A 57,671-nucleotide genomic window follows, 5' to 3' on the forward strand; every position below is an offset into this window, starting at 1 on the left:
CCAAAGACTGCAGAGGCAGTAAAGACATTCCAACAAATATTTGGATTACCACAAACAGGAGTAGTTGATTATGCAACATGGTATAAGATATCAGATGTTTATGTTGGAGTAACAAGAATTGCAGAACTTACTACTACTGAATCAAGTAGATTGGAGAGGCTAAATGAGTTTATACCGCCAATTATACCAGGATTGGGTAATAAAAGAGGAATTCCAAAATTTTATTATTGAATAAATCAAGATAAAGAAATATTTTATTACGTAATTCTAAAATTGAGCAAATTGTAGATATTATAAGTTAATCATGTGAGAAATTTTAAAAGGATAACCTTAATGTAGTGAATAGATTGAGTACAACCACTACATTAAGATTTTATTTAGAAGGAGAAATAGATACTTCTCCATTGCCAAGCACTATCCCAGTATCTCCCTCATGAAGAGTACCTAGTTTTACAATTTCATCTGTATCATCTAAGTGTATAAATTGTATAAGTTTACCGTTACTATCAACTGTTATTAAAGTAGCAGTGGTATTTGGAGTTATAAGTTTAGCGGTGACCTTATATCCATCGAACAAAGAAAGTGAATAGATGCCTTGTTTATAAGTAGTTGAAATAGGGAATATTTGTTGTTCTGAAACTTCAGCAATTGGAGATGGCTGTATTTCTGTAATTATAGTAAAGGTGAATATATATATTAAAAATATTATCAATAACTTCTTTATTTTAATAACATTTACCTCCATTAATTATTATTTTGTTATTTTTATGAAAATATACACCTTATGTGTAGCTGAATTATTAAAACTATAATTAATTAATATGAAATAATATTTTATGATTGTCGCTTTATTTAGAATAAATTGGTGATGTTTTTATGCACAATACTATTAAATGCAGCAGATAATATAAATTTTATTTTGTCATAATACTGTCACAAATCCACAGTATTATAAAAGTATAAAGTAGTTAAACATTATTTACCCCTTATTAAATAAATATTAACCAGTATTGAGAATGATCTATTACACCCTAGTAGATCATTCTTTTTTATTTATAGAGTTAGATAATTTATGGTATATGGAAGTACCAATACGGAAATTTTAGATAAGCCCTATTACTAAAGAAAATTATAAGAGATAAGTATTTGATAAATAAAGAAATATTTGATTTTTTAGTTTTTTGATAGAGCTTATCTAAAATAATGTTTTTTGGGAGAGCAATTATACCAATAGAAAATAAATATTGTAAAGGGGAAATTCGCTATGCTCACCCCTGTACAATATTTATTTTCTATGGAGCTTAAGTACTTGCCAAAAAAACACCAGAGGCTTGTCCTATAATTTCGGCAATTGATTCTGTAGTTTGTGGAATATTAAAAGTAAACGAAATAATCCTGAAGAGGACCTCTTCAGGATTATTTTATTTCAAGTTCAAGCTGCATTGGTCTTGTGTCAAGGTAATATTTATATTCAATTTTATAGTATAGAATTAATTTTCTTCGACTTTCATAAGGAAGTTTTTTTACAAGTGAATCAAATTGTGCTTTTGATACAAAGCCTTTTTCTTTCACAAGCCATGTTGTAAATGTCATTCAATCAAATCCTTTCCTGTATGTATTTTCATATAGGAGATGGGGAAAGCATATGCTGCTAATCCCATTCAGTCTGCAAGTAATTTAAAAAATATTGGTATTTTTCGTGATAATATAAATCAGTCTTTTTAGACTCTTCTTTTGAAAAAATAGAAAGCCATGATTTATAGTGACTATATGAATTAAAAGCTTCTTTAGTAGTAAGCCATTTTGTAAATGAAAAGTATCTCATATATATGTAAAATCCTTTCTTAAATTGATATTATAATTATTGCCAATTATGAGAACAAATATTCGCAATTACTTGTACTTATTTGTATATTTTTTAAAGGAATATAAGTATAAGAATTTTGATTGGTGGATAGACTATTTGATATGGAAGGAGTGGAAGAACATTGGAAAATAAAAAGAAAATTAAAAAAGCAAAACCACCTACAAAGCAGCTCCATGTAGAATGTGAAATTAAGTTGTATGAAGACTTTGAAGCATATTGTCATAGGAATGGGAAAGACGTTAGTAAGGCAATAAGAGGGTATATGAAATTATGTATTGGAGAATAAATTATAAATAGTAAAAGTGCCTTAAAAGGTGCTTTTTTTGTACATAAAAAATGTCTAAAATTTTTATAAGTGGGCATAATAAAAATATGGGAGGAGAGGAATTAAAAAGAAAAGGTGGCCATAAAAGTGGAAAAGAGAAAATATGAATCAAAAACATTAATAGCAGAGTACAGGTATTTAAGTGAACATGACAAGTTCAGATTTTCTGAAACAGCTTATAGGCTAAAGGATGGGTCAATAATTATTGAGTATAATGGCGCTCCTTTAAGTCTTTATGGGGTGAAATTAAGCTATAACAAGAACATAGGAAGAAAAGGAATATTCAGTATTACCAATGATGATTATGAATTTTGGAAGTCATTTAGAGGCAGAATTGAGGGTAGCAGTTTTGTAGATTATGAAGCTGAAAGAAATGATATTTTAGAGAAAGCCAGGGAAGAATATAATAATCAAATAGGTGCAAAACATGAAAATATATTAGAAAGCCTGTCATGTGAGGAATTGCCATACTAAATACATAAGGGGAGAAATCCCCTATAAATAAAGCAGTAATAAGGACAAGCATTAGCGCCAGGAACCTATAATTAAAGAAAATAGTACAAGCCTTATTAATATATCGCGAAACACTTTAAAATAGCATGTCCAACCGAGCAGCATAATATCTCATAGGTTTTTTCATAATGACCACACATATTTATTTAAAATTATTGTCAAGATCAAAAGCGAAGCGTATCTTGACAAGGATTTTAAATAAATATACCCTAACTTATGAAAAAATACAGTTAATAACTTATCTATAGTTTCTAATGGGGGCGGTCTTGTACTGGCTTTTTAATACCTCTACATAATCAAAGATAGATAACAGCTCTGAAAATCGTATCATTAAAAATAATTTCCCTGTGATATAATTTATTATTTTTAGTGATTGGATTTTTAGAACGGAAAAACCATATAATCTAACATAATAGTAATAAGCCTAAGCCTGTACAAGATAGGCAAGCCGTCACATTACTAATACTTTCTTATATAATTGTGATGGCATGTCTAAGCCCCCAAAATTCTTGTCAGCTTGTCTGACCAACTAAACCTTATCTTTATATTTTTCTATACCAGAAACAATAATTTATAATCAACTTAAAAAAGAATCATAAACAAAAATTCCAGTCAGAGGGATGGATTAGTATGCTTATACATATTTTAAAGAAAGAATTTAATCGCATAGTTACTTAATTATAATTTATTCATGAAAATCTCCATCCCGAAGTGCCCCACCGGGAACCCAAACAATGGATTAGTCTAATGCATACAGATTCTTACTTTGTAAAAGGCTCCGAGTGAGGAGGAGACTTTTACAATGTTAGAAGACTGTAGCTGTATGACCTGTCCATTTTGGGGTGGTGGATTGCGGCACCCAAGGAGCTCTTAAGAAAATAAGATTGTCCTTTAGAAAATACGTATATAGGTATATAAATAATAACTACAATATAACACTATAAATAAAATATAAGATATTATAAATTAGTTAGTTGTATATAAAGATAATTTAAATTGAGTACGTAGAAATTAAACTAAACTAATAGAGTGGCGCAGCCACAAGGAGCATGTAGTGCTCCAATATATTTATTCCTTGCTGCCGCAGGCTACAACAATTAATGAGAAGTTCAAGATATATAGATTTTACAAATGCTTAGAATATACTATCGTGACATATAGGTTCTAAAAATAACAAAATATATAAAATAGCTTGAACTTCTATTCCTTAGGAGCAAAGCGACGTTATTGGATTACAAAAGATGGACTGAATGAAGCGATAGCTAAATTTAAAAACACATCATAACTATAAAAGGCTTTATTCTGTCCATCTTAACTCCTTTTTTACAGTAAACTCTTTTAATTCTTCAAGGTTGATACTTTTAAGAAGAGTAAGAATCTTATAAAAAATTTTCGCTTCATTTTTTAAGATAGCTTTCTTCAAAACAAATGTATAGCGATTAGAATTTACTTCGATTTTAGTACCATCAATAAACACATTTTCAAATAATATTTAGTTTCGCTTAGCTAAATAAGTAACTTATATGCTTCACCTTCATCATATTCAAAATAATTTTTAGGAAACTTTTATGTTCTTTTTCTAGCCATAAATTATTACCATCCTTTAGTAGTATTCTTATGTATCATCCTAAGAGATATATAGATTCTAAGGTTCTTAAAAATTTTAGAATTTAGGAATTTTAGAATATATATTCTGCAGAATTTTAGAACTTAAGAATATAAGAATTTGCTTATAAAATGCAGGTTAAGAGAGTTGTTATACGAATTTAATCATAATTTTAATGTTATGTCATAGCACAAAACATATATCAATAATAGCATCGCATAATTTTTATTAAACCCAAATAAATTATGGATTGTGTTGTGATATGGTTAATAATGAAATTAAAATTAATGCTGAATAAGGAGAGGTTTTTGATAAAAAGCAAATAGCTTTACTAATTAGAAATCCCATTTTTAAGGATAAATTGAAACTTTATTTGTTCTAGTAAGGGATATTAGATAAATGCCAGGAGTGCAGCTTGAAATGTATTTGCGATGGAATTCATCAAGGTGGTTGATAATTATCTAGAAAAAAATACTGAGGTTGTGAATAATTTTAGTTTTGAGTAGTAGTTCCACGTCGTATTTAATTTAGAATAGTATTTTATTGAACGATTTAGCTCTTTTGATATATTATATGCATAAAATTCATCCTTTAGGCGAAGCTCGATAATCATATGTTCTTCAAAATTTAAATGTTTATTCTTACGCGATTTTGTGTTATTTTTTTGTAGTTCATAGTGATTATTTTCCGTGTTTGTTTTGGTTTTGCGATTAAGTCATAACAAAGAATAATCACTATGGATTTTTTATTGGTTCAAGTTCATTTTGCAACTAGTAAAAGAAATATAACAAAAAATAAGATCTTAATGAGAAGAGTTCATAACTAATCAATTAGAGTTAGAATCATTTTTGGGTATAGATTCGGATGAAGTTGATGCATTTTCTGTTGAAGATAAATTATTTTTTTTAGAAGCAATTGCTAACAATGAGCGTCCTACATCCAAAAAGAATTTTCCAAGTAAATTAATTTCATCAGTAGTTTTATTTTTTGAAAGTGAAGTAGAGAGTGAGTCAATTAGAACTAATAAATCTTCTGAATCTATATTATCCATAGATGACATTATTACACCATCCTAACAAAATAATATTAATTAATAGATACTATGATAATTAGAATGATGATATGAGTACAGTTAAAAATATTAAGAAAATAAAAATGCCCAAATAAAGAGATCAAAAATAGGGACTATAAATAATGAGATAATTAAATTACATGTAATTGAAAGATAAATATTAAAATGATTTAATCAATAGAAACAATAACTACAATCACAAAGTTGTTAACTATAAAGAGATTTGAACAGATAACATATTTGTAATGTTTAGAAGGAAATTCGCTCTTTTTGTATAATTAGTTGTATAAAAGGAGGTGGTTATGATAAATGAAGATTTACTTGTAAGATATACAAAGGATTATAATGAAGCGGATTCTAATTATGCCATATCCGCTATTGTAACATTATTAGCAGAACAAAATGCAAAAAATAGAATTGCGATAGAATATCTAGAAGAAAAAGGAGTTCCAATAATATCAATTCAGGAAAAATTCAATAAGTATTTCAAACATGAACTTGATAGGATTGCAACGCGATTGCTAAAAGAATAAGGATTAGAACTCTAGAAATAGGGTTCTTTTTATTGATCAACTGCTACGCCAAAGGAAATTCAAGAAAAGCTGGAAGAGGAAAAAGAATGTAGACAAAACTGTATAAAGAAGTTTTTAGAAAGGCAAAAAATCAGTCTTCTACAGATCCATATAAACATAAGTTATATATGAAAAAAGCAGTAGCTAGGAATAATCCAACTACTGCTTGCTTTTTAAGGCATGGAGGATTATACAATGATATAAATTCTTATATCACTTTGATATATTGTGGTATTGAGAAAATGTTAACGAAATACTTGAATTAACTTATTGCATTGAAGCATTTTTTTAGAGATCAAAGAATCTCATCACAATTATATTAAAACGACTTAATTTTTATATATTCCTCATAAGGGAACGGAACTATAATTTCTCAATCAATAACATTATAATTTGTGTTTTCTGTAAGACTTAAATTGTTAACTAAATTCATTCCAATTATTTAATGCTATGATTTTCTTCTAAAGATAAAATTTAGTTTATATATAATTAAGATTAAAGTATATAAATAAGAAACATTAGTTATAGGTAACTAACTACGGCTTTATTTGTTTATATTCATGATAAGGCATATTAATTGTAACTCCAGTTTCGTCAAATTTATAATTTGTACCTTGAAGTGGGGGTAAATTATTAGCCAAATTCATTCCTACAACATAAAGGGATTCAGCTGTTTGATTTGGATCTTGTAATACAGTACCAGACATAATTCCGCTATTAATTAAATCTATAGCTTTTGGAATTCCGTCAATTCCGAAAACCGGAATATATTTTGATTTATCTCCTTTATTGTAACCATATGATTGCAATGCATTAATAGCTCCTATGGCCATAGCATCATTATTTGAAATTATCGCTTCTATATTTTTTCCATAGGTTAAAAATAGTAGTCTAATGGAGTCTTCTGCACATTTCTCGTCCCAATTACAAGTCTTGGATAGAATTTCTTGAGTTTTTATTCCAGATTTATTAATGGTTGAAATAGAATACAAACTTCTTGCATTTGTTACTGTGATATTGTTTGGACCCTTTAGCATGATATATTGTAATGTATTATCGCCATTTCTATCAATATTGTTTTTGTTTGAATTCCATTCATTTGTAATGAGATCACCTTGTAAAATGCCTGATTGAACAGCATCAGTAGATATAACTAGTGCTTTATTATAAGATTTAATAGGAGCTGTTTCAAATGGCACTGTATTAAATAAGATTATTGGAATATTTTTTTGTTTTGCTTTGTAGATAACTGATTCGACTGTATTCTGATCTAAATCTACTAAGTTTATTAGTAAAAGATCATAATCATTTTGAAGAGCCGAATCTAAAAGAGTATTTTGTATGCTCTGATTTCTTTTGCCATCATAAAATGTAAAGTTGATACTATTGTTGTTTTTATTTTGAATTTCTTCTAACCCTTTACGGACTAAAGAAATATAAGGATCATCAAAACTAAATAATAATACAGCTGTTTTAATTTGTTTTTGTGGAACAACTTGTGAATTAGCATGCATTTTAGGATAATATAGTGACATGGTAGTTACTATAATTATAATAAAAAATAAGAATAGAGTTTTGAATATTTTCATTTCAAAGCCACCTTTCATATTTAGTATGGCATTAAAAATGAATAACATTCCTTAATACCAGTCATGAAAAAGTAAAAGCTGTAATTAGATTCATTCTAATTACAGCTTTTTATAAATTGATAATATGCCAATTCCGTGAGATTACTAATCTTTTAGGAAATATTACTATATAACCAATGTACTACGATTTAAAGAAAGTGTGACAAATATAAATACATATAAATTTAATGTAAAAATGCTTCAGCTTTTGTTAAAATATGTTATAATGTAATTAAGGTAATTAATAAAAAAAGTAAGTTGGGTGTTCATAGTATAAGGGGAGTGAAGAGTAGTCTTTATTTCCCTTATTACTTTTTCATTAATTGGCATATATTATAATAACAGTAGTCAGGGAGTTTTTGACTACTGTTATTATAATAAAAAACTTAAAGGGAGTATAATATTTTTGCTAATTCAAATCAAAAAGACTACTATGATATTGAAAAATTGTTACCGTATAGATTAGTTAATATATTATATATTAAGAAAAATGTTACAAGGTAAAAGCAAGAATTAAGCTGTAGCAGATGCATTGAAATATTTATGATCAAGGATACAACAAAGGATATTGCAGTGGAGTTGAAGCAGGGAGTGAAAAAGGATTTTATAAAAATGTGTCCCAATTATTAACTTAGCTCTAGTTTAAAAATGAGTATAACAAGTACATTGACTATATTGAAAAAGTTGAATGTTAACATTAAATAGAGTAATCATTACTTGTTATTGCATTTGATTTTATGATAAAATAGATATATGCTTGTATACCATAAACCCTAAAGCATAAATATAAAAATGCAATCATTAATTTGGTTGCATTTCAAATTGTTATTTACTTAATTGTAATGTAATGATAAACTATAAACGTAAGTATTTTAATATATATTAACAGCAGCAGGCAAGAAAAATTTTGCTTGTTGCTATTTTTTTATTTCTAATATATAATCAAATCCTTTCTTGTCTAAATATAATATTTTTATTATCACACATTAACAGATTTTTAACATATTAGTTTTGTTAAAGCCTATTGATTTTAATAATTATTACAACACATGTTTTGTAAAGTTTTATTAATTTAACCCGTTCTAATAAAAGATAACTTTTTACACTTATTAGTATGTTAGAGCTTTTCTATTTGTAAATAATACTGATAAATTTAACTAGCACAATGAGTTGATTTAAATATATAAAGGATTCTATAAGGGCCCCTTAAAATTGCGAGGGCTCTTTTTGTACATATTAAACAAATATTTTTATATTTGATACATAATTTTCCTTAATTGTTATAATTGGATGACGAAAGGAGGGATATTATGAAAGAAATGGAGAACATAAACAATAAAATTAATATGATGAGAAAATTATTACAGGACCTGATCAATGAAAAATCAAATCTATTAGATCCTGACGTAATTTTAGTAAGTCAAGAATTGGATGAAATTTTGAACGAGTACAACAAATTAATTAGTAAAGTAGAAAAGTAAAACGAAGAGGAGAAATTTTATAATTTCTCCTTGTATAATAATTAAAACAGGTCTTATAAGTTGAATTTTACAATGCTTTAGCCATTCTTGATGGCACAATCCATCATAATATTTATAGTTACCATGTAAGAATTTTCCTAAAGATGATGAATCATTTTATTGTTATATGATAGGATAATGTACTTTGGGATTTATTTATATATTATTTGTTATTATAATTTTAAAAATTACATAAGCGGATAAATTCACTTTGATAAATTAATTATAATATTATACATATATTAAAAAAATGACAAAAATATATATTAAATAATTGGAGCTATGAAAAATTCTTTTATCTGGGCACTTTAAGAATTGGGAGCTAGTTGTGCAACCGACCAATTAAGACTAATTAATATTAATTAGTTTTAATTGTTTTTTTTATATTTATATATAATTAGGTTTTTATTTTATTAGTATTTTTATAATTAATTAAATTGTATTTATATTTTTAATTAGCTTTTAGAAAGGGATGAATTAGATGGACACTTTTATAGCAAGGCAGCCTATATTTGATAGAAATAATGAAGTTGTTGCATATGAGCTTTTATTTAGGAATGGACATAATAATTTTTACAATAATTCTAATGGAGATGAAGCCACACTAAATGTTATAGCAAATTCGTTTTATGCATTTGATTTTAAAGGCATTATTGATAATAAGAAAGCGTTTATTAATTTCACAGAAGAATTGATAAAGGAAGAAATAGCAACAATTCTTCCAAGTGAGTATGTTGTAATAGAAATTTTAGAAAATATAGAACCAAGTGAAGAATTTATAAGTTCATGTAAACGATTAAAGGAAAAAGAGTTTATTATAGCATTAGATGATTTTACATTCGATATTAGATATATTAAATTAGTACAATTAGCTGATATTATAAAAATAGACTTCAAAATTACTAAAGGGGTAGAGAGAAAAAAGGTCTTTGAGTTGCTAAGAATAAATAGTAAATTAAAGTTTTTAGCTGAAAAAGTTGAAAATAAAGAAGAATATCATGAGGCCTTAAAGCTTGGATATACGTATTTTCAAGGGTACTATTTTAGTAAGCCAACTATATTATCAACTCAAAATATTCCAGCTAATAAAGATACTAGATTAAAAATCCTAAAGTTAATAAATAAAGATGACTTTGATTTTAATCATTTGGAAGCGTTGATAATAAAAGATTTAGGACTATCATATAAACTTACTAAATTAATTAATTCGTCTGCATATGGTATCAAGAACAAAGTAAGTACTATAAAACATGCTATTACACTTTTAGGAAAGAAAGAAATTATAAAATGGCTTTATATTGTGTTATTAAATGACTTAAAAGAAAGTGATATAGATGAGGTGGTAAAAGTTTCCTTGCAGAGAGCAAAAATGTGTGAGTCTATTTGTGATATGAGTATATATCAAGAGAAAATTAATTCAGCATATATGGTAGGTTTATTTTCAGTTATGGATGCCATTTTAAATTGCTCAATTGAAATTATTATAAAGGAATTGTATTTATCAAATGAAATTAAAGAAGGACTTATTGAGCAAAATAGTCCGTTAAACAAGGTATTAAAATTAACTATTAGTTATGAAAAAGGCCAATGGGAAGATGTTCTGGTTTATGCAAAAGAAATAAAGATAAATGAGAATAAGATTCCAGAAGTTTATTTAGAATCAGTAAGATGGGCGGATGAGATACTACAATAATTAATAAGTTATTTTGAATTTAATAAAAAATCAATGTTTATTAAAAGTATAAGGGGAAGATTAACATGAAATTAAAAGAAATAAAGATAAATAGTATTCGTACTAAACTAATCATTAGTTTGGTTTCTATTTGTGTAATTCCATTAATTATATTGGGATTTGGTTCTTATAATCAATCGAAAACAATACTTAGTAATAAGTTAACAGTGACAAGTAAACAAACACTTTCAGAAATAAATGATGGATTAATAGATTATTTTCGCGGATTTTCTAATATAGTTTCAATGACTTCAAAAAATCCGGCAATAATGAATATTGATGTTGATAATAACAATGAAACTATAATAAATATATTAAAAGGTATAAAAGAAAGTGATGGGGATATTCTTGATATCTATTATGGAACTGGTTCTGGAAAATTTGCTATATACCCAGAAGTACAAATGCCTGAAGGTTATGACGCAACTACAAGATCATGGTATAAACTTGCACTAGAGCATAAAGGCCAAGTTGTAATAACACCTCCTTACGTAGATGCTGCAACTGGTAATAGTGTAGTTGGAATTGCAGAAACAGTAGAAAAAGATGGTCATGTAGTAGGTGTCATAGGAATAGACTGTACATTAGCAACACTTTCAGAAAGAATGTCTACTAAGAAAATAGGGAATTCAGGGTACATTTTTATTGCAGATGGATTAGGCAATATTTTAGCGCATGAGCAAAGAGAGTTAATTAATACAGATGCAGCTGCAAAGTTAGAAATTTGGGAGGAAGTAAAATCTGAGGACAGTGGATTTGTAAGCTATAAGTCTGATGGTTCAAAAAAGTTTGGAGTATATCAGACAAACCAATTAACAGGTTGGAAATTAGTTGCTATATTAGATGAAAGCGAACTTTCTAATGATACAAAATCTATATTAAATACATCTTTACTAATGACACTAGTAATTGCAATAGTTGCTGTCTTTTTATCATTATTCATAAGTAAAGGAATAGCTAATAATATTAAAAAGTTGAAAGAAGTATTTTCTAAGGCTTCTAATGGTGATTTAACAGTATCTATAACTGCATCAACAAATGATGAATTTAAGGAATTAGCTACTTCATTTAATGCAATGATAAAAAATATATCTAAGCTTATGAATAGTATCTCAAGTTCATCAAATATAGTCTTAGAAACGTCGACAAGTCTTGCAAGTATGTCACAAGAAATAACAGCTTCTATAAATGAGGTGGCAAAAGCAATAGAAGATGTATCAGGAGGAGCAACTGAACAAGTGCAAAATGCCCAAAAGGGTGAATCTGAAATGGAGAGCTTATCAAAAAGGTTAGATGAAATTAATATTAATTCTAATGAAATGGATCAAATATCAAATAATACTAGAGATTTAAGTTCAAAGGGATTAACTATGATAGAAACATTGGCTGAGAAATCAAGTAAAACTAAAATGGCTACTAATGATGTTAATGATATAGTTCATGATATGAATGAAAGCACTAAGTAAATAAATGCAATATCAGAAACGATATCTAATATAACAGAACAAACTAATCTTTTGGCATTAAATGCTAGCATTGAATCTGCACGTGCAGGTGAAGCAGGCAAAGGATTTGCAGTAGTTGCAGATGAAATAAGAAAACTTGCTGAACAGTCAAAAACGTCAACAGAGGAAATAAAGAAAATTATTTCTAATATACAAGAAAAATCAGATACAGCAGTAAAGGCTATTAAGGCTACTGAAATTATAGTTGATGAACAAGAATCAGCAGTAGATGAAGCTCATAAAATATTTGATGAAATTTTAAAATCAATCGAGATGATGACTAAAAAAGTTGATGAGGTTAAGCACTTTAATATCAGAACAAACAGCTTCAGCATCAGAGGAAGTTACTGCATCAACAGAAGAAATAACAGCAACAATGGAGGAACTTACAAATCATTCAAATGAACTTCAATTATTAGCAGGAGAATTAGAAAAGCAAATAAATAATTTTAAAGTTAGATAATATATATAATAAGGTTTTCTAATCACAATAAAATGAAGCTCCACAATGGTATTGATACATAACTGATGTAGAATAATTATAAAGAAGTTAAACTAGTATGTATCATAATTAAGTAAAGCTAATGCTAATATTTACAATGATTTATTATAATCTAGGTAGTTATTCTTTTTTTACATAGCTTTAAATTTACTTATATACATTATCTTTATTAAAGAAAGTTTAACTATTTGGAAATTCATAGGAATTAATTCGAAAGGCACAAGGTATAGTGTAACTATTTGCAAGAATTACACTATGCTTTTTTTGTTAACTAAAAAAGATTAATATAGATAACACTTTTTCTAATTTTGTAGAAATAAATATTTATGAATTTTAATGAGAATAATACTATTATATAAAATGAAGGAGATGATTTCAGATGAGAACATTCAGAAGAATATTAGTAATTTTATATTTAATATTTAATATATCTGAAATGCAATATAGATGTATTGAGGTAAAAGGTGAGGAAAACTTATTTAGACAAAATCATGCAACAGTAGTAGATGTAGTATTATATGACTTTAAGGATAAGTATATTTCCTTGGTTAAACAAAATTTAGAAGAAATTCAAAATCAAAATAAAGGGAAAGTTAAGTTTAATTTCTATGATAGCAAAGGGAACCAAGCAATACAAAATGAAATTCTGAGTAATTTAGAAAATAATGTTCAAGATATTCTTTTGATTAATTTGGTTGATACAAAAGCTACTCAAGAAGTAATTGACCGTTTTAAACTACGAGGTATACCTATCATTTTCTTTAATCGTGAACCTCTTTCAACTGAAGCAATTAAATCCTATGAAAAAGCTTATTATGTTGGCACAAATGCAAAAGAAGCAGGAAATTTGCAAGGGCAAATTCTTGTTAATTTGTGGAATAATAAAAGAACGTCCATTGATATTAATAATAATGGTGTTTTGCAATATGCTATATTGCGTGGTCCTCAAAATAACATAGAAGCTCAGGAAAGAACAGAATTTTCAATTAAAGCTCTTGAAAAAGCAGGAATACAAATAGCACAAATTGCATCAACTATTGGTAACTGGGAGAGAGATCTGGCTAGGACAAATATTAGTGCTTTATTCTTGCAATATGATAATAGAATAGAAGCGATAATTGCAAATAATGATGAGATGGCCATAGGAGCTATTGAGGCATTGCAAAAATACGGATACAATTTAGGTGATCCAAAGAAAACGATAGCTGTTGTAGGAGTGGATGCAACACCTGAGGCTCAAGAATTGATAAAAAATGGGCGTATGGCAGGTTCGGTTTTTCAAGATCCTTCAGAAATGGCAAAAGCTATTTATACTATAGGCTTAAATGTATTTCAGGGTAATCCTCCACTTTTAGACACACAGTATAAATTTGATGAGACAGGAAAAGCTGTGAGATTACCATATAAGGAGTACATAGGGTAATAAAATAATTTTAATATAATTGATATAGGCACTTATCATGTTATATTTTACTAGTTGAATTATGTAGATAATTTTTTTGTTTAGCATTATAATAGAGAAGAATGAATTAGTTTATCCCATTATACTAAGCATTCCACTATCAATCTTTTTCAGGATACAGATAAATATATATCTGTATCTTTTTATTTAGAATAGCATAAGCTTTTGTAATACTTCATCCAAATAAATTTGGACGAGATATTACAAATAGAATGTAAGAATGTTATGATAAATTAAATTTTTATCGCAAACTAATTTATAAGAGTGTAATCTCATTTTTAATAACAAAAATCTAAATAAGTAGAACTTTCTTTGAATATTTTAAATAGTTAAAGAAAGTTCTACTTATGGTTAGTTTAGAGGATTAATTATTAATTTAATGAATCTTATTTACAAAATATATTAGCTTAATCCCATACCTTTTCTTTTTGCAATAATATGGGCTTCAATATTTTCAGCTACTTCAACAGGATTATCACCTAGGGCTATCTTACCACCAGTTACATCTTCTGCTTTTTCTGTTAAAAGTTCTACTAATTCAGGAGCGCCAGTCATAAAAGGAGTAGGAGATAGATGAGTATAAGTACCATAAGCTAGTGCAAAAATTCCATCTATAGTTGCTTTTTGTTCCATCCATTCTGGAGCAGTAACGGCTATTGGAAGATCTGATACATCAACATCTAAGTGATCTGCAAGAGCAGTAACTAGCATTGAAATTCTTCCAGTATCAGTACAAGTTCCAAAACTTAATACTGGAGGTATTTTTAGCATATTACATACTTCTTTTAAACCTTCTCCTGCCATTTCATTTGCGGCTTCAACAGTACATAGACCCTCTACTTCAAGAGCATGGTTTCCGCATCCGCCACTAACTACTAATATATCTCGTTTTATAAGTTCTTTTGTAAGGTTTATAGTCATAGAATCTTGAGGGCCATTTCTTAAAGTTGAGCAATTAGCAAGTGCTACAACACCTTTTATTTTTCCAGCTGCTATTACATCTACTAATGGGTCAAGTTTGTTTCCAAGAGCACCTAAAACAGCTTCAGTTGAAAAACCAGCTATAGCTTTTTGAGTTTTCTTTGGAACTAATGGTTCAATTTTTCTTTCTTTTCTCTTTTTAAAGTTTTCAATAGCAAGTTCAATTAATTTATCCGCCATTTTATCAACTTCTGAAGGTTCATAAGGAATCTTATGTTCAATACCAGGTAAATCAATTATAGTACTTACAGATACTAAAGTAACTTGGTATTTTTCAGCGTACATATCTATGGCTGGAGGTGAACAATTTTCTTCCATTGCAAACACGTCAACAGTACCAGTAGCAAGTAATGGCTCTATAGTAAGCCAATTACCCATGTGACCTACAAAAACTTCATTCATTTCAAATCTTTGAAGTAATTCTTGACCTGTTTCTATGGAACCAACTATTCTAAGGCCTTTGGCACCTGAAGCTTTTGCCATAAAAAGCATAATCCCTTTAAGCTAAGTATATATGAAACAAAAATATCCAACCACTATTATTATATTTTATATTCTCAGAAAAAGAACAAAAGATAGAAAATTATTAATTAATTGTCTTCTGACCATTTACCTAGTTATAAAAGAATACGTTTTAGTAATTAAAACTACTATTTTTTATTAGTAAACGCGTATGTTCATTATTCTACTATTAATAAATCAAATACATTATTGAGCCTATATACCCACTATAACTAAGATATTATTGTGACAAAACAATTAATAAATAAATTATCAGTAAATTTATATAAATATAGTATGAATTTTTGTTTTGCATTTTTATTTGTAGGATGTTATAATGAAATTAAAGCAATTAATAAAAATCACATTTTGAGTTCTTATTTAAGAATAGAGAGAATAAAGAGAAATCTTTATTCTCTCTATTCTTTTATATCAAATCTCAAACTAATACATATTATGAAATTATAGGGAGCTTATTTACTAACATTATAATTAAATTACTGAAGAAAAAAATGGGTAACAGAAGTTATAGAAGGTGTGAGAATTCTAATGTACTTGGAGCTGAAGATATTAATACAATACTTGACGATAATAATGCATATAATCAAGATATAATAAATGAGATTTTTCTGATGTAGAAGCTGGAAGTGAAGAACGATATTTACAAGGACATCAACGAGGTACAGAAGAAGTGTCAAAACACTAAACAAAAAGCTTTAGATTGTATAAGAAATATTAATTGTCGCCAGAAAATATATTTATTATTTAGTAAGTTTACTAAGTACCCCAAAAAGAGGTAGGAAAAAAATCAGGTAAGAATAATAATACTATCTTTTTTTATTAAAAATATAAAATTGTGAATTACACATTTGAGATGAATCTATTATATAATTTAATAAATATATTAAAATTTGAAAAAATTGAAGAATGTAAATAGTTACTATGGTATAATATAAAAAAACGGTTTTTTGGAGGAGAAATTTGTGGAAAAATATAATGGCGATTTAAATATGCTAGAATTAAGAGATATTATTGATTTGAAATTTCTTCAAAAGTTTCAAGATGATTTTGCACAAAGCATGAATATTGCGAGTATAACAGTAGATAAGAATGGAACTCCAGTTACAATGCCAAGTAGTTATACTAATATATGTTCTAATCTTACTCAATCTACACAAATTGGGAAAAATCGATGTGCACAATGTCATGCCAGTGCTGGAGAGGAAGCATTTAGAACTGGAAAACCTTATATTTATAAATGTCATTCAGGACTTATTGATTTTGCAGCACCAATAATAGTTAAAGGAACTCTTATTGGCACAATTCTTGGTGGTCAAATTCTCTTTGATAATCCTAAAGAATCTGAGTTTAAACATACTGCAAGAGAGCTTGGTTTAGAAGAAGAAGAATATTATACTGCAGCTAAAGAGGTGAAGGTAGTAGAGGAACAAAAGATTAAGTCAGCAGCAGAAGTTTTATTTTCGGTAGCTAATACATTATCTCAAGAAGGATATCAACGGTTAAAGATTACGGAATTAACTGGAACCCTTACAGAGAGTTTTGAACAAATATCTTCTGCAACTCAGCATCTTGCTGCATCATCAATGGAAGTTACTGAAAATCAAAATTTATTAAATAATGAAATAGTAAAGGTACGAGAACTTTCTAATAAAATAAATGTTATTTTGGGTTACATAAAAGACATAACTAATCAAACAAAAATGCTTGGGCTTAATACTTCAATTGAAGCTGCAAGAGTTGGGGATTTGGGAAAAGGGTTTTCTGTTGTTGCAAAGGAAATTAGGAATTTAGCAGGAAATTCTAGAGAAACATCAAAAAATATTGCTGAGTTGGTGAAAAAAATACAGGAATCAGTAGAAAAAACTATGCAGGTATCAAATACTACACTAGATATAACGGAGCAACAATCAGCTGCAATAGAAGAAACAAATGCTAGTGTTGAGGAAGTAACAAGTTTTACTATAGAATTAGATAAACTAGCTAAGTCGCAGTAAATCCTCAAATATGGACAGAACAGTACGAATAATATATTATGTTCCCCATTTTGGGGATTTCTTTTATTCTTTAAGAAATTATAAAGTCAGTTAAATCTTTTAACAAATCATATAGCAGACTATTCAAGTGTGTTTTGAAAGAACTAAAAGAATAAAAAAACAAATCTATTAAAAGATTACTGCTTGTAAATAATTATGATAATTAAAGTTAAAAGGTTTGTTTATAGATTTAGAAATTATATAAATTGTAAATATTTTAAGAAATAAAAAAGAAACGTTAAGAAAAAATTAGCTTTCCACTTCCAATTATCACAAAGGTATAGTCATAATCAATGGGTAATAGATTATATTTTTGTGATTGAGGTTTTAACCTAAAAGCTTGCTGCATTAACTGATTAGAGTCAAATATAATTATTGTTGCAGTAGCATTTTGAGATATATTTTCAACTTTAGGAGACATATTTGGTGATAAATTCAAATCTCTTACAGAATATATGCCTTGAGAGTATTGTTTTTGTTGAGCTACAGCATTTGATGTGTTAATAATTAACGATGTAGATAGTAAAAAGGAAATTATGCAAATGAGTTTTTTCATTAATATTAGCCACCTTTCATAATTTTAAATACGTTTTAAATAACAGCTAGGAAATTTTAGCTTGTTTAAAAGTTAATTTAACATCGCCATATATTATGAATTTGTAGTCAGGTTTAATTGGAATTAATGGATTTCTGGTAGAACTAGGTGGTATTCTTATAAATTGTTCTACATTTTTACTAGAATTAATAATAAATAATAAACCATCAACGTAGGGTTCATTATTTTCTACAATGTAAGTAACATTATCAGCAAGATTAAGATCTTTCATTGTATAAAAACCTTGGGAATATATTTTTGCTTGAGCAAATGTATTTACTGTATTTATAGTAAATGATATGAAGAAAAAGATGGAAAATAAAATAACAGATTTTTTCATATGATTATCAACCTTTCATAAATTAAGTAGTATTCAAATAAGGAGTTAAATTTATTATATGGAGTATAGAAAAATATATTCGTTATAGGAAGGAGGATACTTATGTTAAATGAGAAAGAAATTAAACATTTTAAGCTTATTCTGAAAAAAGAGAATTGCAGATTAGAATCCAATATTAAATTCTTTAAATCAAAAGGTACTGATCTTGATGAAGCGTGTCTAGAAGAACAGAAGAGGCAAGAAAATGCTTTGTCTGAAAATAAAGAGACAATTATAAAATTAGATAAAATGCTAAGAGAGATATCTAATTAAACATTTGATTAATTGAATAATATTGAAAGAGCATATAAAAACCCCAATTAAGGGGCAGAAAATGAATAGAATAAAGTATAAGATGACTATTAATTTAGATCTACTAAAAGAGAAAATAATATTTTGAAGATTATATTTAATTATATGAAGATGATTTTAAAATAATTCTAAACATGGATAAATAACTTGTAATCTTAAAAAAGTGAACATAAGACAAAACATATTAAAAAATAATATCTAGCTATCAGTTAAATGGGATCTAGGTTAACAATCTATTTTGTTATTAAAGTTTAATCTGTTTAAATCTTCCTTTGCTTCTGATACTAAAGTTCTATCAATTCACTATTTTTTTAAAAAACTTATCTAAGATAAATAGTAATCCTATATAAAAAGAGGGATTTAGATTTCAATGTGTAATACTATACTTTGGATTATTTATACTTATGTTATAAAAAATAAGGGGTGGTATACAAATGAAGTGCTTATTAAATGAAAATGTAATTCTAAAAGAATATAGATTGATTTGATTATTCAAAACATTACAATCTTAGAAATATATAAAGAAATCTTATAATAAGATTGGTAATTCGTCTGTAAATAAAATATAAAAAAACCCCTATATAAGGGGTAAAAAGTGAATGGATAAAAATTATAAAGTGAATATTAACAAAAGAGAGAAACATTCAAGATGTTACTTTAGATTATATGACATATATCTTCAAAAGATTCATAATATTAAATGTTGAGTTTGTAAATAATTATTTTGGGTCCAAAGTGTATAGTTAAACACTCATTGTGGCTTGGTATATTTATGATAGGAAATTCTAATTATCTTTCCAGTTTCATCGAATTTATAATTTGTTCTACTAGAAGGACTTAGTCCAGAGACAAGATTCATTCCTACCGCGTAAATTGCATCTGCATATTCACGAGGATTTTGAATAACAGTTCCTGCCATAACTCCTTGATCGATTAATTGTAATGCTTTTGGCAAGCCATTAATTCCAAATGTAGGAATATACTTTGATTTGTCTCCTTTGTTATATCCATACTTTTGTAGTGTTTCAAGGGCACCAATTGCCATAGCATCATTATTTGAGATTATTGCTTCAATCTTACCGTCAAATTAAAAAAAACATCCTCCAGATTAACTCTAGCGCAGTTTTGCATCCAACCACAAGGTATTGAGAAAAGTTCTTGAGTTTTTATTCCAGCATCATTAATAGTTTGAATGGAAGATTTAGTTCTGGCAAGTGTTGCAGGGTCATTAACTGGTCCTTGTAGTATGGCATACTGCATCATATTATCTTTATTTTTATCTAGAATTTCTTTATTAGAGTTCCATGTACCAACAATAAGTTCGCCTTGTAAAACACCAGATTGCTCGTCATCCCCGCCTATAATAACACTAGTTGAATCTTGTAGATACTGTGAAAATGATGGATCTGGAGGTGCAAGTATTATTAATGGGATTCTTTCGCTAATTATTCTGGAAATACTATTTTGTGATTGTTCAATATCACGGCTAACTGGACTTACTACATAAAGGCCAAATGCTTTAGTACTAAGTGCCTGAGTAATATTATCATTTTGAATACCTTGATTTGTTTTGGAATCAAAAAAAGTAAATTGAACTTTATTTTCATTTTCTTTTTGTATATTTTCTAAGTTTTCCTTAATACGTGAATAAAATTCTTCGCCAGCATTATATAAAAATACTCCAACTTTTACTGGATTTTGAGGATTAGTATTAGGAGCTGCATATGCATTGAATTCAATCATTGGTAATAACAAGATAAAAGCTATAAAAGCTGACAATATTTTCTTTAATATGTTCATATTAAGCCTCCATTAATATCCTTTTAATTAAAATACATAGTAATAGATTTACTAGTATAATGAAATTTATTCAATATTATAATAATCTAAATATGTTTTATGAGAAGCTTAAAAAGGAAATAGTAAAATTAAGCTAAATATTAATTTAATGGATAAAATTAGATTAAAAGTCAGTATAATAAATTACAACAATAAACATTTCGTGTTATAATATTAGAATAATTTGTTATATGAGATGATATTATGATAAAATGTAAAAAAAGATTATGAACTTGGAGTGAAACAAATTGACGAACAGCATGAAAAGTTATTTGAGATTGCAGATAGAGCATATAAGTTATTAACTAATGACTTTATTAGTGATAAATATGATAAAATTATTGAAATAATTGGAGAATTAAAAGAATATACATTGTTCCATTTTAAATCTGAGGAAGAATATATGTTAAGTATTGGACATAGAAGGTTTTTATCTCATAAAGTAGAGCATGAAAACTTTATAAAGGATATTGATAATATTGACCTTTATAAAATTGACTCAAACCAAGATCAATCTGTAAAAGAAATATTAGAATTTGTTGTGAATTGGATAGATATTCATATATTAAATCAAGATAAGCTTATAGTAGAAAGTTAGTATCATACTTTTTTGAAGCAGTAGTTATTAGAAATATAGCTACTGCTTTTTATATTAGTAGGAAGTTGACAGGGAAAAATTAGTATAATTTTATACAAAAGAATTATATTTTGGAGTAAGCTGATTTGATAATGTAACAATATTATTCTTATGCTCATATTATGTTATAAGGTTTTTGCACCTATAAAGGGAGGTTAAACAATGCTTATTGAAAAGTTTGTAGTATTCTCCATTGGACAAGAAGAATATGCAGTACCAATATCCCAAGTTAAAGAAGTTATTTATTATACAATTCCTACAAGGATACCCTCAAGTATGGATAGTGTGATTGGTGTTATAAATTTAAGAGGTAAAATACTACCTATTTTGAATTTAAGCAAAGAGATTGGTATTAAAAGTAATAAGGAATTTAAAGAGCAAAAAATTATTATTATTGAAAATAATAATCCCTTTGGAGTAATTGTTGATGATGTTGAAGAAGTTATTAAGTTACCTAAAGAAAATATTAATAGGATTGACAGTATATATGAAGGAGAAGAATATATCATTGGAATTACTAGAGTAAAGGATAGATTAATAATAATAATGGATTTAAATCTATTTTGGGAGGAAATATCAGGATGAGATTTACAATTAAAAAGAAATTAATTGCAGCATTTGGATTAATAATTTTGCTGGCATCTTTTTTAGGGATGTATTCCATATCATCAATTAAAAGTTTAAATGATAAATCTGACGAAATTACAAAAGTGTGGTTTAATGGAAATGATTTAGCGCATACAATGAATACAACTATGGCGGACTACAGGGTACGAGAGTATAGACATGTAGCAACGAATGATGAAAATCTAATGAATGATACTGAAAATGAACTTAAAACATTAAAAGATAAATTTGAGACAGCCTTAAATGATTATCAAGGAACTATGATATTAGAAGAGGAAAAAGATTTAGTAGCGGAAATTAAAGAAGAATATTTGAAATATTTTGAAATAAGTAATAAAGTTTTGGCCTTAAGCAGGGAAGGGAAGAAAGTAGAAGCTAATGAATTGTCATTAAGTGAGGCTAAACAGGATTTTGACAAAGTAAATGATACAATTACAAAGTTAGTGGTACTCAATCAAGAACAAGCTAATCTAGCTAATGCACAAAATAATAAGACTTATGAGCAAGCGAGATTTATGCTAATAATGATTGCAATAACTATAATTTTATTCAGTATTGTAGTAGCAGCATATATTACAATTAATATTACAAAGAGCATGAAGTTTATAACAGATTTTATAAATAAAACGGCAGATTTGGACTTGGCCTTTGATCAAGATGGATTAAAGACGATAAATAAGTACAAAGATGAATTTTTTGATATGGGTATGGCATTAGCAGGAATGAGAAAAATATTTAGAGAAACCATAGATAACATTAAGAAAAACTCTATAAATGTATCATCTAATGCTGATAATTTGTCAAGTATTATAGGGGAAACTTCTGAAACAATAGAAGGTGTTGCAAAAGCTATAGATGATATGGCTCAAGGTTCAACAGATCTTGCTAAAAATGTTGAGGATGGCGCTGAAAAGTTAGGATTGCTAGCAGATGAAATTAATGAGGTTGTAAAGAGTACTGAGTTGATGAAAAATCATATAAAAATGGTCTCCGATGCAAATTTAGAAGGCATAGAATATATAAGTAAATTAAAGGAAGCTGTAAAAGCAAATAATTCTGTGGCAGGGAAAGTTTCTGTACAAGTTAATTTATTAGATAAGAAATCTGAATCTATTGGGAAAATTTCAGATACGATTAAGTCTATAGCATCTCAAATTAATTTACTATCTTTAAATGCTGCAATTGAAGCTGCAAGAGCAGGTGAACAGGGAAAAGGCTTTGCTGTTGTAGCTGATGAAATAAGGAAACTTGCTGCTGAAACTGCACATTCAACAAAAGAAATTGATTCTATTGTAGCAGAGGTTAAAAAGGAAATAAGTACAACTAAATTAGAGATGGCCAATGAAGAATCTGCAATAAACGAAACGAGTATATCATCCATCGAAACGGAAAAGGCGTTTAAAGCTATAGATGATTCGGTTAATAATATAATCAAACAAATAGAGAATTTAATTGTCAGGATTAATAGTATAGATAATAATAAAGATGGAGTTGTAGAAAATGTAACTGATATATCAGCAATATCAGAAGAATCAGCATCCACAACTGAAGAGATATCTGCTTCTATACAAGAGCAATCTGCTAGTATGGAGCAAATATCAGAATCAGCTAAGGATTTAAAGAAAATTTCAATTGAACTTCAGGAGCTGATTGCTAAATTTAGAACCTAGTAAAAGAAAATATAGGTGTAGGCACATTTCTACACCTCTCTATAATATAAGTTTCATTCGTTTCAGATTAAATTTGTAAATGTATAGAATTTAAAGTTTTAAATAAATGTAAATTATCTAAAAGATCAATAAAGAGATACAAAAATATAACTTATAATACCAAAAGCAAGTGAGGTATAACTATAAGTAGAAAGAGAATATAAATGTATCCTTATGAAACAGTGTAATTAAGTGGGAGTTCCCCCCCACTTAATTACACTTGTTTTTTATTATTTTTCTTTTCACGGTAATATTCAGGTTCTTTATTGCAGTATGGGCAAGGTGTAATAATTTCATATCCAGCAACATCTAATGCCAGATTATGAATTTGCGATAGTGATAATCCTGTATTTTCTAAACTCTCCCATTCTTTATCATAGGCATAATCATCAAGACATAGTTTATATTTTCCAGTGTTATGACATTTGATATATTCCATATGCATATTGCTTTTCAAATATTTCTTGGTAAATTCCACTATAAGAAATATGATTATTCAATAAAAAATTGAGCAGAGTAATCATTATAAATTAAACTAAAAATTAGAATTCATTAAGGGTAAAATCTTAGTCATTCCAATTTTTGATTTTATAGTCCTTGTTCGTAGCTTTCTATCATTTTCTTTACCATTTCCTTACCAACACTACAATTTTGTCTTAAAGAAAGATTTTCTTTATCTGTGTAAGAGTGCTTTTGAAGTCCTATTTCGTAACCTCAGTTTTTAATCTGTTTAAATCTTCCTTTGCTTCTGATACTAAAGTTCTATCAATTCACTATTTTTTTAAACTGATCTAAGATATAAATAGTAATCCTATAGAAAAAGAGGAATTTAAGTCTCAATGTGTAATACTATACTTTGGATTATTTATACTTATGTTATAAAAAATAAGGGGTGGTATACAAATGAAGTACTTATTAAATGAAAATGGAATTCTAAAAGAATGGGAAAACTTTATATCAATTATTAGTGAAAATGCTATAGCAAGAAGCATTACATTGGAATCATGGAAGAGGTGTAATGATTTAGGATTAGAGCGTGATAAAATTAAATTTAAGTTCTTGAGTGATAAAGATCTTAAACAAAAGGTACAAGAAAATTCGTATTTAATTGAAGCTTCGAAGTTGTATATGGATTCTTTGTCTACCAGCTTAATTAACATACCACATATAGTTGCTTTAGCAGATAATGAAGGATGGATAATTGATTTGAGAGGAACACCAGAAGAATTTGGAGGAAAGCAGGCAGTCATTTGTCTTGGAGCAAGTTGGTCAGAAGAAAATATAGGAAATAATGGAGTGGGAACAGCTATCTCCATAGGAGAACCAATCCTTGTTTATGGAAGAGAACATTATGCAACTGCTTATGGTGGTTGCGCATGTATAGGTGCACCTATTATATGTAACGGTAACATTATAGGAGCGATGGATATAAGTGTACCGGTTAAGTATGCCAATTTAGCCAGATTGCACATACTTATTGCATGCGTAAATTCAATTGAATCTACAATTATGCATACTAATAGTAATGACTCTGAATTAGTTTCAATTAACATGAATCCATTGATAACAAGTGAGTTAATTGCAACAACTATCCATGATCTAAAAAATCCATTGGCTGTAATTAGAGGATTAGGACAGTTGGGAAAGTTGAATTCAGATAAATCTAAAGTTGATAATTACCTTAATAGGATAATTAAACAAGTTGATGAAATGAATGATATGGTTATTGAACTCTTAAGCATATTTAAACCGGAGAAACTTATAGCACAAAAAGTAGCCTCTACATTAGAAGAAATCTTATTCTCGTTTGAGCCCATTTGCGAGTCAAAAAAAATCAAGTTATGTTTACATAAAAATGAAGATAATTATGTAAATATATCTGAAAAACTTTTAAAGAGAGCAATCGAAAATATTATCAATAATGCGGTTCAAATAATGGATGAAGGTGGAACAATTGAAATTTTAACAGAACAAGATGGGGATTTTATAATAATATCAATTAGAGATACTGCAGGAGGTATACCAGAAGAATTAAGTGAAACTTTATTTGAACCATTTACTTTTAGAAGAAGTGGTGGGACAGGATTGGGCTTGTTTATGGCATATCATACAATTGTAAATGTTCATAAAGGTCAGATATGGTTTGAAACAGAATTAAAGAGGGGGACCACATTTTTTATAAAATTACCGATAGCAAAAGACTTTGAAAGTTCAAGAATAGAAGAATATAGATTGGTTTGATTTGTTTTAATTAAATAATACCATCTTATAAAAATTTATAAAATCAGAGATAAAAGAATAAAATACTAATTTTATGACAACAAATGATAAAAAAACGAGCAATATTAATTTTAATACTACTTTAATGGCTAAAACTAGATCAAACTTGGATTAATAATTTTAATAATAATGGGAATACGTAGAGGAATAGGAGCATTCAAAAGTTTTACAAAAAGGAATAAACAAATGAATGAAAAATTTGATACCATTTTAGAAGAACTAGAAAGAACAAGAAGTGAATTTGAGGTGGCTTCTAAAAAATGTTTCTTTAGATTATACTATTAGGAAGTGAATACATATGAAGTTAAAAAGGCCAGTATTAGTAACATTCATTGCATATTTAAATTTGCTAGGTGCATTTTTTATAATAATATCATTTTTTCCAATACAAAAACTTATTGAACAATTCGGTATTCTCATTATTCCGATATCGGATTTATTAGATTCTACAATTAGAATATCAAGTGCTCTAGTAATGTTAATAATATCATACGGATATTTTAGACTTAAAAAATGGGGTTATGGTTTAATGATAACTTATAATTTATTCTTTTTAGTGTTATCTATGATTTTTATAGCATTAAAAATTAAGAATTCGTATAATACACAAGGAATAATACAATCACTTGTTGGACTAATAATTACATTTCCATCTAAACGATACTTTATTAAAGAAAATGAAGATTCGTAATATTAATAAGTCGTGTATTATTTTATAATCTAAATTCAAATTGAACTATCTATTAACATATAAAGAAATTTAAAGGCAATAAACACTTCAAAATGTTTATTGCCTTTTAGTCATGCCACTTTATGAGAATCATCAGTAGAACCCTCTGTATCAATAGCTACTCCAAGTTTAGCTGATATTATGGTATTTAACTTATTAATTGAATTAGATAAGCTAACAATTTGTTTCTCTAAGCGAATTAGCAAATAGGCAGACACCGCCACTGGAAAACCATTGTTTACTATAAGATTAATTAAATCTGTTACTTCCATAATTACATCACCTCCTACAAAGGATATATGAAATAAAATATATTAGTTCATGTTAGAGAATAAATAATTATTTGAAATTAAAATAAATTAAATTACTGAGTGCCACCTTCATTTACAATATGGTTATGATAATGTTCTATAGCAATATCAACTATGGTACTGACACATACATTAATATCTGGATGTATGCTCTTTAATTCATTTATTTTTCTTATAGTAGAACTTCTAAGGGTGTAGCTTCTCTTAATAGTTGGAGTTTCACCATCAATGGCAGGAGCGGCGCCATTAGGTAGTGGAGTTCTTCTATTATCAAACAGTTCTTTTGTAGAGTTTAAAGTATTTGTTATTTCTATGGAGTTAGTTATATTATTTTGAGTATTGCTGTTAATAGCTGAAGCTGTATTAGTTTGAGTGTTGTTTTTAGGACCTTCTTGAATAGCAGTATTATTAGATTTATTATTAGAGCTAGTTTGAATAATATTAATATCAGAATTATCATCAAAAGAGAAGGAAGATATGCAGTCACCAGCTATAGGAGCTTCGCTAGTAAATCCATATACTTCACCTTCATCATATTCAAAATCATTTTTAGGTATCTTCGCAGCTTTTTTTCTAGCCATAAATTATATAACCTCCCTTTTTGTTTTTTTATCAGTATTTTTATGTATTCTCTTAAAGGATATATGGCTGTTTATTGGAGATTCTAAAGTTCTAAAGAATTTGAGAATATAAATTTTTTAGAATTAAAGAATTAAGGAATTTTAGAATGTAAGATTTTAAGAATATATATTCTTTAGAATTTAGGAATTTAAAAGGAAATCCGACTCACATGCGTTCGCTGGATAAGTGATTCACACCAAATCATAGATTTGGGTTCTCTACTTAAGAATTTGCTTGTAAAATGCGGGTTAGGAGATTATACGTACAAATTTAATCATGATTTTAATGTTATGTTACAGTATAAAACATATATCCTTAATAGCAGCTGCTAAATTTTAAAGCTGTAAATAAATTATTGGAGTGTGTTGTAAAAATGATTAGAGATGAAATTAAACTTAATTCAGAAGAAGGAGAGGTTTTTGATAAAAAGCAAATAGCTTTAGCAATTAGAAATTCTACTTTTAATGATGATTTAAAATGTTCTTTGTTAGAGGAAGGGATATTAGATAAATGCCAGGGGTGCAGCTTGAAATGCATTTGTGATGGAATAGATCAAGTTGTTGATGATTATGTGGAAAAAACTACAGAGGTTGTGAATAACTTTAGTTTTGAGTAGGTAAATGAAATATTGTATTATAATAAAGCTAACAGCTCCAATGATTAAACTTAGAGCTATTAGCTTTTTATACTTAATAATACAATGAAATATTATTAAGTATTTTCATTAAAATGTTTTTCTTTTTTTGAATAGCAGTTGAGTAACACATATTTCTCAAATAAGCATATTCTTTTACGGTGTAATTTTTGTAAAATACAAACTCTATAAGTTCAAGTTCCTCTTCGTTTAAATTCTTAAGGGCTAATTTTAAATCTTCATAATCACACATTTCACATAATGAAGCTTCAGTTGAGATTTCAAGTTCTGGAAAATCATTTTCTACATCATCATGTAATCCTAATGCATCACTACCTTCAGTAGATCTTCTGGTTTTAGTTCTTTTTATTAAATCATTCATATTATTTTTAATAGCATTAGTAGCATAGGCAACAAATCTATGTTTTTCTGAATTGTACATGGAAACAGATTTAAAAAGTGAATGGTAGCATTCCTGTATAATATCATTGGCATTATACCCATCAATGAAAGTCCTTTTAGAAATATTATAAATAAAAGGTTTAAACTCATAAGCTAATTTTTCTTTTGCTTCTTCATCATTGTTATTACATCTCGTAACCAAAGTTTCGACATAATCAAAATCCATATAAACCTCCATCTTCAATATAAGAGTTATGAATTAAAGTAATTATTTTACATATATTGTGTTTTGTATTAAATTTACCTCTATATATAGTATATATGGATAGATTACATATAACGTATATAGAAGTATAAAAATAATTAGATTTATGTTGTTACTTATGTTTTTGATATTGAAGTTCTTGGTTGCAGGAAAGTTCCGTATTGTGGCAAAGCCACTTTTTTTATATGTGCATAGCTGCTTTTTTCATAAGTGTATAACTTATATGAAAAGTAAAAGAAATTAGAAATTATGGAGAGGATGGTGTAAAAAATGAGTGATTTTATAATAGCCGTTGGTCATACTGCTAGTGGGAATGCTGGATGTGGAGTTGTTGATAGACTTGATGAGAGTAAGTGCACTAGACAGATTGGGACTTTAGTTGCAGAGTATTTACAGCAGAAAGGTTATGGAGTCAATTTGCTTAGGATTGATAAGAGCAATAGCTATAACTGTGAAGATTGTTATGAAAGAGCAAATCAAGCTAATGAAATAGCAAAGACAAAAGATATAAAACTTTATGTTGAAATTCATATTAATGCAGGGGGAGGTAGTGGCCCTGAAGTATTAGTATTTGGAAAATCAGAAGTAGCTAATCAATATGCTACGAAAGTCTGCAATGAATTATCAAGTACTCTGAATTTACCTAATAGAGGAGTAAAAATAAGAGACTTAATTGTTCTTAATAAAACTGTTATGCCTGCAATTTTAGTTGAATGTTTGTTTGCTGACAGTGATGATGCAGACAAATATGATCTAGAGATTATTGCAAAAGCTATTGTCAATGGATTAGTTGAAGATGAGGTTTCTGGTAATGGAGAATGGAAGTTTGGTTGGAATAGTAATGATGTTGGCTGGTGGTATTGCACGGATATAGAAAATAAATACTATTATACATCTCAAAATGGCTGGCAGGAGATTAAGGGGGAGTGGTATATATTTGATGATAGGGGATATGCTTTGCAGAATTGCTGGTACCAGGATAAAAACAATAATGCTTGGTATTACTTAGATGAAAATTGTAAGATGGTTAGGGGAAGTAAAGAAAATCCTTTGTGGAAGTGGATTGATAATAAGTGCTACGCTTTTGATGAACATGGAAGATGGATAAAATGATATATTGATTTTAGAAAGAGATAAATAGGTTGATTTTTAAGTTTAGTATCTCTTGTTTAAGATAATCATTAAAATATATTAATAATAAATTTTTAAAATATCATCTTAGAAAATTCATAATTATTAAAGAATGCTCATGTCGATATAATATGTCGATAATTCTCTGAATCCTGGAGTTCGTGGATTTAAATTTTACTGTATTTTATAGCCTCTTCGGAGGCTTTATTTTATGCGGTTTTAAGATTTGTCGATTTTATTTCATCATGTAATATCATAAGAAATTAACTGTTTTGTATTGCAGCAGTGCTATTAAAAGTAAAATTTATTTAATTTGTTATATAATAAGTTGGAAATTGGTAAGTGATTAAACATTTGGAAATTTGTACATATTATATATAGAATTAGAAAATAAATATTTAAATTTATGTCCCAAATATTGAATATATGTCCCAAGATGTAGTATAATAAATTAGGAGGTGACTGATATGAAGAAAAAAAATGTATTAAATTTAATAAAATATTATGCTGAAAAAAATGATGCTGGATTTAGAGATCAAGCGTATGAAATAGCAAGATATTTTGATGGGATTGGAAATTATCAGTTAGCTGAATATATAATGGCACTAATGTCAAATACCAATACTTTTGTTCCTCAAATAAGTGATAGTAATTCTAGTTTCTTTCGAAAAGTAGAGTATGGTACTGATTCGTTACCTTTACCAGAAGTTATTAAAGATGATGTTATTGGAATAGTAAATGCAATTGGCCATAATGCTGGTATTAATAAATTTTTATTTGAAGGCGCACCAGGCACTGGAAAAACTGAAACTGCAAAGCAGATTGCAAGAATATTAGAAAGAGATTTATTTATCGTGGATTTTGATTCTATAATTGATAGTAAACTTGGTCAAACATCTAAAAACATTGCTTCTCTTTTTGAAGAGATTCGTAATTTTTCACATCCTGAAAAATTAATCATTTTATTCGATGAAATTGATGCAATAGCTATTGATAGAATTAATTCAAATGATTTACGTGAAATGGGCAGGGCTACATCATCAGTATTAAAAGGAATGGATTCCCTAAATGAAAATATAGTTTTAATTGCAACAACAAATTTATTTGATGCATTTGATAAAGCTTTGACTAGAAGATTTGATTCGGTTATTGATTTTAATAGATATAAGAGAGAAGATCTAATTGAAATTGGAGAAGCAATATTGAATGAATTGTTATCTAAGTTCAAATTTGCTGGAAGAAATATGAGGTTGTTTAAAAAGATAATTAGTCTTATGGAAACAATACCCTACCCTGGGGAACTTAAAAATCTTTTAAAAACAGTTATTGCTTTTAGTAATCCGAGTAATGAATATGATTATTTAAAAAGATTATATAATAGCGTTAATAAAAAGAATTTAGAAATGGATTTAAAAGAACTTCAAAATGAAGGATTTACCACTAGAGAAATAGAGATATTGACAGGAATTTCTAAAAGTCAAGTTTCTAGAGAATTAAAGGAGTGATTATATGAATGACCTTTTACAATTAAAGGGCACGTTTGAACAAAAATCAAATAATTCAAGGCCTGGATCACCTGAATTGCCATCTGAAGCAACTGTAAAAGTTGAACACTTGGAAAAGCTTAAAAATGATTTAGAGGCTTTAAAAGAATTTTGGAGTGAAGATACAATTCTTAATGGAGCTCTAGTAAGTGTTTTTTATATAGACGTTATTGCTAAAAGTAGAAGAATATCAGGAACCTTAACAAAGGGCTCTATCACTGCAAATAGTTCTATAGTTGGTGCCAAATTTTCAAAATCAGATAGAATGAAACATATAATTACTCACTATGTGAGTTTGGAAATGTTAAATGAGTCCATAGAAAGATACAAAAAAAGTATAACTGTTTTGAAGAAACAGTTTAATGGTGTTATTGATTGCGAGGATGTTAAGAAATTAAATCAGAAAAAGATATCGTATGACAATAGTTTAATAGCAAAGACAAATTTTTTAAAAATAATTGTTGATGCTCATTATGTTGAAAAATTTTCTATTGTTATGCAAGAAGAGGAATTGAAAGAAAACTCAATTATTACAATTTATAAGACTGATACAGATACAATTGAGCTTATGGATAAAATAGGGATTAATCTTCTTTCTGCAAGATTGATTGATGATACTACAATGTTATTAACACCAGACCAATTAGCAATTTTAAAGCAAAAAGCGCCATATTTGATATCTATGGCTATAAGTGATATTTCAAAATTAACAAAAACAGATTTTGAGAATATCGATAGAGAAACTATTAATATTCCAAGTCCTAAAAATGAACCAACTATTGGTGTTATAGATACAATGTTTGATGAAAATGTATATTTTTCTGAATGGGTTGATTTTAAGAATATGGTTAGCAGTGATATAGAATTATCACAAGATGATTATTTTCATGGAACTGCTGTTTCATCAATTATTGTAGATGGGCCATCAATTAATCCAGATTTAGATGATGGTTGCGGAAGGTTTAAAGTTAGGCATTTTGGTGTAGCGGCTGGAAGATACTTTAGTTCGTTTTCTATTCTGAGAGCTATTAATGAAATTATTAGTTCTAATAAAGATATAAAAGTATGGAATTTATCATTAGGAGCACCTGTAGAAGTTAATCCTAATTTTATATCACCAGAAGCAGCTATCTTAGACAAAATCCAATATGAAAATGATATTATTTTTATCATTGCAGGAACAAATAAAAATTCAATGAATAAAACAGTAGAGGCTATAGGAGCACCAGCTGATTCTATAAACTCACTAGTCGTTAATTCTGTAGACTTTGAAAATAAACCTGCTAAATATTCAAGAAAAGGTCCAGTATTATCTTTTTTTACTAAGCCAGATGTTAGTTATTATGGAGGAGATGGAAATAAAAAAATAAGAGTATGTACATCTATGGGAGAGGCCTTTGTAGCAGGAACTTCATTTGCAGCTCCGTGGATTTCAAGAAAAATGTCTTATTTAATTGATGTTTTAGGATTAAGTAGAGAGGTAGCAAAGGCATTAATAATAAATTCAGCTACTGGATGGCATCCTCAAAAAATATCTTCTTCATTAATTGGACATGGTGTTGTTCCTCAAAAAATTGATGACATATTAAAATCACCTAATGATGAAATTCGTTTTATATTATCAGGAGTATCGGAAAAGTATGATACATATAATTATAATTTGCCTGTTCCAATTGATAAAGAGAAACACCCTTTTATTGCAAAAGCAACTATGTGTTATTTTCCTTACTGTTCAAGGAATCAAGGCGTAGATTATACTAATACAGAACTTGATATATATTTTGGGAGAATTAATGGAAAAGAAATAAAGTCTATAAATAATAATCAACAATGCACAGATGGCAATCATCTATATGAAGGAAATGCACGGAAATTTTATCGAAAGTGGGATAATGTGAAACATATTATAGAGTTTTCCAAAAATAATAAACCTAAAAAGGTGTATGATAAAGGTATCTGGGGAATTAGTATAAAAACAAAAGAACGCCTTGAAGAGAAATTTGGAGATGGAATTAAGTTTGGTATTGTTGTTACGTTGAAAGAAATAAATGGCGTTAATAGAATAGAAGACTTTATTAGAAATTGTTCATTAAGAGGATGGTTAGTGAATAGAGTCGATATTGATAATAGAATTGATATTTATAACATAGCTGAAGAAAATATTGATTTTGATGATGTGTTTTAATTAATGTTTTAGTTTAGTGGACAATCTGGCATTTGGAAAAAATTTAAAATCTTATGAAGAAGAAAAATAGAATTATATAAAATGGGAATATGTGACGAAGCTAATTAAAAATCAACGACTTAGGATAGTTATCATATGAAGAATTGTCAAAAAAATATGAAAAAATGTGAAAGAAAAAATGATAAATATTTAAGATTTACTAAAGTTTTAAAAACAAATAAATTTTAGAAAGATGATAAAATCCCAAAGCAAAAAAGTCTTTGGGATTTTATTGACTTATTTAATATAATAAATTTAATTTGTGGTATAGAATATAAGTATTTTTATTTTATATGTGTATAATTAGGTAATAATACAGATACAATGGCGGGGGAATAATGATGAATTATTTAAGAAATTTATTATTAACATTAACAACAGTAGGAGCGGTATTAAGTTTTTATATAAAAGTATGTAGAGATTTTTTTATAGAAACCATCAAATTAAATTATAAGAATGTTCCAGGTAAGCAGTCAATTTTTGAAATAATTACAATATGGATTATGTATAGTAGCATAATTATATATATAGTTTGGGTTATAGTATTTATATTAACTAAAGGAAGTATGATGAATATAAAGTCTACAGATATAATAACTCAAGATAGAGTAGCATATTTAATTGCTGCAATAATACTTATTCTATTTTTGAATTCATTTTCATGTTTGGTAGTTAGTTTTCATATACTAAGAAAATATTTTATTTATAAATTAGAGAGAAAATGTATAAAACGAGTAAGCAATAAGATGCGATTATGGATTAGGGGGAGCAAAATAACATCATCATTGTTATGTTTGATTGGTATGTTTGTAATAATATATTATCCAATGCTTCAAATTTCGTTATTAAAAGAAGACAGAAATTTTATATTTATAAACACACTTAGCGTAGAAGAAATATCTACATTTGCTACATATGGAATTATAGCGTTTATAAGCTTAACGTTTTTTATAATATTAAATAGTATGGAGGAAATTGCAAAAGCTTTAAATGAAAACTTCACTTACATAATTTTGACGGACACAGAAGAGATAGCATGCAATATTTATTTAGAATATAATGAGTATTATTTAGTATTTAGGAATGGGGTACAGAGATATATAAGTAAAAGTAAAGTTAAAGAAATAAATAAAAGTACTTACTATTATACAGACAAGATTTTAATTTAAAAATATAATAAAGATTACATATAGAAATTTAGGTAACCTTTTGGTATTGTAATAATTTATTCTTCGGTATAAAATAGGTGAAAAAACAAAATGAATTTTAAAGGAGTGATTTTGTGAGCGGGATTATGTATTTGTACGTATCTGATAAAAATAGCGCACATAAAATACCTAAACCAAAGCGTTTACCTTATACATATAGTACAACTTATAAAGCAGTTCCTAGTTTAGCAAATGAAGAAGTATTACTTGTAATATTATGCTATGAAACAGTAAATCGTAAACCTCATGAATTAGACCTTATATCATTTCATAGAGCCAGATTGGATGAAAAGGGGTGTTATATACAGGACAAAGAAGAGCTTAATAATTCTTTGATTAATTTTGTTAATTATGCTTTTACAACGTCTGATGAGTTAGCTTTAAGAGATACAATACCTATACCAGTTGCGCCTAAAAACATACCCACAGAAAACGAAAAAAATGCACTTTATTCATATGTTAAAGAAAATTATCCGAGCTTATGGACTAACTGCCCATATTTAGTAGAACAGAATGTTAAAAGTATAGAAAAGCATCATAATGAATTAAAAGAACTTGTTAAAGAAGCATATAAGAAGAAAATAATATAAAAATATTAAGCAAAATGCAATCTTAAAAGTATAAGAATTTCTCATTTTGAATTTACTATTCAAAATGAGAGATTCTTTGTTATATATAATATGTAATTATAAAATGGATATTTCTATTAACATTCCCTTAAGGGAAAAAATACAGTAAGTTAAAGTAAATTACGATAAAATATAATAATGATCTAAAGGTGCTAAGCATCAGTATTTCAAAGTATTATAAAATGCAATTTAGTGCAGGCTGTTACCAATACAGAATTCGGCTTCTCTCAATTAATAAAATTTAGATTATATTAAGTTAAGTTTCTTTAAACGTTTATAAAGAGTGACAAAAGGCTTTATTTTACCACTAACAAGTCTTTTAACAGTAGCTATATTCAGCATACTTAGCATTAGTATATCCCATTTTCTTTTTCTACGCATTAAACTTAATAGTAACATATTTATAGTTTAGTGGTTTATTATTCTTGAGTTTTTAAAAACTTCAATATCTTTAAATTCTAAATAAATACTATAGGAAAATTCAGTTTTTCTAATCATAATTCTTTTTAAAGCAGAACCATAAATATCAAATATTTTAAATAATGAGTATAGATATGGTCTTCATTTCTTTAAACTTCTTACCAGAATTATTGAATATCAACTAGTAATCTCCAAAGTATTTTGGAGTAATATTAAAGATCTCGCAAATATCTTTAATTGAAATAGAAAACTATTTGGAATGAATTAGAAAGTTAATAGAAAAACTATTTTACTGGCACTAGTAAGAAGTGGTTTTAAATAAAGAGTAAATGTAACTATAATCTAGGTATTAGTAAAGTTGGCAGAAAGTATAATTATAGATAATTCTCCCTTGATGAATAAGATATTAAAAAAACACAATAGCACAAAATGAGAAAAACACAAATGTGTTATTTACATGTATTATTTGGTGTAGTAAAATTGGATTATGAAAAAATGTCTAAATTATAAAATAAGAGAAATTAGGGTAAGAAATAACTTAACAATTCAACAAATGGCAAGTTCACTAGAAATTGCAGCGTCTACACTTGGAATGTATGAGAGAGGGATGCGAAAACCAGATATAGCTGTAATGGCTAGAATAGCAAAGATGCTTAATGTAGATATTAAGTATTTTTATGAAGAAGATTTTGAAATTGACGAAATAGCTTCTAATATTGAGTATTTGCAGGATAGTAAATTAGTTGACGAGGCAAGGAGGCGAGCAAATGGATTTTGCGAATTATGTGAAGCTAGAGCACCGTTTATTTTAGATAACGGAGAACCGTATTTAGAAGTATTTCATATAAAGTCTAGAGGGTATAATAATGAAACAAATGAAATAGTACTACTATGTCCTAATTGTAATAAAAAAGTTGAAATTATAAAAAATCCTGGTGACATAAATTATTTACTTAGAAAGGTGAGGAAAAATACAAAAGATGGATAGATGTGAAATTTTAAAGTTTATAGATGAAATGGAAAAGTATAGACAAGCAGGAGGAAAAAGAAGCCAAAACATTGGAAATATTTTAAAAAGAACTTTAGAAATTAAAGATTTAATAAATGAAAAGTTTGCATTAGTTTTTGTTACAGACAAAGGAATTGGTAAGACTAGCATTATAAATTATTTATTAGATTTATCATATGAAAGAGAAAAGAAATTAAAAAGTGGAAGAAAAACAATTGTATATCAAGATGTTTTAGAAACCGGTGCAGGAGCTACAACAACATCTGAGACAGAGATAGTTCAAGCAGAAGATGATTATTGTGAAATAGAAATAATTCCAGTTGGAAAAGAAGAAATGGAAGAATTATTAAGGGGATTTGCACAGTATATTTTTAAAGAAATATATGTAGAGTTTCAAGGTTATAGCTCAATAGCACCAGAAATATTTAGAGCAATGCGAAACATGACAGGGCTAAAAGAAGTTGATCGCGAAAATGGGGATAAAATAGATTTAGCTAAAGAATTAGCAAAGGGTTATGATATGCATGATTACTTATTGTTTGAAGATGAAATATTTAGAAGAGCTAATTTACAACGTAGAATAAAAAACAAATTTATAATTGATAGAGGAAGCGAAGAAAAGAAATCTATTAGAAGCATATTTAATAAAATCAATCTAATGAGTATGGAGGATATTCCATTACCTAAAAAAGTAATTGTAAAGTTATCAAAGGATATATTTGATTTTAATACTCTAGGTTGTATAGATAGGATAATTGACACAAGGGGATTGGAATCAGGAGTAGTGGCGACAGATAGAAAGGATATTAGAGAATTATTTAAAAAAGATAAAAATAAGGTTGTTGTACTAGTAGATAAATTTAACTCTCCATCACAAAGTATAATGAGGTTAGTTGATACGTACATTCAAGAGGGAGATTATGAAACTCAAAATAGAGTTGCATATTTAGTTAATTTTCGAGATGGGGAGCCAGAAAATGTTGTGTCACATTCAGGAAAGACATATTCAGAAATTCGAGGAATAGATATTAAGTGCGAAGATATACATAAGTACATTAAAGGTAATAACATTAATTTCAAATTAGATAATATAATCTTTACAAATCCTAAAAGATTTTTAGATGCTAATGGGAAAATGCCTATATTAGAAGAAGATATAGAAGATTATGGAGATGCTGTATCAGCACGAAAGGCAAAACAAGATATAAGGGAAGAGAAAAAAAGAGAATTATGGGATGATATATATCGAATTACAGAAAACTACAGGAAAGAATTAATTAATGAATTGAGTTTAAAAAGTGAAGAGTTTAAAAGTATTAAAAATAAAGAAATTGAGGAGCTAAATATAGACTTTGAGCAGATTGTAAATTTTATTAATAATTTTAATGTTGATAATAAGAATGTTGAAAATTTCCCATTTACTATTTTTGAGGAATATATATTAAATTGTCATCATAGCACACTTATGGCGTTAAATAACAGACATGGAGTATACAGCAACAGAGATATATATCTAGTAGGAAGTGATAAAATTGAGAAGTTATTTAGAAGTAGTTTGAAGGATATAACTTTAAATGTAATTAACTTAATATTAAATCAAGTTTCTACTGAAGAAGAAAAGAAAGTAATTATGATTATTATAAATGATGTTAAGAGATATTGCATAAACTTCATGGATGAAATAAACAGCTTTGCATATGAATATTTGAGAAATAATATTTTTAACAAAGAACAAATTGAATTCTGGAAGAAAACAATTGAGAGATGGGGAAAAGGAAGTCCATATACATTAGATATAGATAGTTACTATAAAGAACAATTAGGAAAAGAGAAATTAGATAAGTACATTAGAGATGCTGCTACTGAATGGATTAGAACATTTAAAAATGGATTAATAGCTGTAATAGAAGAATTCGCATAGAAGGTATATAATAAATATAATAGTAATCAGCTATTGGAATTGGAAGAGCAATAATTTTGGGGTTCTAATTTGTTGATAACAACAGAATCAACAATATAAATACAAAGTATCCTACTAAGCATTGATATATTACTTAATTTAAGAAATGGTCGGAAGAACTAAAAATTCCACCATTCTTCCGACCATCAACAAGATATGCTATATTATTTTAAAATATAATATGTAAAGAAATGATATTTTTAATCTGAGGTTTGATTTATTTCTAATGAGTAATAGATATAATAAAATATTCTAAGTTATGATTTGATAAAACTTTTCAACACACACCTCATGCTGAAACTGTAGTGAAGCTAATTAAGCAATAATCTCATTCTTGAAATGTAGATTAATATAAAATAGGCGAATTGCCAACAGTTTGCCGACCATCAGTAAGATATGATAAAATATTATAAATTACAATATGTAAGGGTATAATATTTTTAATCTGAGGTTTGAAGTAATTTCAATGATTAATAGATACAATAAAATACACTAAGTTAAAATTTGGTATAATTATTCAACACACACCTCACGTGGAGTGTGTTGCATTGATAACAAGAAAATGAAGTTCGTAAAAGCCTTGATAATACTGAGTTTCATAAAACGAAAGTAATTCTAACTACTAAACTTAAACCCTCGATATACGTTCATGTGAACATATCGAGGGTTAATTTTTGGGATAAGAAACTCGGTGGGTTGGGTGAATAGGATAGATAAAATTGTGGGGCAGGGGAGATAGGATGGATGATAAATAAATGTATTTGATTTGTAAAATGTTCTATGCTAATATAAAAACAAATAAATATTTTGTTTTTAAGTTTTTATGGGGGTTATGTTATGGCTAAATTTACAGAGTTAGAAAAAGAAAAAATTCGAGAAGAATTGCTTAAAGTTGCCTATCGCTTTTTTATAGATAAAGGATTTAAAAGTACTTCTCTTGAGGATATTACTTCATCAGTTGGTATTGCAAAGAGTTCCTTTTATATATTTTTCGAATCAAAAGAAATGCTATATATGGAATTGTTAGCACATGAGGGAGAACAAATTCAAAAGCAGATTTGGCCAAAGGTTATAGCTACAGAAAATATACGTCTAGCTATAAAAATGTACTTAAATATGATGGCTTTGGAACTAGAATCTAAGATTTTAACTCAAAGGCTGGTTTACGACATTGAGGAGTATAAACTTGTTTCTAGAAAACTAAATCCAGAGTATGTTGGCTCGGAGCATCTAAGAAGTATCGCCTCTCTTATGGAGTTTATAAAGTCACGTCAAGATTCTAAGGAGATTATCGATGAAGACCCAGGTGTTATAGCCGGAGTTTTAAGATCAGCATTATTAATAGGTTCTCAAAAGAGAGATTTACAGCAATATAATTATGAAAGGATTAGAGAGTTATTATTCGAAGCAGTTGCTAATCAAATTGCCAGGCCTTAATTTGGTCTAAGTATTATTAAATGAAAGTAAAATACGAATATAATATGGTCATCCAGAGTATACCTTTGAGGATTTGGTTGATGATGCAATTCAGGTACTAGATGCGTATAACGTTGATAAGGCTCACATAGTCGGTATGTCAATGGGTGGAATTATTACGCAGATAGTAGCTCTTAAACACACAAGTAAGGTTCTTACTATTTCATTAATTATGACATCAAATTTCGATTCCAGGCTCCCTAAAAAGGATAGTAAAGTAACAGAAGCCTTAGGTGAACATAAAATTACAAATTGGCAAAATAAAGATGAAGTGATGGAGTGTTTTATTAAAAAAGTAGAATTCTTACAGGATCAAAACGTTTTTTCGATGAAGAAAAAGTAAGAAGACTGAATGAAGAAGAATTTGATAGAGCCAGTAATTTACAGAGTAGAGAAAATCGCGGATTTATAAGAGGTTGGAATTCGTATTTGTCAAGAACTGACGAAATCAGTGTACCTACATTGGTAATTTATGGAACAGATGACCCTATTATTCCGTATGAGCATGGAGTGCATCTTTCTAAAATTATATCAAATGCTGTATTAATTACCTTAGATGGTGCGGGGGATGAGCTCCACTATAATGATTGGGATGAAATTATTAATGCTATATCAGAGTATGCAGGAAATTTATAACCTAAATTTTAAAATTAGGAGTGATTTGAATGGGTAAAGAAATGAAACAAGTTATGGAAACAGCTAAAAAACATAATCTTATTTTAAAGGAAGAAACAATGCAGTTTAATGAATCTGGACTTGATTTTCAAGTTGTATTTGCACAAGATGAAAATGAAACGGATTGGGTTCTTAGATTGCCTAGGCGGGAAGATGTAATGCCCAGAACAAAGCTAGAAAAACAAGCATTAGATTTAGTTAATCAGTATGCGAAATGTTTTCAGGCACCAAACTGGACTATTTACACAAATGAACTAATAGCTTACAAGAAGTTAGATGGTGTGCCGGCAGGAACTATAGACCATAATATAGGAAACTATGTTTGGGAAATAGATATTAACAATATTCCAGAATCATTTCACAAGTCTCTTGGTAAGGTATTAGCAGAGCTTCATAGCATACCTAGTGATAAAGCTGCTGAGCTTGGTCTAGCAGTGCAAACCCCTGAAGAGGCAAAAATGTCAATGAAGCAGCGTATGTATGATATAAAAGCTAAGTTTGGTGTGGGTGAGAATCTATGGGTCAGATGGCAGGCATGGATAAATGATGATGAAATGTGGCCAAAGAAAACGGGATTAATTCATGGAGATGTTCATGCAGGTCATACTATGATCGATAGAGATGCTGATGTAACTGGATTAATCGACTGGACTGAAGCTAAAGTTACGGATATATCAAATGACTTTGTTTTTCATTATAAGGCGTTCGGAGAAGAAGGTCTTGAAGCTCTGATTCTTGCTTACAAAGAAGCAGGTGGATATTACTGGCCTAAGATGAAAGAGCATATTATTGAACTGGTTGCTGCGTATCCTGTTTCAATTGCCGAGTTTGCAATGGTATCTGGTGTTGAGGAATATGTTCAGATGGCGAAGAAAGCATTGGAAGTATAAGAGTTATGAATGGTGTAATGTGGTCATCAATATGCTCTCATCTACTAATAGTATAAAAAGAACAGTGGATATGTTTACGAGAACGGACACACTCAAATGCCATTCATTCTCTCCTCTCGAGTCACGTTGAGATCGTTGTTAGGATAGAAAGAAAATAGGCTAATATCAAAGGCTGTGAAGGTTTTTAAGTAAATATTGAAGTGTGTTTTATGATCATGATGTGAAGTCCTATTTGTATGCACCATAACACTTTGTAATTACTAGAAAAACTCATTAAAGATCAGGGCACTAAAAACGAATCTCAATCATATTATAGGTAATATACCGTTTGAATATAAAGAGGAGGTATCATTATGCCTATATTACCTATTGAAAAATATTTTGGCGAATTTCAATTAGTCTATACATTTTATGAGGCTATGCCTACAGGTGTTACTGTTTCAGAAACAGGTCGTATTTTCGTTTGCTTTCCGAAATGGGGAGACGACGTTAAATTTACTGTAGCGGAAATAGTAGGGGATCAATTGCGGCCATACCCTAATTTAGAAGCTAATTTAGCTAACCCCGAGAATATCGCAAACTCTTTCATTAGTGTCCAAAGTGTAGTTGCTGATGGAAGGGGAACTCTTTGGGTATTAGATACAGGAGCACCAAACTTTTCAGTGCCTATCAAAGGGGGGGCAAAATTAGTCGCTGTTGATTTAAAAAACAATAAACTAAGAAAAGTATATAACTTTACAGAAGATGTTATCCTGCCAACAACTTATATTAATGATGTCCGATTTGATTTTCGTGTTGGAAAAGCAGGGTATGCATATATAACGGATTCTTCTTCAAAAGGGCCAGGAGCTATTATCGTGGTAGATTTAGAAAATGAAAACGCGTTCAGACGGTTAAATGGAGCAAATTCAACTTCACCAGATCCCTATTTTTTACCGAAAGTAGAAGGTCAAATTTTGATGAATCGAAACAAAGATGGCTCAACTTCCCCATTTAGAATGGCGTCTGATGGTATAGCAATTTCTCCCGATGGAAAACTTTTATTTTTTTGTCCACTAACCAGTCGTCATCTGTTCTCAATCCCGACTGAAGCCCTAAGAGACAGAACGATACCAGAGATGGATTTGCTTTATCATGTGAAGTATTGGGGAGAAAAAGGCGCGTCTGATGGAATGATCACCGATGCAAAAGGAAATATTTATGCTGGAGACTATGAAAACAACAGTATTCGAAAAATATTGCCAAATGGCACAATGAAAACCATTATACATGATCCAAGAATTTTATGGCCGGATACTTTTTCAATTAGTCCGGATCAATACTTATATGTCATTGTGAACCAATTACACAGGCAGGCAAGGTTTCATTATGGAAAAGACCTACGACAAAAACCGTATAGTTTACTACGTATGAAAATTGGTGAATTTCCTGCTCCAACCTTTTTATAACAAAAAATAAAAAGGAAAAGGTAGTTGAAAAAGAAAAAGCACTATGAATTTTCAGTTATAATTAATACTACCACAAAGCTTAATTAATAATGACATAAAGTTATAAAAATGTTGTCATTATTTATATAAACACTTTTTATGAAAATCATGTATCAATAGTTTTAAAACAATTAATAGTAAGTGGAGTAAAGAATTCTATGAGATTAGATTAGAGAATTAATCATATAGAATTCTTTTTATGAATGAAAAATAGAAGTGGAATAATATTTTGGGGAAATATGTAGGAAAACAAATGCTTTTAAAGAATAGTATTAAATATACCAGTTTTTATTCTAATAGGACTACCAATTTTTTAAGAATGTCTATTTTTTGACGGTTATTTTGAAATGAGGGGCATATTATGTACTCCCCATGTAGTTTATTCATGAAAGATTTAAAGCAGTTTCTGTTATTTGCATATCTACTTTATATTGCTCCTGTAAATTATAAGCATTGTAATAACCTTTTTTCATCATATAGTTTGAAATTGTTTCATAGGTAGTAATATAAGAATGATTCATAAGTCCGCTTAATTGTTGTATATGCTGCCTAGATGCACAAGTATCATTCTGTAAAATAGACCTTAATTCCTCGTCAGAAACTAACTGGGACATAGTAACTGACTTAGTCAGACAAAGATTTTTAAAGGTTAATAGTTCATGCAGCTTTATGGTTTCATGAGGTGCAATTTGTTGAACCATATTTTTAAGCATCCTTGTATTTATTATTTATGTCCTAATTAACTATTTTTCTGGAGTTGCAAAACTACCAAGTCTGCTTGTATCGCCAGGAAATAAATTTAAGCCGGCAATTTGAGACGTTGTCTGCGACGACTCCAAATCCATTTGAAACTGTCTATCCAGGTCAACTGGGTTAAGACATCCTTATTATACCGCTATCTTAATTTGGGGGCTTTTGCATACAGGCTTTGTGAGGATTTAATATCAAAATAATAAATGAAAATACAGATCAATTTATATTGTATTTACATTGATATTCTATACTCAAAAGAGGAAGGTGATAGATTTGAATAAGATTTTAGTTATAGATGATGATTATTATATCAGAGAGCTTATTTGTACAGTATTAAAAGATGAAGGATTTTCTATAGCTGAGGCTGTAAATGGAAGGGATGCATTAGAAAAACTTGGGGAGGAAAAAATTGATCTTTGTGTGCTTGATATTATGATGCCTCAAATGGATGGATATGAATTTTGTAAACAAGCACGCAGATATTATGAGGATATGCCAATTTTAATGCTGACCGCCAAAAGTGAGCTTTCCCAAAAAGTAAAGGGATTTGAACTTGGTACAGATGATTACTTAACAAAACCATTCGAGATTGATGAGTTGCTTGTTAGAATAAAAGCGCTTTTGAGACGCTATAAAGTAGCTGCTTCACGGAGTATTAATATTGGTAATTTAGTTATGGATAAAAGTAGTTACACAGTAATTAGTAACAATGAACAATTCGATATACCAATGAAGGAATTTGAACTTTTATTTATGCTTGGAAGTTATCCTGGTAAAACCCTTTCTCGTGACAGGCTCATAGAAGAGGTTTGGGGCCTTGATTTTGAAGGAAACGAACGAACTCTTGATGTTCATATAAATCGTATTAGAGAGAGATTTCAGTCTGATATTTACAAGTTCAAAATTACTACTATTAGGGGTCTTGGTTACAGATTGGAGGAAGTGAAGTGAAGGAAGGAAACAGGTATTTTTTTTCACTAATACTGATTTTTATTATAACATTACTTGGTCTTACTAGTGGATATTATATTTGTATATTTATTTTCGGTAAATTAGAAAGCATTCCTCTACATATAATATTTATTGTTCAAAGCTTAACTTCTGCTGTGATATATTTTCTAGGTTGGAAAGCATTTATATATATGCACTGGCGCTTCGCTAATAAACATAAAAGATTTAATCTTTCACATTTTCCAATATTAAGCGGAGCTGTTGAAGCCATGAACAAGATAGCTTCTGGTGATTTCAATGTGCTTGTTAAAACAAATGAACTCGATCCTTTTAATGAGGTAGCAGACAATGTCAACAGAATGGCAAAAGAGCTAGGTTCTTTAGAGAAACTACGTCAAGATTTTATATCAGATGTGTCACATGAAATACAGTCACCATTAACTTCTATATCAGGGTTTGCTGCTCTGTTAAAAAAAGGAGGTTTAAACCAGGATCAGATTTCACATTATGCCAGCATAATAGAAACTGAAAGTAGACGACTATCAAAATTAAGCGAAAATCTATTAAGATTGTCTAATTTAGAATCAGAAGACAATAATTTAAACTTAAAGAACTATCAAATAAACAAGCAAATTGAAAGTGTTTTACTTATGTTAGAGCCACAGTGGTCAGCAAAAAATATAACACTCGATATTTCTCTTGAAGAAACTATGATATGTGGAGATGAAGATTTATTAAGTCAGGTATTTATAAATTTGCTTAATAATGCTATTAAATTTACGCCAGAAAACGGAAATATAGGTGTTAACTTATATAACAATGAAGACGGTGTCGAATGTAAAGTCTTCGATACAGGTATAGGCATTTCATCGGAAGATCAACCGCGAATTTTCGAGAGGTTTTATAAAGCAGATAAAGCTCGCAATCGTTCTTTGGGTGGAAACGGACTTGGACTTTCAATAGTAAAAAAGATTATTGATTTACATGGAGGGAAAATATCTGTTACAAGTGAAATTGGAAAAGGTACAGAATTTATTATTTGGCTGCCTAAGGTATATGAAAGAGAATAACAAGTCCTAATATTCAGGCAGATTGACTTGTTATTTTTTGATAATGACCAAATAGAAGCTAAATATGTTGATTATTACAGTCTGAATTAACAGACTGTAATTTTTTGTTTACATTGAGTTTAAGTTCCATTTAAGTTTAGTTTAAATAGCAGCTATATGCTATTTTTGTAGAAACTAAACAGTTTTTAGAAATAATATTATTTGGAGGTATAACATGATTGAAGCAAAAGGAAAACATATGATGATCGATCCAAGCCAACCTGGCACCGTGCTAAAGATGCATGCAAAGCCTGGAAAAGGTGATGCTTTATTTGAACTTACCAATAACCTTCATTACAACGGTGATACAGATGGGCCTGTAGATTGGATACTCTGTAGAGCTGATGACGATCCGGATACATTGTGGGCTTTTGAGTTCTACAAGGACGAGGAATCGTTCAAGCGTCACTTCTCAAACCCGAACCTTGAAAAGGGTCATGATGAGGTCATTGACCTTCTGAGTGAGATGCCCATGAGAGTCGAAGTTCATCCAGCCTTCTCCAGTTATCAACTCAAGGTGGATTAAAATGTTTATAACCACAGTCTGAATTTAACGGATTGTGGTTTTTCTTTTTGTTAACATTGCGTTTAAATTCCATTTAAGTTTAGTTTAAATAGAAACTATATACTATGTTTGTAGAAACAAAACAGGAATTAGAATTAATAATATTGAAAGAAGATTATGACTTATTGTTAAGTGCTAATTTTATTACTTATAAAAACATGGAAGGGGTTTTTTATATGGAAAACACAGAAAATATGGATCCAAAATCGCTATACTATCTTGAAAAAGCACCTGTGTCTAAAGCAATAATACACATGGCTATTCCTATGATACTAAGTAGTATCGCGTCAGTTGTATATAATATCATCGATGCTTTTTTTGTTGGTAAACTTAATAATACTGCAATGATGGCGGCAGTGATACTGGCATTACCATTTTCATTAGTATTAATGGCAATTGGACAAATGTTTGGAGTAGGTTCTGGAACATATATATCAAGACTTTTAGGTGAAGGTAATACAGACAATACCAAAAAAGTTAGTTCCATTAACTTTTGGTCATCAATGCTTATGGGGATTATTCTAATGATGATATGTCTGCCCTTATTATCTTATATGTTGCCGCTTTTAGGAGCAAGTGGTGAAACGCTACAATATACAAGAAATTTTGTTATGGTACTTGTTATTGGAGCTCCAATTATCATTGTTAATATGGCGCTTGATGCAGCTGTACGTGCAGAGGGTGCATCCACTATTTCTATGACTGGTACCATAGCAGGTATTATAATTAATATAATACTTAATCCCTTTTTCATTTTCGTTCTAAATATGAATGTCATGGGATCAGCACTAGCCTCTGTTTGTGGTAATATAGTTTCAGTTTTGTATTTTGTATATTATTTGCAAAAGAAGAGTACTGTTCAGAGTTTATCAATCAAGGACTTTAAACCAAGTAAAGAAATTTATGGTGAGATTTTTAAGGTTGGAGTTTCAGCTTTATTAATGAGTGGATTTTTTGTAATCATAAGTCTTCTTTTCAATAATTATTCTATGATTTATGGAGATAGTGTTGTAGCGGGATTTGGAATTGCACAAAGAGTTGTTCAAATTGTAGATTGTATTGGCATGGGATTTGCGATGGGAGTTGTACCACTAATTGCATTTGCTTACTCTGCAAATAATCAAAAGCGTCTCATGGAAATTGTTAAGAAAACTATATTGTATATGATTGGTTTAACATTAACTTTAGGAGCAGTTCTATTTGCACTCAGGTTACAGATTATTGGCATCTTCAGTATGGATCCTAATGTTATTGCCATTGGTCAAATAACTCTCATAGCTCAACTTTCATCAACTGTTTTTGCTGCCCTATGTGAATTTTTTACTGGAATTTTTCAAGCTCAAGGTGATGGTGTGAAATCAAATATTATGGCCGCTCTGAGAGGTGTTTTATTTGTCCCTATTTTGATTGTGGGAAACCTAATATTTGCTGTTAATGGTGTTGTTTGGGCTATGACAGCTACAGAAGGACTATCATGTCTGATAGGAATTGCCCTATGGCTTGGAATTAGAAGAAAAAGCTTACTAGAAATCTCTATGAATAAACAGATAAGTTAAATTAACCATAACTTTTTAGCCTAAGCGAAGATGAGCGGAATGGTGGGTCCAGAATTTAGATAGTGGTTATAAAAGTATGCTTTATTAAGTAATAAGAGATTTTTCTAAATATAATTAATTAAAAATCTTCTGACTGTAGATTCATATAGCTAGAAGATTTATTTTTTTACATATTTTTAATATAAATAAGCATTACTTTATCTTAAAACAAAAATAGCCCCTAAAGTAAAGGGGCTAGTGAATAGGTTAAAACAAAAAAAGACTATGAATGGAGAGTAACTAAATGAGAAACAAATAACATTCAAGAGGTTTCTTTTAATTATATGAAGACTAACATCAAATAATTCTAAATAGTAATAGATAATTCTTCGCATTAAGAAACTTTTAATTTGTGATGATGCTAGATTTATTAGAGTCACTTTAAAGGATTCCTTAGAAAAAGAGGGATATCAAGTAGTTGATGAGGCAGATCCTCGTTATTTTCTTTTAACAATATATTAAGAAATGATTAATATATTTGACAAAGAACTGACAAGAAAAAATAATAGTATATTCATAAGGAAGGAAGTTTGATATTTATGTTAAGAGAAATTGAAGAATTAAAAATTAAAGATAAAATTACAGTAGAAGACAAACAAATGCTTAGGAAAGCACTAGATGGAATAAAGGGATGGAAGTTTAATCCGGTTGCAGTTATTACAAATGGAATTGAAGATTATTATTTTATATGTAGAGTAAAAACAGTAATAAAAGATTTACAAATGAAGATGGCAAAAGTGTATATTAAAATACAAGAAGGGAGTAACCCTAGACTGTTAGCAATAGAAGAAATATAATAATTTAGATACATGAATAAATAAAAATGGCAATAAATTTATATTTATAATGTATAGAAAAGCAATTTCTAAGTAAAAAGTGTAGGTGAGAGTAGTAAATAAAGGTATAAAACTATATTACAATATCAAAAGTTTTTCGAGATAGGATATGTGATAAAACTAGTCCTATCTTATTTTTATGTTTATTTTAGGAAGAGCGATAATTTATAAATAGATATTGCAGCTTAATAAAGTTTTTTATCCATAATTCACTTAGCATAAAAGTAGAGAATGCATCAAATGTAAAAAGCTTTGTCATTAAAAGTTAAAGTGGTTTTTATTAGAGATAATTTATTAATGACAATGCTTTTTATATGAAAGGTTAAAATATGTTGATTAGGAAGCTAATGATTTTTCTAAGTTCTTTATAAAATTATTAAAAAAAGTTACTAGATTTATTAATTATAATATTTAAATTTGATGGAATATAAAAATATTATATAGGCAAAAGTACAGATAGTAATTAAAATGATATTATGAAGATATATTATATTACATAAGATGCTGGGAGGAAATACAATGTTAAAGATAGGTTGCCATTTATCGGCTTCAAAAGGATTCAAGAATATGGGAGAAGAGGCTATTAGCATAGGCGGAAATACATTTCAATTTTTTACTAGAAATCCAAGAGGGAGTAAAGCAAAGGCTATAGATGAAACAGATATAAAAGAATTTTTAAAGTTAGTAGAAGAAAATAATTTCTCTAAAATATTAGGTCATGCACCATATACGTTAAATGCTTGTTCTGCAGATGAGAACACAAGAAAGTTTGCAGTAGAGGTAATGAAGGATGATTTAGAGAGGATGGAGTATATTCCTAATAATCTTTATAATTTTCATCCAGGAAGTCATGTTAAGCAAGGCGTAGAGATTGGAATTAAATATATTTCAGATATGCTAAACGCAGTGCTTAAACCTGAACAAACAACTACTGTATTGCTTGAAACAATGGCAGGAAAGGGGACCGAAATTGGACGTACATTTGATGAATTGAAAGAGATTTTAAATAATGTAGAATTATCACACAAGGTAGGTGTTTGTCTTGATACATGTCATGTTTATGATGCAGGGTATGATATTGTTAATGATTTAGATAAAGTAGTGGAACAATTTGATAAGATAATTGGCTTAGATAAATTATGTGCAATACATTTAAATGATAGTATGAATCCATTTGGAAGTCATAAAGACAGGCATCAAAAAATAGGAGAAGGTTCTATTGGATTAGAGGGAATTAAGAATATTATTAATCATCCAATGTTATGTAATTTACCATTTTTCCTTGAGACACCAAATGAGCTTGATGGATATGCAAGGGAGATAGAATTATTAAAGAGTATATATCAAAATTAAAAATATTTATTGATAAAATTATATACTGTGTATATAGTAATTATAGTAATAAAATTGCATGATGAATAAAAAATAATAATATAGTAATTTTACTGTTATAATAAATATTAAGTAATATAGAGAATTATGATATACTTAAGCTGTTAAAATATACATAAAAGGTGGAAAAAGTTATGAGGATTACGAAGAAGAAAAGTTTTGTTTTTATAACAATTATAATGGGAATATTTTTATTGGTAGGTTGCGGAAATAAAAATGCTAGCAATGGAAAAGGGGAAGCAGATAATTCCTCTAAAACAAGTGAAAGCAATGAGGCAAGTCCATCAGGAAATAGTAAGGACCTGCCAATAGCTACTATAAAAGTAGAAGGATTTGGAGAAATTCAAGCTGAATTATATCCAGAAATTGCTCCAAATACTGTTAACAACTTTATATATTTAGCCAATAAAGGCTTTTATAACAATTTAAAATTCCATAGAGTAATTAAAGGATTTATGATCCAAGGAGGAGATCCTAAAGGAAATGGAACAGGTGGGCCAGGTTATTCAATTGAAGGAGAATTTACTTCTAATGGTTTTGCAAACAGTTTAAAGCATACAAAAGGAGTATTATCTATGGCAAGAGCACAAGATCCTAATAGTGCAGGAAGTCAATTTTTTATAATGTCAGGAGATGCACCAAATCTTGATGGAGAATATGCTGCTTTTGGAAAAGTAATATCAGGGTTAGATATAGTAGATAAAATTCAAAATGTAGAAACTAGTTCTGCTGATGCACCTAAAAAGGATGTTGTGATTACATCAATAACTGTTGATACAAAAGGTGTGGAATACAAAGAACCGAATAAAAAGTAAATTTATAATCTAAGAATACATGATTTAGTGGAGACTTATATGACTAATATTAATCATATAAGTCTCCACTAAAATTTTACCAGGAATTTATTGGATAGCTTGCGTGATGGAGTTTATTTTATCACTGGGATGCTTATTCCAATTATTTTTCCAAGATTTAATACATTCATATAGGATTATGATTAACATAGCAAGTATTATAAATGATAACACGGTTAATGTAGTCTTACCATTTGGAATATAGTTATTAAAGATATTTTCAATAGAAGCTGTTGAAGTTGTTATAGCGATAAATATCATAGGTAATATTGTTATAGGGGTATATTTCTTCTTGCCCATCTCTATAAGTACAGAAGTTCCGATTGCAAAAGCAATTGCGGCAAGAGTTTGATTGGCGACTCCAAATAGGGGCCAAATAGTTGAAATGTTACCACTATAAAGTAAGGCTCCCCAGCTAAGTGACATTAATGCACTGAAAAATACTAGATTAAATTTAGAATCTTTTTTAGCAAATGGTTTGTACATTTTGCCAAAAAGATCTTGTAATAAATATCTTCCTATTCTTGTTCCTGAATCTATAGTTGTTAAAATAAATAATGCTTCAAACATTATACAGAAATGATACCAATAAGACATTAAGGTCGATGCACCAGGTAGCTTTTGGAATACATATGTCATACCAACGGCTAGAGACACAGATCCACCAGGCCTTCCAGCAAGTTTCTCACCAACAAGTGATTCGAGCATTCCTAAATCTTTTGGGATCAAATTTAATTTATCAAAAACTTCTGGCAAAGAGTTTATGGCAAAATAGTCAGCTGTAGGCAATGAGGTAGCTGCAATTAATGCCATGAGGGAGACAAAAGCCTCAAGTAACATAGAACCATAACCTATTGGAAGAATATCTTTTTCACTCTTTATTAGTTTTGGAGTAGTTCCAGTGCTAATAAGTGAATGGAATCCAGATAGAGCACCACAGGCTATTGTTATGAATAAAAACGGAAATACTTTACCGCTAACAACTGGACCACCACCATGAACGTATTGAGTTAGTGCAGGCATTTCCAAATTTGGTCTGACTATTATTATACCGATAACTAAAGCACCAATAACTCCAAGTTTCATATAAGTACTTAGATAATCACGAGGTAATAACAATAGCCATACAGGTAAAGCAGCAGCGCAAAATCCATAGATTACTAATATTATAGATAGTTGTTTAGTATCAAGAGTCAAAAAATTACCAAGAGTTGTACCTTCAATTTGTGGTCCAAAGATAACTGCAAGCATTACTAAAGCCATACCTATTATAGTAGCCTCACCTATTTTACCAGGTCTAATGTATTTCAAATAAATTCCTATAAAAATTGCGATTGGAATAGTAGCTCCAACTGTAAATGTTCCCCAAGGACTATTATAAAGTGAGTTTACGACTGGTAAGCCAAGGCCTGCCATTGTAATTATTAGTATGAAAATAACGGAAATGGAAGTGATAAATCCAATTCTTCTTCCTAGTGTATGCTTTGCAATTTCTGCTATGGATTCACCATTAAACCTAACTGATGAAAAAAGCATTATCATGTCATGAACTGCACCTGCAGCAACAGAACCAATCAATATCCAGAGAGCACCAGGAAGATAACCAAATTGGGCTGCTAGAACGGGTCCGATAAGAGGACCAGCGCCTGCAATAGCTGCAAAGTGGTGACCTAGCAGAACCCACTTATTTGTTGGAACATAATCTTTGCCATCATTGTATATTTCGGAAGGAACTTTTTTAGATTCATCTAAAACTAATACTTTTGCAGCGATGAAAGCACCGTAGAATCTGTATGATAGTATTAGAATTAAAGCACCAATGATAACTAAAACAATAGAATTCATATATACATCCCCTTTGTGTAAATGTTTTCTTTATATTGCTAATCTAACATTATAAATAAATAATTACTACATTTTACATGTGAAATGCTATATTTGATGGATGAATTAGCAAAACATGGTGGTAGTTTGCAATAAGTTTTATGTAAATGAAGTAGAAATTGAGATTTTATTACATAGTAGTATAATTTATGTATATGGGGACGGAAAGGAGGTGATAGTATGTTGATGGTAAATATGTTAGAGAGAATGGCACTTATAACAATATTTATATATATAATACTACAAACTAATATTATGAAGTGTTTTGTTAAGGACAAGTTTGATAGAAAAGACAAGATGATGATGATAATTATATTCTCAATCCTTGCTATTTTAGGAACTTATTTTGGAATATATATAAAAGATCAATCATTAGCAAATAGCAGACCAGTTGGAGCGATAGTTGCAGGATATTTAGGGGGACCTGTTATTGGAATTATAGTGGGATTTATAAGTGGATTGCATAGGTATTCGTTTGGCGGATTTACGGCGTTAGCTTGCGGATTATCAACAATTGTGGAAGGCGCAATAGGTGGAGGATTTAGAATATTATTTAAGAAAAAGGGGCTAAACCCAGCTGTTGCAGGGTTAGCAGCAGTAGTAGCAGAAATTACTCAAATGATAATTATATTAATGTTTTCTAAAGATATAAATTCAGCAATAGATCTTGAGAAAACAATAGCATTATCTATGATACTTATAAATTCTATTGGTGTATTTTTAATAGTTATGGTAATTGAAAGCTCAAAAAAATTAGTTGATGGTGAAGTAAAACTTATAAAATTAAAAGAAGAAAATAAAGTAGCGGAATTAAAGGCTTTAAAAGCACAAATAGAGCCTCATTTTTTATTTAATTCTCTTAATGTGATAAGTGCGTATTGTAGAACTGATGGAGAAAAAGCAAGGGAACTTATATTAAATCTTTCAAATTATTTTAGGGCTACGCTAGAAATCGAAGGAGATTTTTCTACACTAAAAAAAGAATTGGCTTTGATAAAGGCTTATGTAGCAATTGAACAAGCTAGATTCTCAAATAGACTAGAAGTGAAATTTTTAATAGATGATAATTTACTGGATATAAAGTTTCCAATACTCATACTTCAACCAATTGTAGAAAATTCAATTAAACATGGGATACTGAAAAAAATTAATGGTGGGATAGTAACAATTTCGATTAGAAATGGTGAAGATGACGTTAACATTGAAATTAGTGATAATGGAGTAGGATTTGAAAATGCAGATGAATCTTTGTCAACTGGACTCGGCCTTAAAAATATTAATAATAGACTTAGATTATTGTATGGGGAAAGTTATTCTTTAAATATAACAAGCTCAAATAATGGAAGCAGTGTTAGCTTTAACATTCCAAAATAATTATTATGATTAAGGGGGAAATTAAATTGAAATTACTAGATGAGATAAAAGTAGTAATAGTAGAGGATGAAGCAATATCTAGCGATGAGTTAAAATACATAATATCTAAGGATGGTAGATTTAAAGTTGTGGGGCAAGCCTATGATGGAATAGGTGCATTAACTTTAATAGAGAGTGAGGAACCAGATATTGCTTTTATTGATATTAATATTCCAGGAAAAAACGGAATAAAGTTAGCGGAAGAAGTAAAAGAGATATTTCCGGATGTAATTCTAATTTTTTTAACAGCATATGATACTTATGCAATAAAGGCTTTTGAACTTAAAATTTATGATTATATACTAAAGCCATATGATGAAAAGAGAATAGCGGAATCGTTAAATTGTGCGTTAAGTACAATTATTAATAGAAATGAGAATGAAATAATAGATATATTAAGTAAACTTGAAAATAAACAAGCATTGAAAAAAATCCCATGTGAGAATAATGGAAAAATAATTCTTATCGATGTTAACAAAATTTCTTTCTTTTATTCAGAAGGAGAGAGGAATTATGTTAAGACTAATAAAGAGATTTATTGCACAACAAAAACTTTACAAGAGTTGACTGAGAAAACAAATTTTTTTAGATGCCACAGGAGTTATGTAGTTAATCTCGAAAAAGTTAAAGAAGTCTACCCTTGGTTTAACGGGACTTATAAGTTAATTATCGATGATGATGAAAATAATGAAATACCAGTAAGCAGATCTCATGTTAAGGAAATAAAGATTATTTTAGGACTATAATATTATTTTAAATTTTAGAAATGAATAAATTTTAAAGAATATAAATTAGAATTAAGTTTTGCAAATTAAGAAATCGAGTAAATTTATTAAAGAAAATATCAACTTATTTATTTGCAATTTATGAAAGAGCCTAAATAAAGGATAATCCTTATGTATGATGTTATCAAGCCTAACAATGGATATCCTTTATTTAAATTATTTACTATATAAATACAAGTTTTATATTATATTAGTTATACGGTCTTTTTACAGGCACAATTATAAAAATTAATTTTGTAATTAATTTTATCAAGATTTCTTTGTAATTCGGCTATTTGGCTTATAACTTCTTCACGGTGTTTTATAAAAATTTCTCTACGAACATCAATAGTATTATCACCTTTAAGGCATAACTGAATATATTCTTTGATTTGCTTTATAGGCATACCTGTATTTTTTAAACAACAAATAAGCTCAAGCCATTCTAAATCTTTTTCTTTAAAATCCCTGTTGCCTGACTCACTGCGATCCACAAATGGAAGTAAACCTTCTTTTTCATAATACCTAAGAGTGTGTGGCGTTAAATGCGTTTTTTCAGCAACTTCAGCAATACTGTATCCCATAATATTATCCTCCTTTAAACTATATGATGTATTTTACAACTTAGAGTATACTCTAAGAGCATGCATTTGTAAAATTGCATCAAAAAATTATTTAATATAAAAGTTATGAATGATGAATATGGTATTGTAAATAAAAAAATTACTTTTTTAATTTTAGAACAATGACTTTAGATCTGTAATAACGAACTTACATTTTCATTTTAGAGTTTATTTTTCCCAAATATGTTGACTTAGAGTTAACTATAAGATGTAAAATATATATAGAACAATTTATAATGTAAATTATCTATTTTAAGGAGGAATTACTTTGTTATATAGAGGTTTTGGAAAGACAAATGAAAAGGTTTCAGTTTTAGGGTTTGGTTGTATGAGGTTACCTATTATTGATGGAGATACTACTAAAATTGACGAAGAAAAAGCTACAAAAATGATTCGCCACGCAATTGATGAAGGAGTTAATTATATTGATACTGCATACCCTTATCATGGAACAGGAATGGGAAATGGAGGGGAAAGTGAACCATTTGTAGGTAGAGCTTTAAAAGATGGATATAGAGAAAAGGTGAATTTAGCTACAAAACTTCCTAGTTGGGCAATTAAGACTAGAGAGGATATGGATAAATATTTAAATGAACAATTAGAGCGATTACAAACAGATAGAATAGATTTCTATTTAGTTCATGCTTTAAATAAAGGTTCTTGGGAAAATTTAAAGAAGTTAGGAATAGATGAATTTTTAAACTCAGCAATTAAAGATGGAAGAATAAGATATGCAGGATTTTCATTTCATGACAAGTTAGAAGTTTTTAAAGAAATAGTGGATTATTATGATTGGTCATTCTGTCAAATTCAATATAACTATTTAGATGAAGATTTCCAAGCCGGAACTGAAGGCTTAAAATATGCAGCAGATAGAGGTCTTGGAGTTGTTATCATGGAGCCGCTTAGAGGTGGAAAAATAGTTAGAAATCTTCCAGATGTAGTTACTGATACATTTGATAAAGCAGAAATTAAGAGATCTCCAGCCGAATGGGCACTAAGATGGGTATGGAATCATCCAGAGGTATCTGTAGTACTAAGTGGTATGAATGTAATGGATAATGTTACTGAAAATATTAGAGTGGCAGGTGAAGCTTT

At 28.8% G+C, this 57,671-nt stretch carries 53 protein-coding genes, 5 pseudogenes and 1 riboswitch (1 of these 59 running past the window's edge); of the genes and pseudogenes, 40 read left to right on the forward strand and 18 right to left on the reverse strand.

Features of this window, described 5'->3' with window-relative positions; genetic code table 11:
- Positions 1 to 231 (forward strand): peptidoglycan-binding domain-containing protein (locus ACJDTP_RS08370; RefSeq protein WP_406760917.1); only part of this gene is annotated, 231 nt, incomplete at its 5' end.
- Positions 232 to 373: 142 nt separating this feature from the next.
- On the opposite strand, the gene ACJDTP_RS08375 is transcribed toward ACJDTP_RS08370, so the two are convergent.
- Positions 374 to 745 carry a hypothetical protein gene (locus tag ACJDTP_RS08375; protein WP_008423993.1) on the reverse strand — a complete coding sequence of 124 codons (372 nt, stop codon included), beginning with the start codon at positions 743 to 745 and terminating at the stop codon, positions 374 to 376.
- 671 nt (positions 746 to 1,416) lie between these two features.
- Positions 1,417 to 1,593, reverse strand: coding sequence for a hypothetical protein (locus tag ACJDTP_RS08380; RefSeq protein WP_008423995.1), 177 nt, complete (start codon positions 1,591 to 1,593; stop codon positions 1,417 to 1,419).
- A gap of 395 nt (positions 1,594 to 1,988) precedes the next feature.
- On the opposite strand from ACJDTP_RS08380, the gene ACJDTP_RS08385 reads away from it, so the two are divergent.
- The 3 genes and pseudogenes from ACJDTP_RS08385 to ACJDTP_RS08395 all read left to right on the forward strand — a co-directional run bounded on the left by ACJDTP_RS08385 (position 1,989) and on the right by ACJDTP_RS08395 (position 4,817).
- Complete coding sequence (locus ACJDTP_RS08385; protein ID WP_008423999.1) at positions 1,989 to 2,153, forward strand: hypothetical protein; 165 nt, start codon at positions 1,989 to 1,991, stop codon at positions 2,151 to 2,153.
- Positions 2,154 to 2,279: 126 nt separating this feature from the next.
- The gene (locus tag ACJDTP_RS08390; RefSeq protein WP_008424001.1) at positions 2,280 to 2,666 is read left to right on the forward strand and encodes a hypothetical protein; all 387 of its coding nucleotides are present in this window, start codon (positions 2,280 to 2,282) and stop codon (positions 2,664 to 2,666) included.
- Positions 2,667 to 4,633: 1,967 nt separating this feature from the next.
- Positions 4,634 to 4,817 (forward strand): annotated as a pseudogene (locus ACJDTP_RS08395) (hypothetical protein).
- 19 nt (positions 4,818 to 4,836) lie between these two features.
- Here the strand turns inward: ACJDTP_RS08395 and ACJDTP_RS28110 are convergent.
- A pseudogene (locus ACJDTP_RS28110) lies at positions 4,837 to 4,972 on the reverse strand (IS30 family transposase); the annotation flags it as partial.
- Positions 4,973 to 5,137: 165 nt separating this feature from the next.
- The gene (locus tag ACJDTP_RS08400) at positions 5,138 to 5,371 is read right to left on the reverse strand and encodes a hypothetical protein (RefSeq protein ID WP_008424004.1); all 234 of its coding nucleotides are present in this window, start codon (positions 5,369 to 5,371) and stop codon (positions 5,138 to 5,140) included.
- A 314-nt stretch (positions 5,372 to 5,685) separates the two neighbouring features.
- Here ACJDTP_RS08400 and ACJDTP_RS08405 point away from each other — a divergent pair, with 314 nt between their 5' ends.
- Complete coding sequence (locus ACJDTP_RS08405) at positions 5,686 to 5,916, forward strand: hypothetical protein (protein WP_406760918.1); 231 nt, start codon at positions 5,686 to 5,688, stop codon at positions 5,914 to 5,916.
- Positions 5,917 to 6,491: 575 nt separating this feature from the next.
- Here the strand turns inward: ACJDTP_RS08405 and ACJDTP_RS08410 are convergent.
- On the reverse strand, positions 6,492 to 7,544 hold the full coding sequence (locus ACJDTP_RS08410; protein ID WP_406760919.1) for a galactose ABC transporter substrate-binding protein: 1,053 nt from the start codon (positions 7,542 to 7,544) through the stop codon (positions 6,492 to 6,494).
- Positions 7,545 to 8,893: 1,349 nt separating this feature from the next.
- Between ACJDTP_RS08410 and ACJDTP_RS08415 the strand changes: the two genes are divergently transcribed.
- From ACJDTP_RS08415 to ACJDTP_RS08430, 4 genes and pseudogenes are all read left to right on the forward strand, one after another.
- Positions 8,894 to 9,064: an aspartyl-phosphate phosphatase Spo0E family protein gene (locus ACJDTP_RS08415; RefSeq protein ID WP_008424009.1), complete on the forward strand. Its 171-nt coding sequence runs from the start codon at positions 8,894 to 8,896 to the stop codon at positions 9,062 to 9,064.
- 306 nt (positions 9,065 to 9,370) lie between these two features.
- Positions 9,371 to 9,452: riboswitch (cyclic di-GMP riboswitch) on the forward strand.
- Positions 9,453 to 9,584: 132 nt separating this feature from the next.
- Positions 9,585 to 10,796: an EAL and HDOD domain-containing protein gene (locus ACJDTP_RS08420; RefSeq protein ID WP_008424010.1), complete on the forward strand. Its 1,212-nt coding sequence runs from the start codon at positions 9,585 to 9,587 to the stop codon at positions 10,794 to 10,796.
- 65 nt (positions 10,797 to 10,861) lie between these two features.
- Positions 10,862 to 12,803, forward strand: a pseudogene (locus ACJDTP_RS08425) (methyl-accepting chemotaxis protein).
- Between the two features lie 418 nt (positions 12,804 to 13,221).
- The gene (locus ACJDTP_RS08430; protein ID WP_008424013.1) at positions 13,222 to 14,265 is read left to right on the forward strand and encodes a galactose ABC transporter substrate-binding protein; all 1,044 of its coding nucleotides are present in this window, start codon (positions 13,222 to 13,224) and stop codon (positions 14,263 to 14,265) included.
- A gap of 441 nt (positions 14,266 to 14,706) precedes the next feature.
- On the opposite strand, the pseudogene cooS reads toward ACJDTP_RS08430, so the two are convergent.
- Positions 14,707 to 15,765: pseudogene (gene cooS, locus ACJDTP_RS08435) on the reverse strand (anaerobic carbon-monoxide dehydrogenase catalytic subunit); the annotation flags it as partial.
- A 533-nt stretch (positions 15,766 to 16,298) separates the two neighbouring features.
- Here cooS and ACJDTP_RS08440 point away from each other — a divergent pair.
- The gene (locus ACJDTP_RS08440) at positions 16,299 to 16,424 is read left to right on the forward strand and encodes a hypothetical protein (protein WP_274596968.1); all 126 of its coding nucleotides are present in this window, start codon (positions 16,299 to 16,301) and stop codon (positions 16,422 to 16,424) included.
- Positions 16,425 to 16,796: 372 nt separating this feature from the next.
- Positions 16,797 to 17,801, forward strand: a complete 1,005-nt coding sequence (locus ACJDTP_RS08445) for a PocR ligand-binding domain-containing protein (protein ID WP_406760963.1) — start codon at positions 16,797 to 16,799, stop codon at positions 17,799 to 17,801.
- A 277-nt stretch (positions 17,802 to 18,078) separates the two neighbouring features.
- Here ACJDTP_RS08445 and ACJDTP_RS08450 read toward each other — a convergent pair whose 3' ends face one another.
- Positions 18,079 to 18,396, reverse strand: coding sequence for a hypothetical protein (locus tag ACJDTP_RS08450; protein WP_406760920.1), 318 nt, complete (start codon positions 18,394 to 18,396; stop codon positions 18,079 to 18,081).
- Positions 18,397 to 18,442: 46 nt separating this feature from the next.
- Entirely contained in the window at positions 18,443 to 18,775 is a 333-nt protein-coding gene (locus ACJDTP_RS08455; protein ID WP_008424019.1) for a hypothetical protein, read from the reverse strand.
- Positions 18,776 to 18,877: 102 nt separating this feature from the next.
- Here ACJDTP_RS08455 and ACJDTP_RS08460 point away from each other — a divergent pair, with 102 nt between their 5' ends.
- The gene (locus tag ACJDTP_RS08460) at positions 18,878 to 19,087 is read left to right on the forward strand and encodes a hypothetical protein (RefSeq protein WP_008424021.1); all 210 of its coding nucleotides are present in this window, start codon (positions 18,878 to 18,880) and stop codon (positions 19,085 to 19,087) included.
- Positions 19,088 to 19,877: 790 nt separating this feature from the next.
- Here the strand turns inward: ACJDTP_RS08460 and ACJDTP_RS08465 are convergent.
- Both ACJDTP_RS08465 and ACJDTP_RS08470 read right to left on the reverse strand, forming a co-directional pair.
- Entirely contained in the window at positions 19,878 to 20,171 is a 294-nt protein-coding gene (locus ACJDTP_RS08465) for a substrate-binding domain-containing protein (protein ID WP_406760921.1), read from the reverse strand.
- A 17-nt stretch (positions 20,172 to 20,188) separates the two neighbouring features.
- Positions 20,189 to 20,926, reverse strand: a complete 738-nt coding sequence (locus ACJDTP_RS08470) for a substrate-binding domain-containing protein (protein ID WP_406760922.1) — start codon at positions 20,924 to 20,926, stop codon at positions 20,189 to 20,191.
- 277 nt (positions 20,927 to 21,203) lie between these two features.
- Here ACJDTP_RS08470 and ACJDTP_RS08475 point away from each other — a divergent pair, with 277 nt between their 5' ends.
- The 3 genes from ACJDTP_RS08475 (at position 21,204) to ACJDTP_RS08485 (ending at position 23,899) form a co-directional block, all read left to right on the forward strand.
- Positions 21,204 to 21,563, forward strand: a complete 360-nt coding sequence (locus ACJDTP_RS08475) for a hemerythrin family protein (RefSeq protein ID WP_406760923.1) — start codon at positions 21,204 to 21,206, stop codon at positions 21,561 to 21,563.
- A gap of 201 nt (positions 21,564 to 21,764) precedes the next feature.
- Positions 21,765 to 22,187: a chemotaxis protein CheW gene (locus tag ACJDTP_RS08480; protein ID WP_406760924.1), complete on the forward strand. Its 423-nt coding sequence runs from the start codon at positions 21,765 to 21,767 to the stop codon at positions 22,185 to 22,187.
- Positions 22,184 to 23,899 (forward strand): methyl-accepting chemotaxis protein, encoded by a 1,716-nt coding sequence (locus ACJDTP_RS08485; protein ID WP_406760925.1) that lies wholly within the window; start codon positions 22,184 to 22,186, stop codon positions 23,897 to 23,899. Before ACJDTP_RS08480 ends, ACJDTP_RS08485 begins: the two co-directional genes overlap by 4 nt.
- Positions 23,900 to 24,152: 253 nt before the next feature.
- Here ACJDTP_RS08485 and ACJDTP_RS08490 read toward each other — a convergent pair whose 3' ends face one another.
- A complete protein-coding gene (locus ACJDTP_RS08490) occupies positions 24,153 to 24,377 on the reverse strand; it encodes a hypothetical protein (RefSeq protein ID WP_406760926.1) in 225 nt (74 codons plus the stop codon).
- A gap of 149 nt (positions 24,378 to 24,526) precedes the next feature.
- A pseudogene (locus ACJDTP_RS08495) lies at positions 24,527 to 24,708 on the reverse strand (alpha/beta-type small acid-soluble spore protein).
- Between the two features lie 133 nt (positions 24,709 to 24,841).
- Here ACJDTP_RS08495 and ACJDTP_RS08500 point away from each other — a divergent pair.
- Both ACJDTP_RS08500 and ACJDTP_RS08505 read left to right on the forward strand, forming a co-directional pair.
- The gene (locus ACJDTP_RS08500) at positions 24,842 to 26,179 is read left to right on the forward strand and encodes an ATP-binding protein (protein ID WP_406760927.1); all 1,338 of its coding nucleotides are present in this window, start codon (positions 24,842 to 24,844) and stop codon (positions 26,177 to 26,179) included.
- Between the two features lie 337 nt (positions 26,180 to 26,516).
- Positions 26,517 to 26,909 (forward strand): hypothetical protein, encoded by a 393-nt coding sequence (locus ACJDTP_RS08505; protein ID WP_406760928.1) that lies wholly within the window; start codon positions 26,517 to 26,519, stop codon positions 26,907 to 26,909.
- Between the two features lie 110 nt (positions 26,910 to 27,019).
- Here ACJDTP_RS08505 and ACJDTP_RS08510 read toward each other — a convergent pair whose 3' ends face one another.
- A complete protein-coding gene (locus tag ACJDTP_RS08510; RefSeq protein ID WP_406760929.1) occupies positions 27,020 to 27,220 on the reverse strand; it encodes a YvrJ family protein in 201 nt (66 codons plus the stop codon).
- 92 nt (positions 27,221 to 27,312) lie between these two features.
- Positions 27,313 to 27,840: a hypothetical protein gene (locus ACJDTP_RS08515; protein ID WP_173706948.1), complete on the reverse strand. Its 528-nt coding sequence runs from the start codon at positions 27,838 to 27,840 to the stop codon at positions 27,313 to 27,315.
- 413 nt (positions 27,841 to 28,253) lie between these two features.
- Here ACJDTP_RS08515 and ACJDTP_RS08520 point away from each other — a divergent pair, with 413 nt between their 5' ends.
- A complete protein-coding gene (locus ACJDTP_RS08520; RefSeq protein WP_406760930.1) occupies positions 28,254 to 28,496 on the forward strand; it encodes a hypothetical protein in 243 nt (80 codons plus the stop codon).
- Between the two features lie 73 nt (positions 28,497 to 28,569).
- Here ACJDTP_RS08520 and ACJDTP_RS08525 read toward each other — a convergent pair whose 3' ends face one another.
- Positions 28,570 to 29,142 (reverse strand): sigma-70 family RNA polymerase sigma factor, encoded by a 573-nt coding sequence (locus tag ACJDTP_RS08525; protein WP_406760931.1) that lies wholly within the window; start codon positions 29,140 to 29,142, stop codon positions 28,570 to 28,572.
- A 309-nt stretch (positions 29,143 to 29,451) separates the two neighbouring features.
- On the opposite strand from ACJDTP_RS08525, the gene ACJDTP_RS08530 reads away from it, so the two are divergent.
- From ACJDTP_RS08530 to ACJDTP_RS08585, 12 genes are all read left to right on the forward strand, one after another.
- The gene (locus tag ACJDTP_RS08530; RefSeq protein WP_406760932.1) at positions 29,452 to 30,294 is read left to right on the forward strand and encodes an N-acetylmuramoyl-L-alanine amidase; all 843 of its coding nucleotides are present in this window, start codon (positions 29,452 to 29,454) and stop codon (positions 30,292 to 30,294) included.
- A 485-nt stretch (positions 30,295 to 30,779) separates the two neighbouring features.
- A complete protein-coding gene (locus ACJDTP_RS08535) occupies positions 30,780 to 31,817 on the forward strand; it encodes an ATP-binding protein (protein ID WP_008419130.1) in 1,038 nt (345 codons plus the stop codon).
- Positions 31,818 to 31,821: 4 nt separating this feature from the next.
- Complete coding sequence (locus ACJDTP_RS08540) at positions 31,822 to 34,041, forward strand: S8 family peptidase (protein ID WP_406760933.1); 2,220 nt, start codon at positions 31,822 to 31,824, stop codon at positions 34,039 to 34,041.
- 380 nt (positions 34,042 to 34,421) lie between these two features.
- Complete coding sequence (locus ACJDTP_RS08545) at positions 34,422 to 35,249, forward strand: hypothetical protein (protein WP_406760934.1); 828 nt, start codon at positions 34,422 to 34,424, stop codon at positions 35,247 to 35,249.
- A 113-nt stretch (positions 35,250 to 35,362) separates the two neighbouring features.
- On the forward strand, positions 35,363 to 35,878 hold the full coding sequence (locus ACJDTP_RS08550; protein ID WP_406760935.1) for a hypothetical protein: 516 nt from the start codon (positions 35,363 to 35,365) through the stop codon (positions 35,876 to 35,878).
- Positions 35,879 to 36,824: 946 nt separating this feature from the next.
- Entirely contained in the window at positions 36,825 to 37,325 is a 501-nt protein-coding gene (locus ACJDTP_RS08555) for a helix-turn-helix domain-containing protein (protein ID WP_008419120.1), read from the forward strand.
- The gene (locus tag ACJDTP_RS08560) at positions 37,318 to 39,267 is read left to right on the forward strand and encodes a hypothetical protein (protein ID WP_406760936.1); all 1,950 of its coding nucleotides are present in this window, start codon (positions 37,318 to 37,320) and stop codon (positions 39,265 to 39,267) included. The genes ACJDTP_RS08555 and ACJDTP_RS08560 overlap by 8 nt, the downstream gene beginning before the upstream one ends.
- Positions 39,268 to 40,143: 876 nt before the next feature.
- The gene (locus ACJDTP_RS08565) at positions 40,144 to 40,743 is read left to right on the forward strand and encodes a TetR/AcrR family transcriptional regulator (RefSeq protein ID WP_161223332.1); all 600 of its coding nucleotides are present in this window, start codon (positions 40,144 to 40,146) and stop codon (positions 40,741 to 40,743) included.
- Positions 40,744 to 40,816: 73 nt separating this feature from the next.
- Positions 40,817 to 41,125 carry an alpha/beta fold hydrolase gene (locus tag ACJDTP_RS08570; protein WP_199882991.1) on the forward strand — a complete coding sequence of 103 codons (309 nt, stop codon included), beginning with the start codon at positions 40,817 to 40,819 and terminating at the stop codon, positions 41,123 to 41,125.
- 5 nt (positions 41,126 to 41,130) lie between these two features.
- A complete protein-coding gene (locus tag ACJDTP_RS08575) occupies positions 41,131 to 41,418 on the forward strand; it encodes an alpha/beta fold hydrolase (RefSeq protein WP_406760964.1) in 288 nt (95 codons plus the stop codon).
- A 29-nt stretch (positions 41,419 to 41,447) separates the two neighbouring features.
- Positions 41,448 to 42,347, forward strand: coding sequence for an Mph(B) family macrolide 2'-phosphotransferase (locus tag ACJDTP_RS08580; protein WP_161223331.1), 900 nt, complete (start codon positions 41,448 to 41,450; stop codon positions 42,345 to 42,347).
- Positions 42,348 to 42,700: 353 nt separating this feature from the next.
- Positions 42,701 to 43,795 (forward strand): L-dopachrome tautomerase-related protein, encoded by a 1,095-nt coding sequence (locus tag ACJDTP_RS08585; RefSeq protein WP_406760937.1) that lies wholly within the window; start codon positions 42,701 to 42,703, stop codon positions 43,793 to 43,795.
- A 422-nt stretch (positions 43,796 to 44,217) separates the two neighbouring features.
- Here ACJDTP_RS08585 and ACJDTP_RS08590 read toward each other — a convergent pair whose 3' ends face one another.
- Positions 44,218 to 44,535: a hypothetical protein gene (locus tag ACJDTP_RS08590; RefSeq protein ID WP_406760938.1), complete on the reverse strand. Its 318-nt coding sequence runs from the start codon at positions 44,533 to 44,535 to the stop codon at positions 44,218 to 44,220.
- A 325-nt stretch (positions 44,536 to 44,860) separates the two neighbouring features.
- Between ACJDTP_RS08590 and ACJDTP_RS08595 the strand changes: the two genes are divergently transcribed.
- The 7 genes from ACJDTP_RS08595 (at position 44,861) to ACJDTP_RS08625 (ending at position 51,850) form a co-directional block, all read left to right on the forward strand.
- Positions 44,861 to 45,538, forward strand: coding sequence for a response regulator transcription factor (locus ACJDTP_RS08595; RefSeq protein ID WP_406760939.1), 678 nt, complete (start codon positions 44,861 to 44,863; stop codon positions 45,536 to 45,538).
- Positions 45,535 to 46,608 carry an ATP-binding protein gene (locus tag ACJDTP_RS08600; RefSeq protein WP_173709638.1) on the forward strand — a complete coding sequence of 358 codons (1,074 nt, stop codon included), beginning with the start codon at positions 45,535 to 45,537 and terminating at the stop codon, positions 46,606 to 46,608. Before ACJDTP_RS08595 ends, ACJDTP_RS08600 begins: the two co-directional genes overlap by 4 nt.
- A 214-nt stretch (positions 46,609 to 46,822) precedes the next feature.
- Complete coding sequence (locus tag ACJDTP_RS08605; RefSeq protein ID WP_406760940.1) at positions 46,823 to 47,173, forward strand: putative quinol monooxygenase; 351 nt, start codon at positions 46,823 to 46,825, stop codon at positions 47,171 to 47,173.
- Positions 47,174 to 47,388: 215 nt separating this feature from the next.
- Positions 47,389 to 48,768 (forward strand): MATE family efflux transporter, encoded by a 1,380-nt coding sequence (locus ACJDTP_RS08610; protein ID WP_406760941.1) that lies wholly within the window; start codon positions 47,389 to 47,391, stop codon positions 48,766 to 48,768.
- A gap of 578 nt (positions 48,769 to 49,346) precedes the next feature.
- Positions 49,347 to 49,604, forward strand: a complete 258-nt coding sequence (locus ACJDTP_RS08615; protein WP_077837132.1) for a hypothetical protein — start codon at positions 49,347 to 49,349, stop codon at positions 49,602 to 49,604.
- A gap of 558 nt (positions 49,605 to 50,162) precedes the next feature.
- Positions 50,163 to 50,996, forward strand: a complete 834-nt coding sequence (locus ACJDTP_RS08620; RefSeq protein ID WP_077843528.1) for a deoxyribonuclease IV — start codon at positions 50,163 to 50,165, stop codon at positions 50,994 to 50,996.
- Positions 50,997 to 51,169: 173 nt separating this feature from the next.
- Positions 51,170 to 51,850 (forward strand): peptidylprolyl isomerase, encoded by a 681-nt coding sequence (locus ACJDTP_RS08625; RefSeq protein ID WP_077843529.1) that lies wholly within the window; start codon positions 51,170 to 51,172, stop codon positions 51,848 to 51,850.
- Between the two features lie 87 nt (positions 51,851 to 51,937).
- Here the strand turns inward: ACJDTP_RS08625 and ACJDTP_RS08630 are convergent, their stop codons facing one another.
- Positions 51,938 to 53,734 (reverse strand): carbon starvation CstA family protein, encoded by a 1,797-nt coding sequence (locus ACJDTP_RS08630; protein WP_406760942.1) that lies wholly within the window; start codon positions 53,732 to 53,734, stop codon positions 51,938 to 51,940.
- Positions 53,735 to 53,953: 219 nt separating this feature from the next.
- On the opposite strand from ACJDTP_RS08630, the gene ACJDTP_RS08635 reads away from it, so the two are divergent.
- Positions 53,954 to 55,147, forward strand: a complete 1,194-nt coding sequence (locus ACJDTP_RS08635; RefSeq protein WP_173711299.1) for a sensor histidine kinase — start codon at positions 53,954 to 53,956, stop codon at positions 55,145 to 55,147.
- 26 nt (positions 55,148 to 55,173) lie between these two features.
- Positions 55,174 to 55,932 (forward strand): LytR/AlgR family response regulator transcription factor, encoded by a 759-nt coding sequence (locus ACJDTP_RS08640; RefSeq protein WP_077837127.1) that lies wholly within the window; start codon positions 55,174 to 55,176, stop codon positions 55,930 to 55,932.
- A 233-nt stretch (positions 55,933 to 56,165) separates the two neighbouring features.
- On the opposite strand, the gene ACJDTP_RS08645 is transcribed toward ACJDTP_RS08640, so the two are convergent.
- Positions 56,166 to 56,534 (reverse strand): MerR family transcriptional regulator, encoded by a 369-nt coding sequence (locus ACJDTP_RS08645; protein ID WP_077837126.1) that lies wholly within the window; start codon positions 56,532 to 56,534, stop codon positions 56,166 to 56,168.
- Positions 56,535 to 56,841: 307 nt separating this feature from the next.
- On the opposite strand from ACJDTP_RS08645, the gene ACJDTP_RS08650 reads away from it, so the two are divergent.
- Positions 56,842 to 57,671, forward strand: the 5' portion of a protein-coding gene (locus ACJDTP_RS08650) for an aldo/keto reductase (protein WP_078115971.1). It continues 328 nt past the right edge of the window; the window shows 830 of its 1,158 coding nt (coding positions 1-830); its start codon is at positions 56,842 to 56,844; its stop codon lies off the right edge, out of view.

It is taken from the genome of Candidatus Clostridium helianthi, assembly GCF_045310795.1.
GTDB classification, from domain to species: domain Bacteria; phylum Bacillota; class Clostridia; order Clostridiales; family Clostridiaceae; genus Clostridium; species Clostridium helianthi.

Coding starts and splice junctions, on each gene's coding strand:
- ACJDTP_RS08510 (WP_406760929.1), bottom strand. CDS start 27,220: ATGGAAGTAACAGATTTAATTAATCTTATAGTAAACAATGGTTTTCCA.
- ACJDTP_RS08535 (WP_008419130.1), top strand. CDS start 30,780: ATGAAGAAAAAAAATGTATTAAATTTAATAAAATATTATGCTGAAAAA.
- ACJDTP_RS08445 (WP_406760963.1), top strand. CDS start 16,797: ATGCTAGAATTAAGAGATATTATTGATTTGAAATTTCTTCAAAAGTTT.
- ACJDTP_RS08610 (WP_406760941.1), top strand. CDS start 47,389: ATGGAAAACACAGAAAATATGGATCCAAAATCGCTATACTATCTTGAA.
- ACJDTP_RS08530 (WP_406760932.1), top strand. CDS start 29,452: ATGAGTGATTTTATAATAGCCGTTGGTCATACTGCTAGTGGGAATGCT.
- ACJDTP_RS08375 (WP_008423993.1), bottom strand. CDS start 745: ATGGAGGTAAATGTTATTAAAATAAAGAAGTTATTGATAATATTTTTA.
- ACJDTP_RS08405 (WP_406760918.1), top strand. CDS start 5,686: ATGATAAATGAAGATTTACTTGTAAGATATACAAAGGATTATAATGAA.
- ACJDTP_RS08465 (WP_406760921.1), bottom strand. CDS start 20,171: ATGGCAATTGGTGCCCTTGAAACACTACAAAAGTATGGATATAACAAA.
- ACJDTP_RS08545 (WP_406760934.1), top strand. CDS start 34,422: ATGAATTATTTAAGAAATTTATTATTAACATTAACAACAGTAGGAGCG.
- ACJDTP_RS08525 (WP_406760931.1), bottom strand. CDS start 29,142: ATGGATTTTGATTATGTCGAAACTTTGGTTACGAGATGTAATAACAAT.
- ACJDTP_RS08625 (WP_077843529.1), top strand. CDS start 51,170: ATGAGGATTACGAAGAAGAAAAGTTTTGTTTTTATAACAATTATAATG.
- ACJDTP_RS08580 (WP_161223331.1), top strand. CDS start 41,448: ATGGGTAAAGAAATGAAACAAGTTATGGAAACAGCTAAAAAACATAAT.
- ACJDTP_RS08620 (WP_077843528.1), top strand. CDS start 50,163: ATGTTAAAGATAGGTTGCCATTTATCGGCTTCAAAAGGATTCAAGAAT.
- ACJDTP_RS08635 (WP_173711299.1), top strand. CDS start 53,954: ATGTTGATGGTAAATATGTTAGAGAGAATGGCACTTATAACAATATTT.
- ACJDTP_RS08455 (WP_008424019.1), bottom strand. CDS start 18,775: ATGAAAAAATCTGTTATTTTATTTTCCATCTTTTTCTTCATATCATTT.
- ACJDTP_RS08440 (WP_274596968.1), top strand. CDS start 16,299: ATGGGTAACAGAAGTTATAGAAGGTGTGAGAATTCTAATGTACTTGGA.
- ACJDTP_RS08480 (WP_406760924.1), top strand. CDS start 21,765: ATGCTTATTGAAAAGTTTGTAGTATTCTCCATTGGACAAGAAGAATAT.
- ACJDTP_RS08430 (WP_008424013.1), top strand. CDS start 13,222: ATGAGAACATTCAGAAGAATATTAGTAATTTTATATTTAATATTTAAT.
- ACJDTP_RS08400 (WP_008424004.1), bottom strand. CDS start 5,371: ATGTCATCTATGGATAATATAGATTCAGAAGATTTATTAGTTCTAATT.
- ACJDTP_RS08555 (WP_008419120.1), top strand. CDS start 36,825: ATGAAAAAATGTCTAAATTATAAAATAAGAGAAATTAGGGTAAGAAAT.
- ACJDTP_RS08560 (WP_406760936.1), top strand. CDS start 37,318: ATGGATAGATGTGAAATTTTAAAGTTTATAGATGAAATGGAAAAGTAT.
- ACJDTP_RS08630 (WP_406760942.1), bottom strand. CDS start 53,734: ATGAATTCTATTGTTTTAGTTATCATTGGTGCTTTAATTCTAATACTA.
- ACJDTP_RS08515 (WP_173706948.1), bottom strand. CDS start 27,840: ATGGCTAGAAAAAAAGCTGCGAAGATACCTAAAAATGATTTTGAATAT.
- ACJDTP_RS08485 (WP_406760925.1), top strand. CDS start 22,184: ATGAGATTTACAATTAAAAAGAAATTAATTGCAGCATTTGGATTAATA.
- ACJDTP_RS08470 (WP_406760922.1), bottom strand. CDS start 20,926: ATGAACATATTAAAGAAAATATTGTCAGCTTTTATAGCTTTTATCTTG.
- ACJDTP_RS08380 (WP_008423995.1), bottom strand. CDS start 1,593: ATGACATTTACAACATGGCTTGTGAAAGAAAAAGGCTTTGTATCAAAA.
- ACJDTP_RS08420 (WP_008424010.1), top strand. CDS start 9,585: ATGGACACTTTTATAGCAAGGCAGCCTATATTTGATAGAAATAATGAA.
- ACJDTP_RS08585 (WP_406760937.1), top strand. CDS start 42,701: ATGCCTATATTACCTATTGAAAAATATTTTGGCGAATTTCAATTAGTC.
- ACJDTP_RS08410 (WP_406760919.1), bottom strand. CDS start 7,544: ATGAAAATATTCAAAACTCTATTCTTATTTTTTATTATAATTATAGTA.
- ACJDTP_RS08520 (WP_406760930.1), top strand. CDS start 28,254: ATGATTAGAGATGAAATTAAACTTAATTCAGAAGAAGGAGAGGTTTTT.
- ACJDTP_RS08450 (WP_406760920.1), bottom strand. CDS start 18,396: ATGAAAAAACTCATTTGCATAATTTCCTTTTTACTATCTACATCGTTA.
- ACJDTP_RS08490 (WP_406760926.1), bottom strand. CDS start 24,377: ATGGAATATATCAAATGTCATAACACTGGAAAATATAAACTATGTCTT.
- ACJDTP_RS08605 (WP_406760940.1), top strand. CDS start 46,823: ATGATTGAAGCAAAAGGAAAACATATGATGATCGATCCAAGCCAACCT.
- ACJDTP_RS08565 (WP_161223332.1), top strand. CDS start 40,144: ATGGCTAAATTTACAGAGTTAGAAAAAGAAAAAATTCGAGAAGAATTG.
- ACJDTP_RS08460 (WP_008424021.1), top strand. CDS start 18,878: ATGTTAAATGAGAAAGAAATTAAACATTTTAAGCTTATTCTGAAAAAA.
- ACJDTP_RS08500 (WP_406760927.1), top strand. CDS start 24,842: ATGAAGTACTTATTAAATGAAAATGGAATTCTAAAAGAATGGGAAAAC.
- ACJDTP_RS08590 (WP_406760938.1), bottom strand. CDS start 44,535: ATGGTTCAACAAATTGCACCTCATGAAACCATAAAGCTGCATGAACTA.
- ACJDTP_RS08415 (WP_008424009.1), top strand. CDS start 8,894: ATGAAAGAAATGGAGAACATAAACAATAAAATTAATATGATGAGAAAA.
- ACJDTP_RS08505 (WP_406760928.1), top strand. CDS start 26,517: ATGAAGTTAAAAAGGCCAGTATTAGTAACATTCATTGCATATTTAAAT.
- ACJDTP_RS08645 (WP_077837126.1), bottom strand. CDS start 56,534: ATGGGATACAGTATTGCTGAAGTTGCTGAAAAAACGCATTTAACGCCA.
- ACJDTP_RS08540 (WP_406760933.1), top strand. CDS start 31,822: ATGAATGACCTTTTACAATTAAAGGGCACGTTTGAACAAAAATCAAAT.
- ACJDTP_RS08615 (WP_077837132.1), top strand. CDS start 49,347: ATGTTAAGAGAAATTGAAGAATTAAAAATTAAAGATAAAATTACAGTA.